This is a genomic window from Thermus tengchongensis (assembly GCF_021462405.1).
GTDB lineage: Bacteria > Deinococcota > Deinococci > Deinococcales > Thermaceae > Thermus > Thermus tengchongensis.
Window position 1 is genome coordinate 1 of record NZ_JAKEDU010000006.1, and the last position, 52563, is coordinate 52563.

Annotated in this window: 64 protein-coding genes, 1 tRNA gene and 1 pseudogene (1 of these 66 only partly in view); 45 read left to right on the forward strand and 21 right to left on the reverse strand. The window is 66.4% G+C overall.

Features of this window, described 5'->3' with window-relative positions:
• Nucleotides 1-126 precede the first annotated feature (126 nt).
• Complete coding sequence (gene nrdR / locus L1087_RS08260; RefSeq protein ID WP_135260835.1) at nt 127-588, reverse strand: transcriptional regulator NrdR; 462 nt, start codon at nt 586-588, stop codon at nt 127-129.
• The gene (locus L1087_RS08265; RefSeq protein ID WP_135260836.1) at nt 585-1292 is read right to left on the reverse strand and encodes an SDR family NAD(P)-dependent oxidoreductase; all 708 of its coding nucleotides are present in this window, start codon (nt 1290-1292) and stop codon (nt 585-587) included. Before L1087_RS08265 ends, nrdR begins: the two co-directional genes overlap by 4 nt.
• Before the next feature lie 28 nt (nt 1293-1320).
• Here L1087_RS08265 and L1087_RS08270 point away from each other — a divergent pair, with 28 nt between their 5' ends.
• Nucleotides 1321-1800, forward strand: coding sequence for a macro domain-containing protein (locus L1087_RS08270; RefSeq protein WP_234558447.1), 480 nt, complete (start codon nt 1321-1323; stop codon nt 1798-1800).
• On the opposite strand, the gene L1087_RS13455 is transcribed toward L1087_RS08270, so the two are convergent.
• Both L1087_RS13455 and L1087_RS08280 read right to left on the reverse strand, forming a co-directional pair.
• Nucleotides 1797-2240 carry an aminoglycoside 6'-N-acetyltransferase gene (locus L1087_RS13455; protein WP_453827682.1) on the reverse strand — a complete coding sequence of 148 codons (444 nt, stop codon included), beginning with the start codon at nt 2238-2240 and terminating at the stop codon, nt 1797-1799. The two genes, L1087_RS08270 and L1087_RS13455, sit on opposite strands and share 4 nt — an antisense overlap.
• Nucleotides 2237-3121, reverse strand: coding sequence for a putative Ig domain-containing protein (locus L1087_RS08280; protein WP_234558449.1), 885 nt, complete (start codon nt 3119-3121; stop codon nt 2237-2239). Before L1087_RS08280 ends, L1087_RS13455 begins: the two co-directional genes overlap by 4 nt.
• A gap of 30 nt (nt 3122-3151) precedes the next feature.
• On the opposite strand from L1087_RS08280, the gene dcd reads away from it, so the two are divergent.
• The 5 genes from dcd to trmH are packed head-to-tail and all read left to right on the forward strand — an operon-like array spanning nt 3152 to nt 6567.
• A complete protein-coding gene (gene dcd / locus L1087_RS08285) occupies nt 3152-3697 on the forward strand; it encodes a dCTP deaminase (RefSeq protein WP_135260838.1) in 546 nt (181 codons plus the stop codon).
• Between the two features lie 3 nt (nt 3698-3700).
• Nucleotides 3701-4306: a peptidylprolyl isomerase gene (locus L1087_RS08290; protein ID WP_135260839.1), complete on the forward strand. Its 606-nt coding sequence runs from the start codon at nt 3701-3703 to the stop codon at nt 4304-4306.
• A complete protein-coding gene (locus tag L1087_RS08295) occupies nt 4303-5388 on the forward strand; it encodes an ATP phosphoribosyltransferase regulatory subunit (protein WP_038043106.1) in 1086 nt (361 codons plus the stop codon). The genes L1087_RS08290 and L1087_RS08295 overlap by 4 nt, the downstream gene beginning before the upstream one ends.
• Nucleotides 5385-6008: an ATP phosphoribosyltransferase gene (hisG, locus tag L1087_RS08300; protein ID WP_038043111.1), complete on the forward strand. Its 624-nt coding sequence runs from the start codon at nt 5385-5387 to the stop codon at nt 6006-6008. The genes L1087_RS08295 and hisG overlap by 4 nt, the downstream gene beginning before the upstream one ends.
• Nucleotides 5992-6567 (forward strand): tRNA (guanosine(18)-2'-O)-methyltransferase TrmH, encoded by a 576-nt coding sequence (gene trmH, locus L1087_RS08305; RefSeq protein ID WP_038043113.1) that lies wholly within the window; start codon nt 5992-5994, stop codon nt 6565-6567. Before hisG ends, trmH begins: the two co-directional genes overlap by 17 nt.
• Here the strand turns inward: trmH and L1087_RS08310 are convergent.
• From L1087_RS08310 to L1087_RS08320, 3 genes are all read right to left on the reverse strand, one after another.
• On the reverse strand, nt 6557-6796 hold the full coding sequence (locus tag L1087_RS08310) for a hypothetical protein (protein ID WP_038043115.1): 240 nt from the start codon (nt 6794-6796) through the stop codon (nt 6557-6559). The genes trmH and L1087_RS08310 overlap by 11 nt on opposite strands.
• Nucleotides 6797-6956: 160 nt before the next feature.
• On the reverse strand, nt 6957-7904 hold the full coding sequence (locus L1087_RS08315) for a branched-chain amino acid transaminase (RefSeq protein WP_038043116.1): 948 nt from the start codon (nt 7902-7904) through the stop codon (nt 6957-6959).
• Nucleotides 7897-8838 (reverse strand): hydrogen peroxide-inducible genes activator, encoded by a 942-nt coding sequence (locus L1087_RS08320; protein WP_135260841.1) that lies wholly within the window; start codon nt 8836-8838, stop codon nt 7897-7899. The genes L1087_RS08315 and L1087_RS08320 overlap by 8 nt, the downstream gene beginning before the upstream one ends.
• A 100-nt stretch (nt 8839-8938) precedes the next feature.
• On the opposite strand from L1087_RS08320, the gene L1087_RS08325 reads away from it, so the two are divergent.
• Nucleotides 8939-9847: a manganese catalase family protein gene (locus L1087_RS08325; protein ID WP_234558450.1), complete on the forward strand. Its 909-nt coding sequence runs from the start codon at nt 8939-8941 to the stop codon at nt 9845-9847.
• 147 nt (nt 9848-9994) lie between these two features.
• On the opposite strand, the gene dprA is transcribed toward L1087_RS08325, so the two are convergent.
• Nucleotides 9995-10996, reverse strand: a complete 1002-nt coding sequence (dprA, locus tag L1087_RS08330; protein WP_234558451.1) for a DNA-processing protein DprA — start codon at nt 10994-10996, stop codon at nt 9995-9997.
• 81 nt (nt 10997-11077) lie between these two features.
• On the opposite strand from dprA, the gene era reads away from it, so the two are divergent.
• The 3 genes from era to L1087_RS08345 are packed head-to-tail and all read left to right on the forward strand — an operon-like array spanning nt 11078 to nt 13722.
• On the forward strand, nt 11078-11983 hold the full coding sequence (era, locus tag L1087_RS08335) for a GTPase Era (protein ID WP_038043126.1): 906 nt from the start codon (nt 11078-11080) through the stop codon (nt 11981-11983).
• 44 nt (nt 11984-12027) lie between these two features.
• Nucleotides 12028-12909 carry an acyltransferase gene (locus L1087_RS08340; RefSeq protein ID WP_038043128.1) on the forward strand — a complete coding sequence of 294 codons (882 nt, stop codon included), beginning with the start codon at nt 12028-12030 and terminating at the stop codon, nt 12907-12909.
• 3 nt (nt 12910-12912) lie between these two features.
• Nucleotides 12913-13722, forward strand: a complete 810-nt coding sequence (locus L1087_RS08345) for a HesA/MoeB/ThiF family protein (RefSeq protein ID WP_234558452.1) — start codon at nt 12913-12915, stop codon at nt 13720-13722.
• A 179-nt stretch (nt 13723-13901) separates the two neighbouring features.
• On the opposite strand, the gene L1087_RS08350 is transcribed toward L1087_RS08345, so the two are convergent.
• On the reverse strand, nt 13902-15035 hold the full coding sequence (locus tag L1087_RS08350) for a citrate synthase/methylcitrate synthase (RefSeq protein ID WP_234558453.1): 1134 nt from the start codon (nt 15033-15035) through the stop codon (nt 13902-13904).
• 94 nt (nt 15036-15129) lie between these two features.
• Nucleotides 15130-16275, reverse strand: a complete 1146-nt coding sequence (locus tag L1087_RS08355; RefSeq protein WP_234558455.1) for a class I SAM-dependent rRNA methyltransferase — start codon at nt 16273-16275, stop codon at nt 15130-15132.
• A gap of 33 nt (nt 16276-16308) precedes the next feature.
• Between L1087_RS08355 and sppA the strand changes: the two genes are divergently transcribed.
• Together sppA and L1087_RS08365 are read left to right on the forward strand one after the other, a co-directional pair.
• On the forward strand, nt 16309-17241 hold the full coding sequence (gene sppA / locus L1087_RS08360; RefSeq protein WP_234558457.1) for a signal peptide peptidase SppA: 933 nt from the start codon (nt 16309-16311) through the stop codon (nt 17239-17241).
• Complete coding sequence (locus L1087_RS08365) at nt 17235-17675, forward strand: RDD family protein (protein WP_234558459.1); 441 nt, start codon at nt 17235-17237, stop codon at nt 17673-17675. Before sppA ends, L1087_RS08365 begins: the two co-directional genes overlap by 7 nt.
• Here the strand turns inward: L1087_RS08365 and L1087_RS08370 are convergent.
• Nucleotides 17665-18066: a metal-sulfur cluster assembly factor gene (locus L1087_RS08370; protein ID WP_015716540.1), complete on the reverse strand. Its 402-nt coding sequence runs from the start codon at nt 18064-18066 to the stop codon at nt 17665-17667. The two genes, L1087_RS08365 and L1087_RS08370, sit on opposite strands and share 11 nt — an antisense overlap.
• Nucleotides 18067-18300: 234 nt before the next feature.
• Between L1087_RS08370 and L1087_RS08375 the strand changes: the two genes are divergently transcribed.
• Entirely contained in the window at nt 18301-18996 is a 696-nt protein-coding gene (locus L1087_RS08375) for a TerC family protein (protein WP_234558461.1), read from the forward strand.
• Here the strand turns inward: L1087_RS08375 and L1087_RS08380 are convergent.
• Together L1087_RS08380 and L1087_RS08385 are read right to left on the reverse strand one after the other, a co-directional pair.
• Nucleotides 18993-19295, reverse strand: coding sequence for a P-II family nitrogen regulator (locus tag L1087_RS08380; RefSeq protein WP_234558463.1), 303 nt, complete (start codon nt 19293-19295; stop codon nt 18993-18995). The genes L1087_RS08375 and L1087_RS08380 overlap by 4 nt on opposite strands.
• Before the next feature lie 2 nt (nt 19296-19297).
• Nucleotides 19298-20254 carry a sodium-dependent bicarbonate transport family permease gene (locus L1087_RS08385; protein WP_234558464.1) on the reverse strand — a complete coding sequence of 319 codons (957 nt, stop codon included), beginning with the start codon at nt 20252-20254 and terminating at the stop codon, nt 19298-19300.
• A gap of 47 nt (nt 20255-20301) precedes the next feature.
• Between L1087_RS08385 and purE the strand changes: the two genes are divergently transcribed.
• The 4 genes from purE to L1087_RS08405 all read left to right on the forward strand — a co-directional run bounded on the left by purE (nt 20302) and on the right by L1087_RS08405 (nt 24226).
• Nucleotides 20302-20796, forward strand: a complete 495-nt coding sequence (gene purE / locus L1087_RS08390) for a 5-(carboxyamino)imidazole ribonucleotide mutase (RefSeq protein WP_234558465.1) — start codon at nt 20302-20304, stop codon at nt 20794-20796.
• Complete coding sequence (locus L1087_RS08395; protein ID WP_234558466.1) at nt 20793-21896, forward strand: 5-(carboxyamino)imidazole ribonucleotide synthase; 1104 nt, start codon at nt 20793-20795, stop codon at nt 21894-21896. The genes purE and L1087_RS08395 overlap by 4 nt, the downstream gene beginning before the upstream one ends.
• A gap of 38 nt (nt 21897-21934) precedes the next feature.
• Nucleotides 21935-23071, forward strand: a complete 1137-nt coding sequence (locus L1087_RS08400; protein ID WP_234558467.1) for a phenylacetate--CoA ligase family protein — start codon at nt 21935-21937, stop codon at nt 23069-23071.
• Nucleotides 23072-23299: 228 nt separating this feature from the next.
• The gene (locus L1087_RS08405) at nt 23300-24226 is read left to right on the forward strand and encodes a carbohydrate kinase family protein (RefSeq protein ID WP_038043147.1); all 927 of its coding nucleotides are present in this window, start codon (nt 23300-23302) and stop codon (nt 24224-24226) included.
• On the opposite strand, the gene hisH is transcribed toward L1087_RS08405, so the two are convergent.
• Genes hisH through L1087_RS08420 form a run of 3 tightly spaced genes read right to left on the reverse strand, consistent with a single transcriptional unit; the run spans nt 24191 to nt 26411 of the window.
• Complete coding sequence (hisH, locus tag L1087_RS08410) at nt 24191-24787, reverse strand: imidazole glycerol phosphate synthase subunit HisH (RefSeq protein WP_135260853.1); 597 nt, start codon at nt 24785-24787, stop codon at nt 24191-24193. The two genes, L1087_RS08405 and hisH, sit on opposite strands and share 36 nt — an antisense overlap.
• A 3-nt stretch (nt 24788-24790) precedes the next feature.
• Entirely contained in the window at nt 24791-25375 is a 585-nt protein-coding gene (gene hisB / locus L1087_RS08415) for an imidazoleglycerol-phosphate dehydratase HisB (protein ID WP_234558468.1), read from the reverse strand.
• Complete coding sequence (locus L1087_RS08420) at nt 25368-26411, reverse strand: pyridoxal phosphate-dependent aminotransferase (RefSeq protein WP_234558469.1); 1044 nt, start codon at nt 26409-26411, stop codon at nt 25368-25370. The genes hisB and L1087_RS08420 overlap by 8 nt, the downstream gene beginning before the upstream one ends.
• A 37-nt stretch (nt 26412-26448) precedes the next feature.
• Here L1087_RS08420 and L1087_RS08425 point away from each other — a divergent pair, with 37 nt between their 5' ends.
• Nucleotides 26449-26829 carry a HEPN domain-containing protein gene (locus L1087_RS08425; RefSeq protein WP_234558472.1) on the forward strand — a complete coding sequence of 127 codons (381 nt, stop codon included), beginning with the start codon at nt 26449-26451 and terminating at the stop codon, nt 26827-26829.
• Nucleotides 26786-27133, forward strand: a pseudogene (locus tag L1087_RS08430) (nucleotidyltransferase domain-containing protein); the annotation flags it as partial. The gene L1087_RS08425 and the pseudogene L1087_RS08430, both read left to right, overlap by 44 nt.
• On the opposite strand, the gene L1087_RS08435 reads toward L1087_RS08430, so the two are convergent.
• Nucleotides 27131-28072 (reverse strand): thiamine-phosphate kinase, encoded by a 942-nt coding sequence (locus L1087_RS08435; protein ID WP_234558475.1) that lies wholly within the window; start codon nt 28070-28072, stop codon nt 27131-27133. The pseudogene L1087_RS08430 and the gene L1087_RS08435 sit on opposite strands and share 3 nt — an antisense overlap.
• Nucleotides 28073-28099: 27 nt before the next feature.
• Between L1087_RS08435 and L1087_RS08440 the strand changes: the two genes are divergently transcribed.
• The 4 genes from L1087_RS08440 to L1087_RS08455 all read left to right on the forward strand — a co-directional run bounded on the left by L1087_RS08440 (nt 28100) and on the right by L1087_RS08455 (nt 31973).
• On the forward strand, nt 28100-28816 hold the full coding sequence (locus L1087_RS08440) for a 2-phosphosulfolactate phosphatase (protein ID WP_234558477.1): 717 nt from the start codon (nt 28100-28102) through the stop codon (nt 28814-28816).
• Nucleotides 28804-29508, forward strand: coding sequence for a WecB/TagA/CpsF family glycosyltransferase (locus tag L1087_RS08445; protein WP_234558480.1), 705 nt, complete (start codon nt 28804-28806; stop codon nt 29506-29508). The genes L1087_RS08440 and L1087_RS08445 overlap by 13 nt, the downstream gene beginning before the upstream one ends.
• Before the next feature lie 9 nt (nt 29509-29517).
• Nucleotides 29518-31413, forward strand: a complete 1896-nt coding sequence (locus tag L1087_RS08450) for a tetratricopeptide repeat protein (RefSeq protein ID WP_234558482.1) — start codon at nt 29518-29520, stop codon at nt 31411-31413.
• A 137-nt stretch (nt 31414-31550) separates the two neighbouring features.
• On the forward strand, nt 31551-31973 hold the full coding sequence (locus L1087_RS08455; protein ID WP_234558484.1) for a hypothetical protein: 423 nt from the start codon (nt 31551-31553) through the stop codon (nt 31971-31973).
• A gap of 42 nt (nt 31974-32015) precedes the next feature.
• Here L1087_RS08455 and L1087_RS08460 read toward each other — a convergent pair.
• Nucleotides 32016-32091: transfer RNA gene (locus tag L1087_RS08460), tRNA-Ala, on the reverse strand.
• A 37-nt stretch (nt 32092-32128) separates the two neighbouring features.
• Nucleotides 32129-32491 carry a hypothetical protein gene (locus tag L1087_RS08465; protein WP_135260708.1) on the reverse strand — a complete coding sequence of 121 codons (363 nt, stop codon included), beginning with the start codon at nt 32489-32491 and terminating at the stop codon, nt 32129-32131.
• Nucleotides 32492-32553: 62 nt separating this feature from the next.
• Here L1087_RS08465 and L1087_RS08470 point away from each other — a divergent pair, with 62 nt between their 5' ends.
• The 18 genes from L1087_RS08470 to L1087_RS08555 all read left to right on the forward strand — a co-directional run bounded on the left by L1087_RS08470 (nt 32554) and on the right by L1087_RS08555 (nt 49385).
• Entirely contained in the window at nt 32554-33201 is a 648-nt protein-coding gene (locus tag L1087_RS08470) for a Rad52/Rad22 family DNA repair protein (RefSeq protein WP_234558485.1), read from the forward strand.
• On the forward strand, nt 33198-33944 hold the full coding sequence (locus L1087_RS08475; protein WP_135343213.1) for a metallophosphoesterase: 747 nt from the start codon (nt 33198-33200) through the stop codon (nt 33942-33944). The genes L1087_RS08470 and L1087_RS08475 overlap by 4 nt, the downstream gene beginning before the upstream one ends.
• Nucleotides 33937-34752, forward strand: a complete 816-nt coding sequence (rsmA, locus tag L1087_RS08480) for a 16S rRNA (adenine(1518)-N(6)/adenine(1519)-N(6))-dimethyltransferase RsmA (protein WP_234558486.1) — start codon at nt 33937-33939, stop codon at nt 34750-34752. The genes L1087_RS08475 and rsmA overlap by 8 nt, the downstream gene beginning before the upstream one ends.
• 168 nt (nt 34753-34920) lie before the next feature.
• A complete protein-coding gene (locus L1087_RS08485; protein ID WP_234558487.1) occupies nt 34921-35280 on the forward strand; it encodes an NADH-quinone oxidoreductase subunit A in 360 nt (119 codons plus the stop codon).
• Complete coding sequence (locus L1087_RS08490; protein WP_038043184.1) at nt 35271-35816, forward strand: NuoB/complex I 20 kDa subunit family protein; 546 nt, start codon at nt 35271-35273, stop codon at nt 35814-35816. The genes L1087_RS08485 and L1087_RS08490 overlap by 10 nt, the downstream gene beginning before the upstream one ends.
• A gap of 3 nt (nt 35817-35819) precedes the next feature.
• A complete protein-coding gene (locus L1087_RS08495; RefSeq protein WP_038043186.1) occupies nt 35820-36464 on the forward strand; it encodes an NADH-quinone oxidoreductase subunit C in 645 nt (214 codons plus the stop codon).
• Between the two features lie 9 nt (nt 36465-36473).
• Entirely contained in the window at nt 36474-37694 is a 1221-nt protein-coding gene (gene nuoD / locus L1087_RS08500; protein WP_234558488.1) for an NADH dehydrogenase (quinone) subunit D, read from the forward strand.
• Between the two features lie 9 nt (nt 37695-37703).
• A complete protein-coding gene (nuoE, locus tag L1087_RS08505; RefSeq protein WP_234558489.1) occupies nt 37704-38249 on the forward strand; it encodes an NADH-quinone oxidoreductase subunit NuoE in 546 nt (181 codons plus the stop codon).
• Complete coding sequence (gene nuoF / locus L1087_RS08510; protein ID WP_234558490.1) at nt 38246-39559, forward strand: NADH-quinone oxidoreductase subunit NuoF; 1314 nt, start codon at nt 38246-38248, stop codon at nt 39557-39559. The genes nuoE and nuoF overlap by 4 nt, the downstream gene beginning before the upstream one ends.
• A 2-nt stretch (nt 39560-39561) precedes the next feature.
• Nucleotides 39562-41910, forward strand: coding sequence for an NADH-quinone oxidoreductase subunit NuoG (gene nuoG, locus L1087_RS08515; protein WP_234558491.1), 2349 nt, complete (start codon nt 39562-39564; stop codon nt 41908-41910).
• Entirely contained in the window at nt 41907-43001 is a 1095-nt protein-coding gene (gene nuoH / locus L1087_RS08520; protein ID WP_234558493.1) for an NADH-quinone oxidoreductase subunit NuoH, read from the forward strand. Before nuoG ends, nuoH begins: the two co-directional genes overlap by 4 nt.
• Entirely contained in the window at nt 42998-43546 is a 549-nt protein-coding gene (nuoI, locus tag L1087_RS08525; RefSeq protein ID WP_234558495.1) for an NADH-quinone oxidoreductase subunit NuoI, read from the forward strand. Before nuoH ends, nuoI begins: the two co-directional genes overlap by 4 nt.
• Nucleotides 43543-44082, forward strand: coding sequence for an NADH-quinone oxidoreductase subunit J family protein (locus L1087_RS08530; RefSeq protein WP_234558497.1), 540 nt, complete (start codon nt 43543-43545; stop codon nt 44080-44082). The genes nuoI and L1087_RS08530 overlap by 4 nt, the downstream gene beginning before the upstream one ends.
• Nucleotides 44079-44366 (forward strand): NADH-quinone oxidoreductase subunit NuoK, encoded by a 288-nt coding sequence (gene nuoK, locus L1087_RS08535; RefSeq protein WP_038039961.1) that lies wholly within the window; start codon nt 44079-44081, stop codon nt 44364-44366. The genes L1087_RS08530 and nuoK overlap by 4 nt, the downstream gene beginning before the upstream one ends.
• Before the next feature lie 2 nt (nt 44367-44368).
• Entirely contained in the window at nt 44369-46186 is a 1818-nt protein-coding gene (nuoL, locus tag L1087_RS08540; RefSeq protein ID WP_234558499.1) for an NADH-quinone oxidoreductase subunit L, read from the forward strand.
• The gene (locus L1087_RS08545; protein WP_135260698.1) at nt 46180-47589 is read left to right on the forward strand and encodes a complex I subunit 4 family protein; all 1410 of its coding nucleotides are present in this window, start codon (nt 46180-46182) and stop codon (nt 47587-47589) included. Before nuoL ends, L1087_RS08545 begins: the two co-directional genes overlap by 7 nt.
• Complete coding sequence (locus L1087_RS08550; protein WP_234558501.1) at nt 47586-48869, forward strand: NADH-quinone oxidoreductase subunit N; 1284 nt, start codon at nt 47586-47588, stop codon at nt 48867-48869. Before L1087_RS08545 ends, L1087_RS08550 begins: the two co-directional genes overlap by 4 nt.
• 135 nt (nt 48870-49004) lie before the next feature.
• Nucleotides 49005-49385 carry a hypothetical protein gene (locus L1087_RS08555; RefSeq protein WP_135260696.1) on the forward strand — a complete coding sequence of 127 codons (381 nt, stop codon included), beginning with the start codon at nt 49005-49007 and terminating at the stop codon, nt 49383-49385.
• Between the two features lie 4 nt (nt 49386-49389).
• Here the strand turns inward: L1087_RS08555 and L1087_RS08560 are convergent, their stop codons facing one another.
• Both L1087_RS08560 and rocF read right to left on the reverse strand, forming a co-directional pair.
• A complete protein-coding gene (locus tag L1087_RS08560; protein ID WP_234558503.1) occupies nt 49390-49527 on the reverse strand; it encodes a hypothetical protein in 138 nt (45 codons plus the stop codon).
• A gap of 108 nt (nt 49528-49635) precedes the next feature.
• Entirely contained in the window at nt 49636-50526 is an 891-nt protein-coding gene (rocF, locus tag L1087_RS08565; protein WP_234558504.1) for an arginase, read from the reverse strand.
• Nucleotides 50527-50611: 85 nt separating this feature from the next.
• On the opposite strand from rocF, the gene L1087_RS08570 reads away from it, so the two are divergent.
• The 4 genes from L1087_RS08570 to fabD all read left to right on the forward strand — a co-directional run.
• Entirely contained in the window at nt 50612-51148 is a 537-nt protein-coding gene (locus L1087_RS08570) for a DUF177 domain-containing protein (RefSeq protein ID WP_038039973.1), read from the forward strand.
• 58 nt (nt 51149-51206) lie between these two features.
• A complete protein-coding gene (rpmF, locus tag L1087_RS08575) occupies nt 51207-51389 on the forward strand; it encodes a 50S ribosomal protein L32 (protein ID WP_084584749.1) in 183 nt (60 codons plus the stop codon).
• Between the two features lie 73 nt (nt 51390-51462).
• Entirely contained in the window at nt 51463-52446 is a 984-nt protein-coding gene (locus L1087_RS08580) for a beta-ketoacyl-ACP synthase III (protein WP_234558505.1), read from the forward strand.
• Nucleotides 52446-52563 carry the beginning of an ACP S-malonyltransferase gene (gene fabD, locus L1087_RS08585; protein WP_234553467.1) on the forward strand. Its footprint extends 800 nt past the window's final position, so only the first 118 of its 918 coding nucleotides appear in the window; the start codon lies at nt 52446-52448; its stop codon lies off the right edge, out of view. The genes L1087_RS08580 and fabD overlap by 1 nt, the downstream gene beginning before the upstream one ends.

Genomic DNA, 52563 nt, shown 5'->3' on the forward strand with positions numbered 1-52563 from the left:
CAGGATCAAACTCTCCAATAAAATCAACGCCCGAAGGCGTTGTTGGCTTCTTGGTGTTAGCCTCTGCTCTCCCCTTTTCAAGATCCCCCTGCTTGGGCTTTCGCCCGCGCAGCAAAAGCTATGCTATCAAGCCCCCTCCTTCTTGTCAACACCCCCTAGGCGCTGGATCTCCTCGATGAAGCGCTCCACGGAGTCAAACTCCCGGTAGACGGAGGCAAAGCGGATGTAGGCCACGTGGTCCAGATCCCTTAGAAAGGCCATGGCCTTCAGGCCGATCTCCTCGGAGGTGATCTCCGGGCCCGTCACCTGGTCCTCAAAGGCGTAGGCGAAGCGGCGGAGAACCTCCGGGTCCACGGGGCGCTTTTCACACGCCAGGAGAAGCCCCCTCAGGAGCTTATCGGGGTTGAAGGGTTCCCTTCGGCCGTCCCGCTTCACCACCATCAAAGGCTCCAGCTGGGTGCGCTCGTAGGTGGTGAAGCGGCGGCCGCAAGCCGGGCACTCCCGGCGGCGGCGGATGGCCGCCCCCTCGTCGGAGGGGCGGGAGTCCACCACCCGGGTATCGGGATGACCGCAGTAAGGGCACTTCATGGCACTTCCCTGAGGAGCTCGTAGACCTCGGGGGATGGGGGAGGCTCGGGAAGCTCCACCTCCAGCACCACCCCGCGGACCCCTTCGGAAACCATGGAACCCAGGCCCAAGGCCGCCCGGACCAAGGCTTGGTCGTAGGCTTCGGAAACCGGGTCCCGGGAAGGCACCACCCCGTTCACCCGCACCCCGGGAAAGGTCCGGGTGACCCCCTCGATGAGCCCTTCCACCGCCCGGCGCACGGAAAGGGTATGAGGCTCGATGCGCACCGCTGGCGGCAGCACCAAGGTGACGAATCCACCCCCTGCCAGGTGGCGCAAACCCTGCTGGAGCACATACAGGCTGGACTTCACATCTTGGCTCATGAGGTCGTACCACTCCCCCTCCAATAGCTCCACGAAGGGAGTCTTGCTCTCGGCGGTGGTCACGTGGACGATGCCGTCCAATAGGCCAAAAAGCTCCTCCACCTTTTCAAAGGTGCTGGTCACGTCCAACACCACGCTCATGTCCCCCCGTATGGGGATGGCCGTGGCCCCTAGGGCCTCCACCTCCGAGGCCACGCTGGTGGCCAACTCCACGTCGGGGTCCACGGCGATCACCGTGGCCCCGTTGCGCCCGTAGCCGTGGGCGATGGCCCGGCCGAAACCCCTGCCGGCCCCGGTTACCATAACGATCCGCCCCTCGAGGCCCAAGATATCCCGTGACATCAGGCCCATTGTACGGGAAAATGAGGACATGGCCCGCATCCGCGTGGAAGAAGGGGACATCACCGAGTTCCGGGGGGATGCCATCGTCAACGCTGCCAACAACTACTTGAAGCTGGGCGCTGGGGTGGCGGGGGCCATCCTCAGGAAAGGAGGCCCCTCCATCCAGGAGGAATGCGACCGGATCGGGAAGATCCGGGTGGGGGAAGCCGCGGTCACGGGGGCGGGGAACCTGGGGGTGCGCTACGTGATCCACGCCGCCGTCCTGGGGGATGAGCCCGCCAGCCTGGAAACCGTGCGCCAGGCCACGAGGAGCGCCCTGGAAAAGGCGGTGGAGCTCGGCCTAAGGACCGTGGCCTTTCCCCTTCTGGGCACCGGGGTGGGAGGGCTTCCCGTGGAAGAGGTGGCCCAGGTGATGCTGGAGGAGATCAAGAAGGCCCCGGATACCCTCGAGGTCACCCTTTACGGCTACCGCAAGGAGGACGCCGAGGCCATCCGCCGGGCCCTCTAAAGGTCCTTGCGGAAGCAGACGATGCGCTCCACCTCCTGGTACCCCAAGCGGCGGTGGACCTCCTGGCCTAAGTACCCCGTCGTGGCTTGCGCCACGACGGGGTACTTATCTCCCGGTACCCCCTCGCTCGGGCCCAGGCTTCCGCGGCTTCCATAAGGGCACGGCCTGTCCCCTGCCCCCGCCATTTCGGGGCCACGTACCCGCCCTCCAGGTAGCCCCCGGGGGCGGGTGTCGCATCCCTCGGCGTAGGGGCGCAAGGAAGCCTCGACGAAGCCCACCCGTTGCCCCTCCGCTTCGGCCCCAAAGGCTGCCTGGTTGGGGTCTTGAAGCAGGCCCTCCACCTCCTTTAGGTCATCCCCACCCTCGGGCCAGAGGGCAAGGCGCAACGCCAAGTAGGCGGGAAGGTCCTCCGGGCGAAGGGGCCGGACCCTAGACCTCACGGGGCATTCCCCTCTCCCTGGCCTTGGCCGCCCTCACCTCCTGCAGGTGGGGGCGGAGAAGCTTTGAGGTAGTACCCCTGCCCCAGAGCCTGGAGATCGGCGCCGTCCACCTTGCCGTCCCCGTTCAGGTCCCCTTTGAGCTCCTTCCCCTCCTTGCCCCAGTTCTGGGCCAGTTGCAGGAGGTCGGCAAAGGGCCTGCCCCGCTTCAAGGCCTCCCCCAGGGGCTTCCCTTCCTTGTCGTAGAAGACCACCCGGGGGGAAAACCTGGGGGTAAGGGCCTTCTGCGGGGTGAGGAGGAGGCGGAAGGCTTCCTGGTCTTTTAGGGGTCTGGCGAAGGCCACATCCAGGCGCAAAAGCCCTGCCCCCGCATCGTAATCCAGGAGGTACACGGGGCTCGCCACCTTCAAGCTGGCAAGATCCGGGTTCAGATCCCTTAGGGGAAGCTCCAGCTGAAAGCCCAAGGTCTCCCGTACCTCCACCCGGCCCAAGAGCAAAAAGGGCCCCTCCACCTGGGCCGGCGGGGCCACTAGGGTAAGCCTGGGCGGGGGTGGGTCGGATACCGTGAGGGTAAGCCGCTGGACCCGGCTGTTCTTGGCCCCATCCTCCACGGTGAGGGTAACGGGAAACTGGCCCTTCTCCCTGGGTACCCCGGTGATCCGCCCGCCTTGGAAGGCCAGGCCTTGGGGGAGTTTGCCCTCGAGGCTAAAGGTGTAGGGCCGTACCCCCCCTTCGGCGCTGAAGGTGGCGGTGTAGGCCTCCCCCAGGTAGGCGGGAGGAAGGCTGGTGCTGGTGAGGCGCAAGGGTTCCATTCCCACCCCCGTGGGGTCTTGGGTGCCGCAGGCGGCGAGGAGGAGGAGGAAGAAGGGCCAAAGCTTCCGCATAAGGCCAGTCTAGCGGGTATAGTTGAAGGCATGATTAAGCCGGACTGGTGGATCCGGGAGATGGCCAAAAAGGGCATGATCGAGCCCTTCGAGGAGCGCCTGGTGCGGGAGGGGGTCATCAGCTACGGGCTTTCCAGCTTCGGCTACGACCTCCGGGCCGCCCCCGAGTGGAAGATCTTCACCAACGTCTTCTCCACGGTGGTGGACCCCAAGGGCTTTGACCCGAGAAGCTTTGTGGAGTACGAGGGGGAGGAGGTCATCATCCCCCCCAACTCCTTCGCCCTCACCCGAAGCATCGAGTACATCCGGATGCCGGAAAACGTGATCGCCATCGCCCTGGGCAAGAGCACCTACGCCCGGTGTGGCATCGTGGCCAACGTGACCCCTTTGGAACCGGGCTGGGAAGGGCACGTGACCCTGGAGATCTCCAACACCACCCCCCTGCCCGCCAAGGTCTACGCCAACGAGGGCATCGTGCAGATCATCTTCCTCGAGGGCCCGCGGCCCGAAACCACCTATAAGGACCGCCGGGGCAAGTACCAAGGGCAGAAGGGCATCACCCTGCCCCGGGTGTAGGCTATGGGGGTGCGCGTCCTTCTCCTTAGCCTGTTGATCCTCCTCGGCGCCTGTAGAGGTGAGAGCATGAAGCCCCTCCCTTACCTTTCGGAAACCCCGGTGCGTTCCTTCAAGGCCCCGGAAGCCCTTCTGGAGCCCGGCAAGGACTACTACGCCCGCATCCGCACCACCAAGGGGGACATCCTTCTGGACCTCCTGGAGAAGGAGGCCCCCAACACGGTGAACTCCTTTGTCTTCCTGGCCCTCCACCGCTTCTTCGAGGGGGTGGAGTGGCACCGGGTCATCCCCGGCTTCGTGGCCCAGACCGGGGACCCCACCGGCACCGGCGCCGGGGGCCCAGGCTACGCCTTCGGCCTGGAGATCGCCCCGGGGCTGGCCTTTGACCGGGAGGGGATGGTGGGCATGGCCCGCACCCAGGACCCCAACTCCAACGGGAGCCAGTTCTTCATTACCCTGGCCCCCACCCCCCACCTCACCGGGCAGTACACCCTTTTCGCCCGGGTGGTGGAGGGCATGGAGGTGGTCAGGCGCCTCACCCCCACGGAGGGTCCGGGCGCCACGGGGGAACGGGACAAGATCCTCAGCGTGGAGATCCTGGTCAAGGAATGATCCCCGAGGGCACCCGGTTTTTGCTTCCCCCCGAGGCCCGGCTCAAGGCCGAGCTCATGGGGAGGCTACGGGAGCTTTTCCTGCGCCACGGCTACGAGCCCGTGGAGCTCCCGGCCCTGGAAAGCTACGACCCCCTCCACCCCCTGGCGGAGCGGGCCTTCAAGCTGGTGGACAAGACGGGGGAGGTACTGGCCCTAAGGAGCGAGTTCACCACCCTCCTGGCCAAGCTCCTGAGGCCCCACCTGGGGGAAGGGGTCCACCGCTTCCAGTACGCGGGGGCCCTATGGCTCCGGGAGGCGGACGCGGAGCTCGGCCGCTTCCGGGAGTACACCCAGGTGGGCCTGGAGCTCATCGGGGCCACGGGGCCTTTGGCGGACGCGGAGGTCCTGCACCTGGCCTTTGCCGCCTTGGAGGCCCTGGGCCTGGAAGGGGTGGTGGAGGTGGGCCTGCCCAGCCTGGTGGGGGAGGTGCTCAAGGCCTCCGGTCTTCCGGAAGAGGAGCAGAAGAAGGCCCAGCAGGCGATCCACCGCAAGAACTTGCCCGAGCTGGAAGACCTCCTTGGCCGCCACCCCGTGCCGGAGGAGGCCCGCAAGACCCTCCTGGCCTTGCCGGACCTCTACGGGGAGCGCGAGGTGCTGGAGGAGGCTAAGAGGCTTCCCCTTCCCAAAAGGGCCAGGAAGGCCCTGGAGGACCTGGAAAGGACCCTGGAGCTTCTGGAAAGGCCCGTCCTCTTGGACCTGGGCATGGCCCGGCGCTACGAGTACTACTCCGGCATCTTCTTCCGCGCCTACACCCCAGGCTTCGGCCTGCCCCTTCTGGGAGGTGGCCGGTACGACGGGGCCCTCCTCCCCAGGGCGGCGGGGTTCGCTATAGGGGTAGAGCGGGCCTTGGAAGCCCTAAAACCCCCCAGGGTGGACGTAAGCCCCGAGGTTTTGGCCCTGGACCTTAAGGCCCTTCGCCGCTTCGCCGGGGAGAGGCGGGTGGAGCTCTTCCATGGGGAAGACCCTGTGGCCTACGCTAAGGCCCGGGGCATCCCCTACCTGGCCCAAGGGGAGCGCATCTTTAGGGTGGAGGAGGCATGAGGCGTTTTGCCCTCACCATTGCCCTGCCCAAGGGGCGAATGTTCCAGGAGGCCTATGAGGCCTTAAGGAAAGCGGGGCTGGAACTCCCCCCCATAGAGAACGAGCGGGCCCTCCTCCACGGGGAAGAAGGAGGAATCGCCCTCCTGGAGCTTCGCAACAAGGATGTGCCCGTGTATGTGGATTTGGGTATCGCCGAGGTGGGGGTGGTGGGCAAGGACGTCCTCCTGGACTCGGGCCGCGACCTCTTTGAGCCCGTGGACCTGGGCTTCGGGGCCTGCCGGCTTTCCCTCATAAGGCGCCCTGGCGACACCTCCCCCATCCGCCGCATCGCCACCAAGTACCCCCTCTTCACCACCCGGCTCCTGAAGGAACGGGGCTGGGTGGCGGACGTGGTGGAGCTTTCCGGCAACATCGAGCTGGCCGCGGTCACAGGCCTGGCAGACGCCGTGGTGGACGTGGTGCAGACCGGGGCCACCCTAAGGGCGGCGGGCCTGGTGGAGGTGGAGGTCCTGGCCCACTCCACCGCCCGCCTCATCGTGAACCGCCAAGCCCTGAAGCTTAAACGCTCGCTTTTAAAGCCCCTGATCGCTAAGCTGAGAAACCGTGACGGAGGCCCGTAGACGCCGCATCGAGGAGGTCCTAAGGAGGCGCCAGCCCGACCTCACCGTCCTCCTGGAGAACGTGCACAAGCCCCACAACCTCTCGGCTATCCTCCGTAGCTGCGACGCCGTGGGGGTCCTCGAGGCCCATGCGGTAAACCCCACGGGGGGCGTGCCCACCTTCAACGAAACCAGCGGGGGAAGCCACAAATGGGTCTACCTGCGGGTGCACCCCGACATCCAGACGGCCATCGGCCACCTGAGGGAGAAGGGTTTTCGGATCTACGCCACCGCCTTGCGGGAGGATGCCCAAGACTTCCGGGAGGTGGACTACACCCAGCCCACCGCCATCCTCCTGGGGGCGGAGAAATGGGGGGTTTCCGAGGAGGCCCTGGCCCTGGCGGATAGCGCCATCCAGGTACCCATGTTCGGCATGGTCCAGAGCCTGAACGTCTCCGTGGCGGCGGCGGTGATCCTCTTCGAGGCCCAGCGGCAGAGGCTAAAGGCGGGGCTTTACGAAGGGCCCCGCCTGGACCCCGAGCTTTACCAGAGGGTGCTGGAAGACTGGCTCAGGAAGTGAGGAGGGCTTCCTCTTCCAAAAGCTCCTCCAAAGCCTTGGCCTTCACCGCCAAAACGGAAACCAAGACCTGGAGCTCTCCCAGAAGCTCCTCGTCCTCAGGGCTCGCCTTGGCCCTCCTCCAAAGGGTGCGAAACTCCTCCGCCGCCCGGTCCAGCTCCTCCAGAAGCACTTCCCGTACCTCCCGCAAGCGCTCCCTGCGGACCTCCTTGCGGAATCCCGGCTTGGGCATGGCTACTCCTTTCCCTACGCAACAACCGGGCCACCCCGCCCTAAGCGCCCGCCCGCAAAGGTTGCTCCATCGGCCAAAGCCAAAACAGCTTGCTCATGGCCTCTTTGGGGCCCCTGTCGTGGCGCAAGCGACAATTTAAGCGACGGTTTCCCACGGAGGCCTACACGTAGGTGAGCCAGCCCTCGTACTCGGGCCGCAGGCCCTTGGCGGCCTCCAGGTAGACCTCGCGGAGCCTCAGGGTGATGGGCCCGGCGGTGCCCTGGCCGATGGGCCGCCAGTCGATCATGGAAACCGGGGTGACCTCGGCGGCAGTACCGGTCATGAAGACCTCATCGGCCATATAAAGCTGGTCGCGGGTGGCCCGCACCACCTGGACCTCGTAGCCCAGGTCCTTGGCGATCCGGATCACCGAGTCCCGGGTGATGCCCTCCAGGTTCACCGAGTGCTCGAGGGCGTAGATGACCCCATCCCGCACGAAGAAGAGGTTCTCCCCGCTCCCCTCGGCCACGTAGCCTTCCTCGTCCAAAAGGAGGGCCTCGTCCGCCCCGGCGGCCACCGCCTCCATTTTGGCCAAGGCGCTATTCACGTAGTTCCCCCCCACCTTGGCCTTCCCCGGCATCACGTTGGCGGGGAAGCGGGCCCAGGAGCTGGTGATGAGCCTGGCCCCCTTGCGCACCGCCTCCTCCCCCAGGTAGGCCCCCCACTCCCAGGCGGCCACCATCACCTCGGCGGGGTTATTGGGCAGGGGGTTCACCCCCAGGGCCTTGGCCCCCATCCAGGCCAGGGGGCGGATGTAGCAGCTTTTGTACCCGTTTTGGCGCACCACCTCCTTGATAGCCTCCTCGATCTCCTCCGGGGTGAAGGGGATCTCCATGCGCAGCACTTTGGCCGAGTTGAAGAAGCGCCGAACGTGCTCCTTCAGGCGGAAGATGGCGGGGCCCTTAGGGGTCTCGTAGGCCCGTATCCCCTCAAAGACGCTGGTCCCGTAATGAAGGGCATGGCTTAGGACGCTGGTCTTGGCCTCCTCCTGGGGGAGAAGCTTTCCGTTCATCCAAATGAGCCCGGCCTTGATGTGCACATCCCCGCCCTTGGCTTCAGGCTTAGTCATGGCGAACCTCCGCCCTCATCATAACGCTTGCCTGCGACCCCGCTCCCTTGCGCAAGACCTGGAAAAGCCGCCCCACCTCCTCCCCCAGGGCCTTAGCCACCGGGGCCTTGAGGCTTCCTTCCCGCAGGAGGAGGTAAACCGTGCGCCCCGCCCCCGGGGGAGCAAGGGGGCGCAGGTGGGCCCGCTTGGCCTCGGGAAGGGTCCAAAGGGCCACCTCGGGCAAGAAGGTAAGCCCCCCCACCCCTTCCACCAGGAGGATGAGGGTTTCCAGGTCGCCACTTTGGAACTCCACCTGCCGCTTTCCCAAGCCAGGGCGGCATACGGCCAGAACCTGCTCCCGGAAACAGTGCCCTTCGGAGAGGACCCAGGTGTCCTCCAGGGGAACCTCCAAGGGGTGGATGGCCTCTCGCCTGTAGAGGGGGTGATGGGGAGAAACGTAGGCCCAAAAGGCCTCCTCAAAAAGGGGCAAGGCCTTTAGGCCAGGGCCCTCCTCCCTCGTGCCCACAAGCCCGGCGTCCAGGCGCCCCTCCTGAAGGCCTTCCAGGATGGCGGGGGTGAGCTCCTCCCGTACGCTGACCTCGAGGGTCGGATACCGGGCCGTGAAACGGGGCAGCAGATGGGGAAGCAGGTAGGGGGCCAGGGTGGGGATCACCCCCACGCGAAAGGGGCCCTGGAAACAGCCCTCCTCCCCCCGGGCCAGGGCTTTCAAGCGCTCCACCTCCTCCAAAACCCTGCGGGCCTGGGCCACCACCGCCCGCCCCGCTTCGGTGGGCTTTCCTTCCCGCCGGTCAAAAAGCCTCACCCCAAGCTCCTCCTCCAGCCTGCGGATCTGGATGCTCAGGGCCGGCTGGGTCAGGTAGACCCGCTCCGCCGCTTTGGTGAAGCTTCCCTCCTCCGCCAGGGCCACGAGATAGCGCAGCTGGTCCAGGGTCATAAATTTAGTTTATTCGCTAGGCTAACATCTTCTATTGGACTTATAGAAATGCCTACTCTAGGGTGGAAGGTGCCTGGCCCGGCCAGGCAGGAGGTGAAGGATGTTTCTGAGGATCGACCGCCTGCAGATCGAGCTACCCATGCCCAAGGAGCAGGACCCCAACGCCGCCGCCGCGGTGCAGGCCCTGTTGGGGGGCCGCTTCGGGGAGATGTCCACCCTGATGAACTACATGTACCAGTCCTTCAACTTCCGGGGGAAAAAGGCCCTCAAGCCCTACTACGACCTCATCGCCAACATCGCCACCGAGGAGCTCGGGCACATCGAGCTGGTGGCGGCCACCATTAATAGCCTCCTGGCCAAGAACCCGGGGAAGGACCTAGAGGAGGGCGTGGACCCCGTGAGCGCTCCCCTGGGTTTCGCCAAGGACGCCCGTAACGCCGCCCACTTCATCGCCGGCGGGGCCAACAGCCTGGTGATGGGAGCCATGGGGGAGCACTGGCACGGGGAGTACGTCTTCACCAGCGGCAACCTGATCCTGGACCTACTGCACAACTTCTTCCTGGAGGTGGCGGCCCGGACCCACAAGCTGAGGGTCTACGAGATGACGGATAACCCCGTGGCCCGGGAGATGATCGGCTACCTCCTGGTGCGGGGCGGGGTCCACGCCGCCGCCTACGGCAAGGCCCTGGAGAGCCTCACCGGGGTGGAGATGACCAAGATGCTCCCCATCCCCCGCATCGACAACAGCCGGATCCCCGAGGCCAAGAAGTTCATGGACCTGGGCTTCCACCGGAACCTCTACCGCTTTAGCCCCTCGGACTACCAAGACCTGGGCCTCATCTGGCAAGGCGCTTCCCCCGAGGACGGGAGCCAGGTGGTGGTGATCGACGGGCCTCCCACGGGCGGGCCGGTCTTCGACGGGGGTCACGACGCCGCCGAGTTCGCCCCTGAGTTCCACCCCGGCGAGCTCTACGAGATCGCAAAGAAGCTCTACGACAAGGCCAAGTAGGCCATGCCCTAGCCTTCCCAGCCGGGCCCTCGGGCCCGGCTGGGGTTAAGTACCCGCACGCAAAGGTTGCCCCACCGGCCAAAGCCAAAGTGGCGTGCTCATGGCCTCTTTGGGGCCCCCGTCGTGGCTTGCGCCACGACGGGGTACTTAGGTAGCCCCGTAGCGTCCCCCAGGCAGGGCCTGGGCCAGCCCCTTGAGCTCCAAGAGGGTGAGGAGGGAAAGCACCCGCTCCGGGGGAAGCCCTAGGGCCTGGGCCAGGTCCTCAGGGAGGGCCTCCCCTTGGCGGAGGAGGGCGTAAAGCCTTTCCTCCTCTCCGGAAAGCGCCACCGCCTCCTTGGGCTTCCCGGAAAACCCTAAGTAGGAGAGCACGTCCTCTGCGGAAAGCACCGGGTAGGCCCCGTCCTGGATGAGGCGGTTGGTCCCCAAGGAGCCCGGGTCCGTGGGGCGGCCCGGCACCGCCAAGACCTCTTTGCCCAGCTCCAGGGCGTAGCGGGCGGTGATGAGGGCCCCCGAGGCCAGGGGGGCCTCCACCACGATCACCGCCCGCACCAGGCCGGCGATGAGGCGGTTTCTTCGGGGGAAGAACTCCGGCTTAGGCTCGGTACCGAAGGGGAACTCGGAAAGGAGGTCCATCCGCCCGGCCAAAGGGCGGTGCTCCGGGGGGTACACCCGGTCCAGGGCGCTCCCCAAGACCCCCAGGGTGCGCCCGCCCCCCTCGAGGGCCCCCAGGTGGGCCTCCCGGTCGATCCCCCGGGCCAGCCCCGAAACCACGCAAAGCCCGGCCTCGGCCAGCTCCCGGGCCAGCCTGCGAGCGAAGGCCAGGGCCCAGGAAGAGGCTCGACGGGTGCCCACCAGGGCCACCGCCTTCCCTTCTTCCGGCAGCTCCCCCTTCAGGTAAAGATGGGTGGGCGGCTGGGGAAGCCGCCTAAGCCCCTCAGGAAAACCCTCTTCCCAAAGACCCAAGATCCGCATTCCCAAAGCCGCTGCCCGCTTCCTTTCCGCCCGGGCCCGCTCCTCGGCCTGGGAAAGCCCAGCCGCAGCCTGGGGAAAACGCTCCCTCAGCGCCACCAGGGGATCCTCCGCCGCCAGTAGCTCCAAAAGCCGCTTGGGACCGACGCCCGGCAGAAGGGCTAGGGCCAGAGGGTCCACGCCGTGGAGTATACTGGAAAGCCTGGAAGGTCCCGCCCCCCGCCTTCGGCGAGTCCCAAGGGGCCGGGACTACCTGAAGCCATGGAAGAGAAGACGTACTCCGGATTTGTGGCCATCGTGGGCAAGCCCAACGTGGGCAAGTCCACCCTGCTCAACAACCTCCTGGGGGTGAAGGTGGCCCCCATTAGCCCCAGGCCCCAGACCACCCGCAAGCGCCTTAGGGGCATCCTCACCGAGGGGAACCGCCAGATCGTCTTCGTGGACACCCCAGGCCTCCACAAGCCCGTGGACGCCCTGGGGGAGTTCATGGACCAGGAGGTCTACGAGGCCCTGTCTGACGTGAACGCGGTGGTCTGGGTGGTGGACCTCCGCCACCCCCCCACCCCGGAGGACGAGCTGGTGGCCAAGGCCCTCAAGCCCCTGGTGGGGAAGGTGCCCATCCTCCTGGTGGGCAACAAGCTGGATGCTGCCAAATACCCCGAGGAGGCCCTCAAGGCCTACCACGCCCTCCTGCCCGAGGCTGAGGCCAGGATGCTTTCCGCCCTGGACGAACGCCAGGTGGCCGGGCTCAAGGCGGAACTCCTGGCCCTTCTCCCCGAAGGCCCCTTCTTCTACCCCGAGGACTTCGCCAAAAGCGACCAGGACTTCGGGGAGTGGGTGGCGGAGATCATCCGGGAGGAGGCCATGAAGCGCCTCTGGCACGAGGTGCCCTACGCGGTGGCCGTAAAAACCGAAGAGGTGGCGGAACGGGAAAACGGCGTCCTGTACATCAAGGCCCTCCTCTACGTGGAGCGCCCCTCCCAGAAGGCCATCGTCATCGGGGAGGGGGGAAGGAAGCTCAAGGAGATCGGCCAGGCGGCCAGGAAGCAGCTGGAGATCTTCCTGAACCGCAAGATCTACCTGGACCTCTTGGTCAAGGTCTACCCCGACTGGCGCAAGGACCCCGAGGCCCTGCGGGAGCTGGGCTACCGATCCTCCATCGGGTGAGGAAGAGCATTCCCCTGGGGGCCTTTTCCGGTTAGCATACCCATATGCCCTGGCTCCTTCCTCGAGGCATCGCCCCCCTTCACGAAAAGGCCCTGGACCGTTTCATCGGGGCTTTGGTGGAGAAGCTTTCCGACCCCAGCGTGGACCGGAACGCCTTGGTGAGAGAGGAACTTGCCCGCCTCCTCCACGGCCGGCCCTATGCGGAACTCCTGGAGCTAAACCCCCTGGCCGCCATGGGCCTGGACCCCGAGGGCATCACCTTCGAGGCGGAGTACTACGCCGCCACCGACCAGGAAAAGTTCCAAAAGGTCAAACCCCTCCTTTGGTTCTGGAAGGTTTTGGACCTCACCCCCATCGGCCAGTCCGTGCACTCCGGGGTGGCCATCCGCCGGGCCTTAGCCCCCTTCATCTTCAAGCGGGTGGGGAAAAACCCCAAGTTCTTCCAGAACGTGGAGTTTTCCGTGGGGTACAACCTGGAGCTAGGGGACGACGTGGTGGTCCACCGCTACGTGCTCTTGGATGACATCGGGGGCATAAAAATCGGGGACCGCACCTCCCTTTCCGATTACGTGAACGTCTACAGCCACACCCACCACGTCCTGGCCTCCCCCGACGTGACCCTTAAAGAGACCATCATCGGCAGCGGGGTGCGCATCACCTACCACGCCACGGTCCTGGCCGGGGTGCGCATCGGGGACGACGCCATGGTGGGCACGGGGGCCATCGTCACCAAGGACGTGCCGCCCCACGCCATCGCCCTGGGTATCCCCGCCCGGCCGGTGCGCTTCAAGGTCCGCCACGACTGCCCCTACTGCCGCAAGGGGGAGCCCCACCCCTCGGACCTCATTCCCAAGGCCCCCGACCGCAAGGGCAACCCCGACTACCCCGACTTCCTCCCCCCGGGCTTCGGCACGCGGGAGGCCTAGGCCATGTGGACCAAGGAGGAGCTGGACCGCTACCACCGCCAGATGATCCTGCCCCAGGTGGGCCCCGAGGGACAGGAGCGGCTGAAGCGCGCTTCCGTGGTGGTGGTGGGGGCCGGGGGCCTAGGGGTGCCGGTCCTACAGTACCTGGTGGCCGCCGGGGTAGGACGGGTGGGCATCGTGGAGATGGACCGGGTGGAGCTCTCCAACCTCCACCGCCAGGTGCTCTACGCCACGGGGGATGTGGGCAAACCCAAGGCCCTGGCCGCCAAGGAGCGCCTCTTAGCCCTGAACCCTTTGGTGAAGATCGACGCCTATCCGGTGCGCCTCACCTCGGAAAACGCCCTGGAGATCCTGAGGCCTTACGATCTGGTGGTGGACGCCTCTGACAACTTCCCCACCCGTTATTTGGTGAACGACGCCTGCGTGCTCCTGAGGAAGCCCCTGGTCTACGGGGCCATCTACCAGTTTGACGGCCAGGTGGCGGTCTTCCACCACCTTACCCCCGAGGGGGAGATGGGCCCCTGCTACCGCTGCCTCTTCCCCAAGCCTCCCCCCCCGGGAAGCGTGCCCTCCTGCGCTGAGGCCGGGGTCTTCGGGGTCTTGCCGGCGGTGGTGGGCAGCCTCATGGCGGCGGAGGCCCTCAAGGTGCTTTTGGGGATCGGGAAACCCTTGGCTGGGGCCCTGCTCCTCTACGACGCCCTGGAGGGCCAGTTCCGCAAGCTCTCCCTGCGTCGGAACCCCGCCTGTCCAGTGTGCGGCGACCACCCTACCCAGCAGGAGCTGATAGACTACGAGGCCTTCTGCGGCCTTTGATGGCGTACAGCCCCAGGGAAGCCATCTCCCCAAAAAGAAAACCGGGGGCAAGCCCCCGGCGTGCTTACGGTGCCCTTCTAAGTACCCCGTCGTGGCTTGCGCCGTGCCGGGGGCCCCAAAGAGGCGACAACCAAGCCGCTTTGGCTTTAGCCAATGGGGCAGCCTTTGTGCGCGGGCGCTTAGGCCCGGGCCTCGAGGGGCACGTAGGGCACGTCCAGCTCCCCGGTATACTTGGCATCCGGCCTGAGAAGGCGGTTATCCATAGCCTTGTACTCCAGGATGTGTCCCACCCAACCGGAGATGCGGGCCACGGCGAAGATGGGGGTGAAGAACTCCAGGCCGAAGCCCAGGTCGGAGTAGACCACGCCGGAGTAAAAGTCCACGTTGGGGTAGATGCCCCTGGGGTTCAGGACCTTGCCTGCCTCCTCCTCCACGACCTTGAGGATCTGGTACTCGGTGGAGTGGCCGTGCTTTTCCGCCACCAGCCGGGCTAGGCGCTCCAGCACCCCGGCCCGGGGGTCGAAGGCCTTGTAGACCCGGTGGCCCATGCCCATGATGCGCTCCTTCTTGGCCAGCTTCTCCCGCACCCACTCCCGGGCCCTCTCAGGGGTGCCGATCTCCCGGATCATCTTCATCACCGCCTCGTTGGCCCCCCCGTGGCGCGGCCCCTTCAAGGAAGCCACAGCGGCGGTGATGGCCGAGTAGAGGTCGGTTTCCGTGGAAAAGGCGGCAATGGCGGTGAAGGTGCTGGCGTTGAAGCCGTGCTCCGCGTGCAGAATAAGGGCGGCGTCCATGAGGCGTTCCTGCTCCTTGGAGGGCTCCACGCCGTTCGCCATGTAGAGGAAGTTGGCCGCATGGGAGAGGTCCTCCCGGGGCGGAATGGGCTCTTTACCCTCCCTGAGGCGCTTGTTGGCGGCCACGATGGTGGCGAACTTGGCGATGAGGTCAAGGCCTTTCTGGTAAAGGGCCTCTTGGGAAATCTCCCCCTCGGTGGGGTCCAGCATCCCCAGCTCGGAAACCGCCGTGCGCAGGAAGCTCATGGGATGGGCCGAGAGGGGATAGCGGCGGAAGGATTCCAGGAGATGCTCGGGCAAGGCCCGTCGCCTAGCCAGCTCCTGCTTGAACCCCTCGAGCTCCTCCCGTTTGGGAAGTCTCCCATGTAGCAGGAGAAAGGTGGTTTCCTCAAAGGTGCTCTTCTCCGCCAGCTCCTGGATGGGGATCCCGTAGTAGTAAAGGCGGCCTGCCTCCCCGTCGATGAAGCACATCCGGCTTTCCGTAAAGAGCACGCCTTCCAAACCCCTTGCCACTTCCATACGCTCCTCCTTTTTTCGCACCCCAAGGGTGCTTCCTCGCCCATCATACCAGGGGGATCGGGTCCCGCTGGGCTATCCCGCTGGGCTATGGCAGCTAGAGGGCATCCTCCTGCAGGACCAGGGTCTTTAGATAAAGGCTTTCCGGCACGTGCAGGCTCCAGGGATGGTCCTTGGGCTGGTGGGTGAGGCCGTGCACCCTCAGGCGCATTCCCCGGTCGGCGGCCGCCCGCCGGGCCACCTCCAAAAGGTCCTCCGCCTTAAGGTAATAGCTGCAGGTGGAAAGCCAGAGGTACCCCTCGGGCGCAAGGAGCCGCAAGGCTTCCCGCAAAAGGTCCACCAGGTGCCGCTTCATGGGGGGAATCTCCTCCGGGCGCTTCACCAAGGTAGGAGGGTCCAGGAGGATGTGATCGAAGGACCCTTGAAGGCCCCTAAGCACCTCCAAGGCCTCCCCATGGCGGATGTCCACCTTTAGGCCCATCCTCAAGGCCACCTGGTCCAGGATGGCCAGGGCCTCGAGGTCCTTGTCCACCGCCAGGGCGTAGGCCCCCTTGCGGGCGGCGCGGAGGGCGAAGGCCCCCACGTAGCTGTACACGTCCAGCACCCGCTCCCCTGGGCGCACCATGGACTCAAAGAGCCGGCGGTTTTCCCGCTGGTCCAGGTAGAACCCCGTCTTTTGGGCCAGGGCCAGGGGAATGGGAAAGCGGAGGCCATCCTCCTCCACCTCCAAGATGGGGGGCACCTCCCCCCACACCACCCCCACCCGCCCGGGAAGCCCCTCCTGCCTCCTGGCCTCCATGTCGCTCCGCTCGTAAACCCCCTTGGGGCCCACCGCGTCTAGGAGGGCAGGAAACCAGACCTCCCTTAAAGCCTCCATCCCCCGGGTGCGCACCTGGAGAACCAGGACCTCTCCAAACCGGTCCACCACCAGGCCGGGGAGGCCATCCGCTTCTCCATGCACCAAGCGGTAGCTTTGGCCCAACCCCTCCCTTTTCCGCAAGGCTCGCCGGAAGCGGGCCAGAAAAAAGGCGCGATCCAAGGGGCCGGGGTCAAAGCGGTAAGCCCGGAAGGGGATGCGGGAATCCGGGTCCAGGTAGCCCACCGCCAAAAAGCTGCCATCGGCGGCCACCGCCTCCGCTACTCCCGCCTGGGAGGGCATCTCCTCCAGCTCGTCCCGGTAGAGGTTGGGGTAGAAGTTTCGGACCTTCCTCTCCTTTCCCGGCTTAACCAGCACCCTCAGCACGGGCTCAGCATACCCTTGTGCTACCTTGGAACCATGAACCGAAAGCGTTGGCTAGCCCTTCTCCTCTTCGTAATGGTGGTCTTTCTCGTGGTAGGCCTAGGGCGCCTCATCCAACCTCGAGAGGCCGGCCATCCCTGGCAGGAAACCACCCTGTACGGCCGGGGTGAAAAAGTCGTTCTCCTGGAGGTAGTGGGCAGCATCCCCACAGGGAAGGAACTCGAGAACCTCCTTTCCAAGATCCGCCAGGCCCGGGAGGATCCGGGCATCCGGGCCGCGGTCCTCTTCGTGGATAGCCCTGGGGGTAGCGTCACCGAAACCGAGGCCATCCACCGCGCCCTGAAGGGCCTAGCCCGGGACAAGCCCCTGGTGGCTGCCTTCGGCACCGTGGCCGCCAGCGGCGGCTACTACGTGGCCACCGCCGCACGGGAAATCTTTACCCCCGCTACAGCCATCACCGGCTCCATTGGGGTCATCGCCGCCCTTCCCCAGGTCCAGGGTTTACTGGCCAAGCTGGGCGTTCAAGTGGAAGTCCTTAAGGAAGGCCGGCTCAAGGATATGGGCTCCGGCCTCCGGCCCCTTACCCCGGAGGAGCGAACCCTCATCCAGGGCTACATGCGCGAGGCGTACGAGCTTTTCGTGGCCAGGGTTGCGGAGGGAAGGCACCTTCCCAAGGACAAGGTACGGCAGCTGGCCGATGGCCGCATCTACTCGGGAACCCAGGCCATCGCCCTCGGGCTTGCAGACCGGGAAGGCTACCTGGAAGACGCCGCTAAGCGCGCCGCGGAGCTGGCCGGTCTGGAGGAGTTCCGCCTGGTGCGCTATGTGAAACCTAAAGGCCTGCTGGACGGACTTCTGGGCGAGGGGTTTCCCCTGGGTCTCTCCTCGGAAACCGAGCAGCTAATTTCCCTACTCGGCCAGAACCGGTTGCGCCTCGAGTACCGCTACCTGGGAGGAGGGTTATGGTGATCGCTAGCCCCTGGCGCAGGCTCATGGCCTCCCTTATTGACGGGCTCATCCTGGTTCCCCTGAGCTTCCTCCTAATGGCCCTGGCCGGGATAAACCCCCTGGCGCAAACCACCACCTTCGTCCAGGATCTCCTCTTCAACTGGATACCCAGCTGGGCCTACTACGTGATCTTCACCGCATTATATGGGGCAACCCCGGGAAAGATGGCCCTGGGCCTCAAGGTGGTCCGCACGGACGGCCAGCCCGTGGACTGGCTCACCGCCTTCGTCCGCGAGGTCCCCGGCAAAACCCTGGCCGCCCTACCCCTTCTTCTGGGCTACCTCTGGGCCTTCTTCCACCCCAAGCGCCAAGCCTGGCATGACCTCATCGCCGACACCCTGGTGGTGCGCCCAGGCCAGGCCCATGCACTACCAGTTAAGTCCTCTACACATTGAACCCGAACATGCGCATCATGCGCTTGCCTTCCTCGGTCATCCTGGCTGGGGTCCAGGGAGGGGTCCAGACGAACTCCACATTCACCCCCTGCACCCCGGGAAGGCGCATCACCGCCATTTCCGCATCCGCCTTCACCATATCCTGGGCGGGACAGCCGATGGCGGTAAGGGTCATGGTAAGGTCCACCACCCCGTTTTCGTGGATCTCCACATCGTAAACCAAGCCCAGGTCCACGATGTTGACGGGGATTTCCGGGTCGTAGACCACCTTCAAGGCCTCGAGGACCTGTTCCTTGGTGGGCAGACCCTCTTTGCCCCCCGCCTGGTTCGCATTCCCCTCTTGCAAGCCAGCCTGCCCCTCGGGCAAACCCTCGCGGTGCCTCTCGTCCATGCTTTACAGGATACCCCTTCTCCCAGCACCCCGCCCGCCCGGCCTCACCATCTCCCCAAAAGGCTTCCTGGTCCTGGCAAAAACGCCGCGGGTGTGGCATAATGTCCCCCGGTTGGGGAGTAGCCCCAAGGCCAGCCTTCCGTCAAGACGGGCGCGGACCCCGGGAGGCTGGGGGCAGAAAGCCCGGGCAAGACCACCGCTTAAGCGGTGGTCTTTATCTTTTGGGAGGTGTGCATGGAAACCAGTGCCCTCTCGGTGATCCTAATCCTGGTGGCCCTCGAGGTCATCTTGTCCGCCGACAACGCCCTGATCCTGGGGGTCATCGTCCAAAGGCTACCCGTCCACCTCAGGCGTAGGGCCCTCTTTTACGGCATCCTGGGAGCTTATGTGCTCAGGGGTCTCGCCCTCCTCTTCGCCGCCTTGGTCATCAAGCTCTGGTGGGTCCAGGTGCTGGGGGCTGCCTATCTGCTTTACGTGGCCCTGAAGCACTTCCTCAGACCCCAGGAGGCCCATGCTCCACCTCCCCTCGAGGTGAGCGCCGCGCACTTTTGGAAAACGGTGGCCCAGGTAGAACTCATGGACCTGGCCTTCGCCGTGGACTCGGTGCTGGTGGCCGTGGCCCTCTCGGATAAGCTCTGGGTCATCTACACCGGGGTCTTCCTGGGCATCCTGGCCCTCCGGATGCTGGCCAGCCTGGTGGTCACCCTCCTGGACCGGTACCCCCGCTTCAAGCACCTGGCCTACGCGGTGGTGGGCCTAGCGGGGGTGAAGCTCTTGGTGGGTGGCTGGGACAAGCTGGCCAAGGAAGCCCTCCACCGCCCCGAGCTGGCGGTGGGCCTGGACAAGGAAGCCTTCAGCCTCCTCATCCTGGGGGTGCTCCTTTTGGGGAGCGTGTGGGCGCTGCGCAAACCCGCAGCCCAGCCCTCCTAAACGTACTTCTCCCCCCGGACCACCCAGACGTTCTCCACGTAGGCGATGACGGCGTAGTGGGGAAAGTAAGCCTCTTGCAGCCGGGCGAGGATCTTCAGGGCCACCTCCTCGGGAACGATGGTTTCCAGGCGGATGTTCTGCCCCTCCCAGTCCACGCTCCGCATGCCCCTCGAGCCCTCCCCCCGGGCGGGGACGATGGTGTACCCCTTGGCCCCCAGGCGCTTGACCTCCTCCACCAGCTTTTTCTCCAGCAGGCTTTCCGCCACGATGGTGACCAGCTTCAAAGGCACCAGGTCCATCCTTACCCCCCAATCCACTTGGCCATGGCGTGGTACACGGGAATGCCCAAGACCAGGTTAAAGGGAAAGGTCACCGCCAGGCTGGCGGTGAGGTACAGGCTGGGGTTGGCCTCGGGCAAGGCGATGCGCACCGCCGCTGGAGCGGCGATGTAGCTGGCGCTGGCGCTCATGGCCCCAAGCACGGTGGCCCCGCCCGGGGAAAGCCCTGCCAGGTGCCCCACCCAAACCCCCAAGGCGCCGTGGAGGAGGGGAAGGAGGGTGCCGAAGAGGAGCAGGCGCAAGCCCACCTGCCTCAGGTCGGCGAAGCGGGAAGCCGCCACCATACCCAGGTCCAGGAGGAAGAGGGTGAGGGCCCCGTAGAAAGGGTCCACGAAAAAGGGTTTCACCCGCTCCATCCCCACCTCCCCCGAAAGGGCGCCGATGAGAAGCCCCCCTAGGAGGAGGACCACGCTCCTCCCCGTGAGCACCTCGCGGAAGGCCTCCCCCAGACTTCCCCCGCCCCGCTTGGCGAGGAGCAGGGCCAAGACGATGCCCGGCACCTCCAGAAGGGCCACCAGGGTGGGGAGGAACCCCTCGGGCGGGTGGCCCACCCCCTGGGCGAAGGTGAAGGCGGCGAGGAAGGTGACCGCGGAAACCGAGCCGTAGTGGGCGGCCAAGGCCCCCGCGTTCACCCGGTCCACCCCGAGGAGGCGGCGGGCCGCCAGGTAGCCGGAAAGGGAACGGGCCAGGCCCAGGAACAGGGTGGCCGCTAGGGGCAGGAGAAGGACCCCCCAAGGGGTCTTGGAGAGCTCCACTCCCCCCTTGAAGCCGATGGCGAAGAGGAGGTAGATGGAAAGGGCCGTGTACAGGGCCTCGGGGAAGGCCAGGTCGCTCTTCAGGAGGCGGGCCGCCACCCCCAGGGCGAAGGCCAGGACCATGGGGGAAAGGAGGTTGAGCCTCAGGAGCTCCAGGGCGTCCATGCCCCGCCTTCTACCACGGGGAAGGGGGCTTGGTACAATCCGGTACGATGCGGCCTTTGGTGGGCATCATCATGGGCTCAAGGTCAGATTGGGAAACCCTGCGCCACGCGGCGGAGACCCTCGAGGCCCTGGGGGTGCCCTACGAGGTGCGCGTGGTCTCCGCCCACCGCACCCCGGACCTGATGGCGGAGTACGCCAAGACCGCCAAGGAGCGGGGGCTTATGGTGATCATCGCTGGAGCCGGCGGGGCGGCCCACCTCCCCGGCATGACCGCCGCCTACACCCCCTTGCCCGTGCTGGGGGTGCCGGTGGAGAGCCAGGCCTTAAAGGGGCTGGATTCCCTCCTCTCCATTGTGCAGATGCCCGCGGGGGTCCCTGTGGGTACCCTGGCCATCGGCAAGGCGGGGGCGGTGAACGCCGCCCTCTTGGCCGCCAGCATCGTGGGGCTTTCCCACCCCGAGGTGATGGAGCGCCTGCAGGCCTACCGCCAGGCCCAGACCGAGGCCGTCCTGGCCCACCCCGACCCCCGGGAGGAAGGATGAGGATAGGCATCCTGGGCGGGGGCCAGCTGGGGCGGATGCTGGCCCTTTCGGGCTACCCCTTGGGCCTTTCCTTCCGCTTCCTGGACCCAAGCCCTGAGGCCTGCGCCGGAGGGGTGGGGGAGCTGGTGGTGGGAGACTACCTGGACGGGGAGGCCCTCGCCCGCTTCGCCGAGGGGCTGGACCTGGTCACCTACGAGTTTGAGAACGTGCCCGTGGAGGCGGCGCGGAGGCTTGCGGAAAAGCTCCCCGTCTACCCGCCCCCCAAGGCCCTGGAGATCGCCCAGGACCGCCTGGCGGAGAAATCCTTCATGCAGGGCCTGGGGATGCCCACCCCCCCCTTCCGCAGGGTGGACACCCTAGAGGAGCTCCGCGAGGGCCTGGCGGGGGTGGGCCTTCCCGCCCTCCTCAAGACGCGGCGGGGGGGGTACGACGGCAGGGGGCAGGCCCTGGTGCATTCCCCGGAAGAGGCGGAAAGGGCCTTCCACGCCTTGGGGGGCCAGGGGCTCATCCTCGAGGGCTTCGTCCCCTTCCACCGGGAGGTCTCCCTCCTGGCGGTGCGGGGCCTGGGGGGGGAGGTGGCCTTCTACCCCCTGGTGGAAAACCGCCACCAGGGGGGGATCCTCCGCCTCTCCCTCGCCCCAGCCCCAGGGGTTTCCCCCACCCTGCAGCAGAAGGCAGAAGCCTACGCCAGGAAGGCCATGGAGGCCCTAGGCTACGTGGGCGTCCTGGCCCTGGAGCTCTTCCAGGTGGGGGAGGAGCTCCTCTTCAACGAGATGGCCCCCCGGGTGCACAACTCCGGCCACTGGACGATAGAAGGGGCGGAGACAAGCCAGTTTGAGAACCACCTCCGGGCCCTTCTCGGCCTCCCCTTGGGCTCCACCGCCCCCAGGGGCCATAGCGCCATGGCCAACCTCATCGGGGTCAAGCCCGATTTCCGGGAGGCCCTGGCCCTCCCCGGCCTCCACCTCCACTGGTACGGCAAGGCGGTGCGCCCGGGGCGCAAGGTGGGGCATATCACCCTGCGGCGGGACACCTGGGAGGACCTCGCCCAGGACCTTCCCCACCTCCTCGCCTTGGCCCAGGCTCCCGAACCGGTATAATCCCCCTGTCCCCTGCGGGAGCGGGAAGGAGGCAGGCTATGGACCGGAACGCTCGGCTCAAAGAGGTGGTGCGCGCGGCCAAGGAACACCCCGTCTACCGAGAGAAGTTCAAGGAAGTCCACCCGGAGGAGGTCACCCTGGAAAACCTGGGGGAGCTCCCCCTCACCACCCGCGAGGAGTGGGTGGCCTACCTCAAGGAAAACCCCAGGCCCCCGGAGGGAGCGAGCCTCATGCACCTCACCCCAAGCCCCCTCATGGGCTGGATGCCCGAGTACCTCTCACAGGAGGACCTCCGCTATCAGGCGGAGGCCCTGGCGGAACACTACCGCCGCCTGGGCCTGGTGGGCAAGAAGGTGCTGGTGGCCTTCAGCTACCACGTCTTCGCCGGGGGATGGCTCTTCCACCAGGCCCTGTGGCGCGCCGGGAACCTGGTCTTCCCCCACGGGCCCGGGGAGGCAGCCCGCATCGCGGAAATCGGCCAGGCCTACGGCTTTGACGTCCTGGTCACCAACCCCTCCTTCGCCCTCAAGGTGGGCCAGGCGGGGGGGCGGTTCGCCCTCCTCCTGGCCGGGGGGGAGCCCTTCACCTCGGTGCCCGGCTTCCGGGAGAAGGTGGAGGCCGTCCTCGGGGGTGTGGCCCTGGACGCCTACGGCACCAGCGAGCTGGGCATCGTGGCCGGGGAGCGGTTGGAGAAGGACGGGCTTTGGGAGATCCCCGAGATGGCGGTCCTCGAGGTCCTGGACCCGGAGACCTTAAAGCCCGTCCCCGACGGGGAAAAAGGGGAGTTGGTGGTGACGGCCCTAAGCCGCACCCTCATGCCCATGGTGCGCTTCCGCACCGGAGACCTGGCCATCGCTGAGAGGCGGGAAGGGCTCACCGTTTTGCCCAGAGGGGTCTTTGGCCGGACGGACCAGATGGTGAAGGTGAAGGGGGTCAAGCTCTACCCCACGGAGCTCGCCCCCATCCTGGGGGGCTTCGGCCTGGACCCCAAGGGCTTCCAGGTGGTGCTGGAGAGGAAGCTGGAGGGCACGGACAAGCTGGTCCTCCGCCTCAAGGCGGAAAAGGTGCCCCCGGGCCTCATGGAGGCCATCCAGAGGGCCACGGGCCTGAAGGTGGACGAGGTGGAACTGGTGGGTGAGCTGGAAGGCGGCCTGGTGGTGGACCGGCGCTTCTAAACCACCCCACCTGGGCAAGAACCCAGGTGGAGACCCCAGTATATCCCTTCTCCAAGGGATGTTCCCGGGCACCCATGGAGGGCGGTACGGCGAGAAAGAGCACAAGGCCATCCTTGTGAGGCCACTTGTTATATTCTTCTCATAACCCCGGGGTATACTCCCCCCAAAGCAACGGGGCCCTTGCGGTATAGTAAGGGCAAACCCTGTGCCTTGTGGGAAGGAGGCAAGATGCGGTTTTTCGTGGTGGGGGACGTTTCCGTGGACCTGCTTTTCTTCGTGGAGCGCATACCGGAACCTGGGGAGGAGGTTCCTTCCCGCCGTGCCCTGATGAAACCGGGGGGCGCCGGGGCCACCCTGGCGGCACAGCTAGCGAGCCTAGGCCACCGGGTCTACCTGGCGGGCCGGGTGGGGCAGGATCCCTTCGCGGAGCTGGCCCTTTCCCGGGTGCGGGAGGTGGGGGTGGACCTGAGGCACCTTCAGGAGGACCCCGACCACACCACCAGTTCCGTGCTGATCCTCTTGGTGCCCGGGGGGGAAAGGGCCATGGTGAGCGCCGAGGGGGCAAGCCGTTACCTGGATCCCTCCCTCTTCAAGCCCCGCTACCTGGACCAGGCGGACGCCGTGGTCCTCTCCGCCTACGCCCTGGTGGGAGGCCCTAGCCGCAGCTACGCGGTGGAGGTCCTCGAGGCCGCCCGGAAACGGGAGATGCCCATCTTCGCCGACCTGGGAACCGGGGCGGTACGGGTGGCGGGCAGGGAGCTTTTAAGGTATCTACGGGGTGTAAGCTGGCTTCTCATGAACCAAACGGAGCTTCTGACCCTGGCAGAGGCCTCCTCCCTTTCCGAAGGGGTGGCCCGCCTCCGGGAAGAGGGGTTCCACCACTTGGCCATCAAGGTGGGGGCCATGGGGTCCATCGTGGTCACTCCCGAAGGGGAGGAACTCATCGAACCCTTCCCCGTGGAGGACATCGTGGATTCCACGGGATCCGGGGACGCCTATACCGCCGCCTTCGCCCACGCCATCCTGAGCGGGAAAAGCCCCCTGGAGGCGGGCAGGCTGGCCAACCTGGCCGGGGCCTTGGCCGCCACCGCCATCGGCGCCCAGGGCAGGCTCATCCGGCTAGAGGACCTGGAAGTAGCGGTGGGCCAGGGCTAAAAAGGCCAAGCCCGCCTTCCCGCTCTTTTCCGGGTGGAACTGGGGGGCCAGGAGGTTTTCCTTGGCCAACAAGGCGGTGAAGGGGGTGCCCTCGTACTCCCCTTGGCCCAGGGAGTGGGGGGTGAGGGGGCCGTAGTAGGAGTTGGCGAAGTAGAAGTGCCGTCCGGAAAGCTCCGCAAAGGGGCCGCCGAAGGCCACCTGGTTCCAACCCATCTGTGGCACCCGTCCCCGGGGAAAGCGCCGCACGGTGCCCGCCACCAGGCCCAGGCCCCTAACCCCAGGGGCTTCCTCGCTTGCCTCGTAAAGCACCTGCATGCCCACGCAGATGCCCAGGAAGGGAAGGCCCCTTTCCAGGTGGGCCAGGACCCGGTCCACGAACCCGCTATTCCGGAAGGCCTGCATCACCTGACCGAAGTGGCCCTGGCCGGGAAGGACCAGCAGGCTGGCCTCGAGGTGCGCCCGGGGGTCCGAGGAGACGGCGACCCCAAAGCCCGCAACCTCCAACGCCTTGGCAGCACTTCGAAGATTCCCCGAACCGTAGTCGATGAGCAGGGCCTTCATGCCCTAAAGCACCCCCTTGGTGCTGGGAAGATCCTCCCCCGTGATCCGGGTGGCCCGGTGGAGGGCCCGGGCCAGGGCCTTGAAGCTGGCCTCCACCACATGGTGCGCCTCCCTGCCGGAAAGAAGCCGAAGGTGCAGGGTGAGGCGGCCGTGGTTGGCGAGGCCCCTGAGAAACTCCCGGAGGTGGTAGTGGTTCACCCCCCCCGCCTCCCCCACCACGGGCCACTCCTCCGGACGGTACTCCAGGTGGGGACGGCCCGAGAGGTCCAAGACGCAAAGCACCAGGGTTTCGTCCATGGGGGCAAAGGCCTCGGCGTAGCGCTCAAGGCCCCTTCCCTCCCCCAACGCCTCCTTCAGGGCCTGGCCCAGGGCGATGCCCACATCCTCCACCAGGTGGTGCACGTCCACCTCGAGGTCCCCTTTGGCCTCCACCTCCAGGAGGAAGCGCCCGTGGCGCTGGAGCTGGAGGAGCATGTGGTCCAGGAAGGGCAGCCCCGTGACCACCTTTCCCCCCACGGGCCCGTCCAAGCCCAAGCGCACCCGGACCCAGGTCTCCGCCGTGGCCCTTTCCACCAAAGCCTCACGCATACGCCACCTCAAAGGCCGCCCGCAAGAAGGCGTCCATCTCCTCCTTAAGCCCGACGGTCACCCGCAAGCACCCCTCAAGCCCCGGGTAGCGGTCCTGCCGCCGCACCAAGATCCCTTGGGCCAGGAGGTGGCGGAAGGCCGCCTCCGCGTCCGGGGTGCGCACCAGGAGGAAGTTGGTGTGGCTGGGGTAGGGCCGCCAGATGGGGTGGGCCAAAAGAGCCCGGTACACCCTTTCCCGCTCGGCCCGCACATGGGCCGCCACCTCCGCCACATAGCCGGGGTTTTCCAGCACCACCTCCAGGATGGCCCCGGTGTGGGCGGGGAGGACGAAGGGGGGGAGCACCTCCCGCACCACCTGGGCCACCTCGGGGGCGGCCAAGAGGTACCCCGCCCTCACCCCTCCCAAGGCAAAGGCCTTGGAGAAGGTGCGCAGGAAGGCCACGTGGGGGTTTTCCCGCCCCAGGGGGCTAAAGTCGGTGCCGGCAAACTCCCGGTAGGCCTCGTCCACCAGCAAAAGCCCCCCCACCTCCTGGGCCCTTTGGGCCAGGGCCCGGAGGGCCTCCTCGGGGTAGAGGGTGCCCGTGGGGGCATGGGGGTTGGGGAGGAAAAGGACCCCGCCCCGGAAGGCCTGGAGGAGCTCCTCCAAGGGCAGGGCAAACCCCTCCCCCAAGGGCACCGCCCGGTAGGGGGTGCCCGCCATCCTGGCGGCGTGGGCGTAGTGGGGGAAGGAGGGCGAGAGGTCCAGGACCTCCTCCGCCGCCAGGCTCAGGGCCAGGATAAGGAGGTTGGACCCAGGGGCCAGGACGATGCCCTCCTCCGGCCAGCCCGTGAGGGTAGCGAGCTTCCTCCGCAGGCCCTCTGCGTGGATCTCCGGGTAGCGGTTCCAAGGAAGCCGGGCCATGCGGCGCAGGGCCTCCTCCTTGAGGGGTTCGGGCAAGTCAAAGGGGCTTTCGTTCTGGTCCAGCTTCACCGGGGCCTCCACCTTTTGGTAGGGGTAGGGGGTGAGGCCCTGAAGGTGCGCCTTGAAGGCCCGCATACCCTGGAGTATAGCCCGGTGCCGGTAAACTGGAGGGGTGAACCGGGCCAAGGACTGGCTCCTCCAAGCGGAGAAGGACCTGGAGATGGCCGGGATCGCCCGGGAGGCGGGAAGGCACGAGTGGGCCTGCTTCGCCGCCCAGCAGGCCGCGGAGAAAGCGGTCAAGGCCCTCCACCTCCACTTGGGCCAGGAGGCCTGGGGGCACCTCATCGCCCGGCTTCTCCGGGAGCTACCCCTAGAGGTTCCTCAGGAGCTGGTGGAAAAGGCGCGGTACCTGGATGGGCTCTACATCCCCACCCGCTACCCCTATGCCTTCCCCGAGGGACCCTCTGCAGAGCACTACGGACCCCTGCAGAGTGAGGAGGCTTTGCGTTATGCCGGTGAGATCCTTGGCTTCGTCCGTGCTCAGATGGCCTAGCCGGGAAGAGGTGGAGGCGGCCCTCCGGGCCTGGCTCCAGCGCCACCCCATCCCCGGCCTCCTGGCGCTAGGCTACTTCGGCTCCTACGCCCGGGGGGACCACGGGGTGGGGAGCGACCTAGACCTGGTCCTGGTGGTAAAGGCCGCGGACCTTCCCCCTTGGCAAAGGGCCGCCCAGCTACCTCTGGAGGAGCTTCCCGTACCTGCGGAAGCCTTGGTCTACACCCTGGAGGAGTGGCACGCCCTTCCCAGGCTAAGCCCCCGCTTCGCCAGAACCCTAAAGGAGGAAACCCGCTTTCTCTTAGGGGCGGAAGTGGTCGTACCCCCTTCGGGGCACAGGCTTGCCCTGGAGGAAAACCCCCTCCCCCTCCCCCACCCGCCCCGCGCGGAAGAGGGGTAGGCCCGCCGCCTCCGCCCGGGCCAGCACCTGGGCCTCGGCCTCCGGGGGCACCACCAACACCGCCTCAAACTCCTCCCCCCCATAGAGGACGAGCTCCTTGGCGGCTACCTCGTCCCCTGCGAAGGCCAGGACGTCGGGGTAGAAGGGCAGGTCTTCCAAGTCCACCCGCAAGCCCAGCCCCGCCAGCTGCCACAGGGTTTCCGCCAGGCCGTCGGAAGAGTCCAGACCTCCCCGGAGGAGGCCCGCAAGGGCCAAAAGCTCCAGGCGGGGCAGGGGGTAAAAGGCGGCCTCGCGGATTTCCGGGAAGCCCTGCAGGCTACGCCCCCGGTGGTGGGCCCATATGGCCGCCCCCGTCCTGCCCCAGCGGTCCCCGGCCAGGTAGAGGAGGTCCCCCGGAAGGGCCCTACGGGGTAAGGGAACCTCCGCCTGGGCGAAGCCGGAAACGGTGAGGGCCACCTCCTCGCCGGCGTTGGTGTCGCCCCCAAGGAGCACAGCTCCAAGCCGCCCTGCCGCCTCCGCCGCACCCTTGACCAGCTCAAGGACGAAGTCCTCCTCCAAATCCGGGGGCAGAAAAAGCCCCAGGGTGAAGCCCAAGGGCCTTCCCATCTTGCAAAGAAGGTCGGAGGCCGTGGCCGCCACCCCCCGCCATCCCACCTCAAAGGGCCCCATCCCCAGGAGGGCCACTTCCCGGTAGAGAAAACCATCGGTCTTCAAAAGCCAGGCCACCTCCCCCATCCAAACCCCTCCGGCATCATCCCCAGGAGGCAGGGGAGCCCCTGGGGGATAGCCGATGGGGGCAAGCTTCCCAAGAAGCGCCCGCTCGCCCAAGTCCTTAAGCCGCATACGCCCAGGCTAGGGTATCATGGCGGGGTGTGCCGGGTTGACCTTTGCCTTACGCCGGCCCGCGGCCCCCTGATCCTGGTAGAGGTCCTCCCCGCAGGGAGCCTCCTCACCCAGCTCCTGGCCCAAGGAGCCCTGGAGGTCTGGGTGGCCCCAGGGCCCAAGGTGGCCCGCCTTCTGGCCCAGGAACTGGGACAAGGGGTCCTTCTCCTGGGCGAGGTGGAAGGCTTCCCTCCCGAGGGCTTCCACGGCCGGCTTTCCTTGGTGGACTTAGCAAGCACCCCTGTGGCGGGGAAAAAGGCCATCCTGGTGGCTCCCCTCCTCAACGCCAGCCTCCTCCCCGGGGAGGAGGAGGTGTACGTGGCGGGGTTTCGCAACGCCAAGGCGGTCCTGGAAGCCCTTCGCGGCCTAAAGGGGCTGGTGCTCCGACCCTCCGGGGCCCCGGAGCCCCTGCTCTCGGCGGTGGTGGCGGCCGGCTTTTTGCAGAAGCGTCTCTCCCCCGATGGCCCCACCACCCTGGCCACCGCCCTCCTCAAGGCCTTCCCCGATCCCCAGGAGGCCCTCTTCCAAAGCCCGGAGGGCCAGGCCCTTCACAAGGAGGGGCGCACGGAGGAGCTGGCCCGGGCAAGCCTCATCGGGGTGGATCCCGTGGTGCCCAGGCTCTCCGGGGTGCGCTTCTTCCCCAAGGTGGAGTTCGGCCTGACCCAGGACCGCTACGCCCAGAGGTTTGTGGTATGGAACGGGTAGAACTCCTAGGCCTTCCCCTGGACCCTGTGGGGATGGAGGAGGCTCTGGCCCGAATCCAGGGATTCCTAAAGGAGGAAGGCACCCACCAGGTGGTCACCCTGAACCCGGAGATCGCCGTGCGGGCCCAGGAGGACCGGGCCCTCAGGCAAGCCATCCTCGAGGCGGAGCTGGTCACCCCGGACGGAGTGGGCATCCTCTGGGCCGCCAAAAGGCTTTTGGGCCTGGAGCTCAAGGAGAGGGTCACCGGGGTGGACCTCACCCTGGCCCTTCTGCGCTGCTCTCCCGGCATCCGGGTCTACCTCCTGGGGGGCAGGCAGGGGGTGGCGGAGCGGGCGGCCCTCGAGGCCAGGCGGCTCGGGGCGGAGGTGGTAGGGTACCACCACGGCTACTTCCAGGAGGAGGAAGGGGTGGTGGAGGAGATCCGGCAGAAAGCCCCGGACCTCCTCCTGGTGGGCATGGGGGAAAGGCAAGAAACCTTCATCCACCGGCACAAGGCCCACCTGAGGGCCAAGGTGGCCATGGGGGTAGGGGGCACCCTGGACGTGCTGGCCGGCGCGGCCAAGCGCCCCCCGGCCTGGGCGCAACGGCTTGGCCTGGAGTGGCTCCTCCGGGTGGGCCTGGACCCCAAGCGTTGGAAAAGGGCCCCCAGGCTCTTCCGCTTCGCCTATATGGTTCTCAAGGAAAAGCGCTAGAATGCATCCATGGTGACCCCAAGGCGCTTCCTCGCCCTTTTCCTTCTCCTGGGGCTCGGCCTGGCCCAAGGGCTGGTCCTGCCCTTTGAAGGCCCCCAGGGCTTCCGCCTGGCCCAGGCCTTCGCCCAAGGCCTCAAGGCCCCTCCCCCCACCCTCCTGGCCCTTCTCCTTCCCGACCTGCCCTGGCGGAACAGCTACGACCTGACGGGAGGGCTTTACACCCGGGCGGGGGCCCGGCTGGCCCAGGCGGCCACGGGGGCCGAATGGGTCCTCCTGGGCAAACAGGAGGAAGGGAGCCTGAGGCTCTTCCTGGCCCGCGAGGATGGGGTCAAGGAGGGCCTCTTCCGCACGCCCGACCTGGCCTGGCTCTGGCTCCAGGGGGAGGGGCTGGCGCAAAAGTTCAGCTCCCTACCCTACCCCTCCCTCTCCGAGGAGGAGCTCAGGGAACGGGCCCACGGGGTAAACCCCGATCCCCTTCACCAATCGGCCCTGGACCTCAAGGAGGGGCGGGGAAGCGGGCTTTTAGAGGGGATCCTTCCAGAAAAGCTCCTCCTTCTCTGGCAAGGGAAGCTCCCCCCCGCCTATCAGGCCTTCGCCCTCCTCTCCCAGGGCAAGCGGGAGGAAGCCCTTAAGCTGGCAGAAACCCTCCTTAAGGGGGATGTCCTGGAAAAGACCGCTGCAGAACTGGTCTTTAGAACCCTCGAGGACCCCCGCTGGAAGGAAGCGGCCCGCACTCTTGCCCAGGCTTTCCCCGAACTTCCCCTGGCGTGGGAGGAGGTAAGCTTCGCCGCCTTCGCCGAGGGGAAGGGAGAGGAGGCCAGGGACGCCCTGCTGAAGGCCCTCAGGCTCCGGCCGGATTACTGGCTTTACTGGACCAACCTGGGCTGGGCCTATTACCTTGCAGGGGACCTCCCTAGGGCCATCCTGGCCTCGGAGCAGGCGGTGAAGCTCAGGCCCAACGCCACCGCCTATTACAACCTGGGCCTGTTTAAGGCCATTTACGGGGACTTCCTGGGAGCCAAGGCCGCCTACGACCGGGCCCTGAGGCTGGACGAGGGGGAGGACTTCCTCGAGGCCCTAAAGGACCTGGAGGAGCGAACTGAGCCCCTGGCCCTTTTCTTCCGGGCCTACGTGGCGGAACGGGCAGGGCTTCCGGCCAAGGGGCTTTACCAAGCCTTTCTGGAAACCTACCCCCGGCATCCCCTGGCCCAGGCGGCGAGGAGGGCCCTGAACCGGGAAGAAGGGGGGTTGGTTTTGGAGGCGAAGAAGCTGGCCCTGATCCCTGGGGACCTGGAGGCCAGGCCCTTCCACGCCGGGGAAGCGGTCTTCCCCGAGGTCAAGCTCACGGGAAGCCCCTACCTTCCCCGGCACGAGCTGCAAACCCTGCTCTACAAGGAAGGCACCCTGGTGGCCCAGGAGAGGAAGCCTTTGGGCTTCCCTCCCCTCACCGCCGCCCTCGAGGAGGTGGCCCCCGCCGTTACCCTGCCCGAGCCGGGCAGGTACGTGCTGGAGGTGCGCTACGGCGAGGCCCAGGCCCTCATCCCTCTGGAGGTGGGTCCCGAAAGCTTGGCCCGGAGGCTTTATGCCCTGGGCCTCGAGGTGCGGGACCTTTCCGGAAACCTTCTCCTCACCCCCAAGGAAACCCTGGGCCCGGACGGGGACCGGCTTCTTCTGGAAAAAACCCTGGAGGCTCTTAAGGAAGCGGCTCCCTTGGCCACCAGCGCCCGACTCACCACCCCCCTCCCCCAGGGTCCCTATGCGGGGAAGAGCATCCAGGAACTGCTGAAGAACCCTACCTTGGAAATGGTCCGCTCCTTCTTCCAAAAGGTGGTGGAAGCCCCCGAGCTCCTGGCGGATAACGACGTGGTGAACGCCCTGGTGAACTGGCTCCTGGAAAGCCGGTAACGTGGTAACGGCCCTGTAACGCTGGATCGGGTTTACCCTAATCCTGGTCTCATTGGACCGGAATGGAGGCGCATTCGTATCGGCATTTCTCGGCATTGGCGTTTGGGTATTGTGGCGTTGGTGGCGGCCTTGGGCGCTTGTTCCACGTGTTGAAGCAGTTTGCCTCCGAAGGCGTACGGCTGGTCTTCATCGGGGAATGGCAGGGCTACTACGACGCCATCACCCTGGAAAACGACTTCCTGGGCAAGATGGAAGCGGTGATGACCAATACCGGCCAGGCGGTGGACTGCGGCTACAACACCCTGCCCAGCGCCTCGCTTCGCCCCCACCAGATCACCCAGGGCATGACCGACGTCACCATCGCTTGCTCCTCGGTTCTGGTGCCGGGCCCCAACGACTACCCCTTCTACTACGACTCCACCAACACCAAGGTGCTCTCGGCGGTGGCCACCATAGACGTGACCCCCCTGCCCCCTGGACTGGTCCAGCCCACCCAGCTTCAGGTGAACCCACAAAGCATCTATCCCCTGCTGAACCCGGGTTCTTCCACCGGCCATTAGGCGAAGCAAACGAACACCTCCCGCCCGAGGGCGGGAGGTTTTTGGTGGAGCCGACGGGACTCGAACCCGTGACCTCCTGAGTGCGATTCAGGCGCGCTCCCAGCTGCGCCACGGCCCCACGCGCCCTATATGGTAGCGGGGGGCTTTAGCCTTGTCTAGTCCCCTTCCTTAAGCCGCACCTCCACCCGGCCCTTCTTGTCCTTCACGGAAAGCTTGGCCTTGGCCTTGCCCTTTCGGTACTCCGCTTTCCACTCGTCCTTCTTCACCTCATACTTCACCCGCACCCAACCCCGGCGGCGAAGATCCTCGTCGTGGTGGCGGAAGATGGCCTCCGCCTGGGAGTAGCGGTAGACCACCACAAGCCCCTGGGGCTCCGGAAGGCGCTCCACCACCACCGCCTGGGGAAAAAGGTTGAAGGAAAGGGTGGCGGTGATGCGGAGCTCCATGGAGCTGGAGGGATTCGCCTCGAGGGCCCAGGCCAGCACCAGTAGGGGCAGCATTCCCAGCACCTTGCGCATGCCCCTAGCCTACCGCACCTCCCCCCGCACCTCCTGAGCGCCGCCTAAAGTAAACTTGAGGTATGGACGAAGTTTGGCAAAAGCTCGCCGAACCCTTCCCTCCCGGCGAGGTGCAGTGGCGCATCGAGGCCCTCTCCCGGGATAAAAAACGCGCCCTGGTGGTCCCCTATGTGGACGCTCGTACTGTTTTGGACCGGCTGGACCGGGTGGTGGGCCCCGAGGGGTGGCAGGACGCCTACGAGGTCCTGGCCGATGCCGAGCGCACGGTGAGGGACGAGCGGGGCGAGCGGCGGGAACGGCTGGTGGAGGTGAAGTGCCGCCTCACCGTCCTGGGGGTGACCAAGGAGGACGTGGGGGAAGGGGACTCCCTGAAGGCGGCCTTCTCCGATGCGCTGAAAAGAGCTGCCGTCAAGTTCGGGGTGGGCCGCTACCTCTACCGCCTGGAAAAGCAGTGGGTGGACTACGACTCGGAAAAGGGGCGCTTCACCCCACCCAGGCTGCCCGAGGGCGAAGGAGCCCCGGAGGCCCCCCTCCCGGAGGAGGAGAAGCCCGAGGCCTACCGGCTCATCGACCAGCTCATGGAGCGCTTGAAGGAAAAGGGCCTGGGTAAGGAGGCCGCCAAGATCGTCACCAAATACGGGGGGTACGGCAAGACCCCAGAGGAAACCAAGCGCCTCTACGGGGAGCTCCGCGCCCTGCTCAAAGGATGAGGGTCGTCGCCCTCGGGGACCTCCACGGAAACTTCCCCACCCTCTGGCGCATCCTGAGGGCCGAGGGCCTAGCGGACGCCCATCTCAGGCCCACGGAGGCGTTGCGCTCGGGCCAGACCCACGTGGTCCTGTTGGGCGACCTGGTCCACCCCAAAACCCCCCGGGACTACGAGCGCCTCACCGGCCTTTCCCCCTTTAACCCGCAAGACCCCACCCACCTGCGCCTGGCGGCGGGCTACCAGATCCGGGAGCTCTTCCGCCTCAAGGCCTTCCAGGAGGAGGCGGAAGGCCACGTGACCATCCTTTTGGGCAACCACGACGAGGCCGCCCTCAAGGGAGAGCCGGTGCTGGGCAACCGCCACCTCAAGCACCTGGAGTTCCATCCTGAGATGGGGGGGAAGCCTCTGCCCGAGGCCCTTAGGGCCTGGATGGCCCGCTTCCCCCGGGAGCTGGTCCTTCAGGGGGTTCACTTCGCCCACGTGGGCCCGGTGCCCTGGCTCCAGGACTACGACGAGCTTTTCTACGCCCAAAGCGAGCCCAAGACCTGGTGGTTCCGCACCCCCGACTACGTGGAGCGCATGGGCTACCGCTTTGGCGTCTACGGCCACGTCCCCATGAAAGACGGCATCCTCATCAAGGAGCGCTTCGCCCTCATCGACGCCCTGGACCTGGGGGAGTACCTGGTGCTCCACCCCTACGAAGAGCCTCTGCGCCTCGAGGCCAAACGCCTTTCCCATGCCTAAGCTCACCTCGCCCAAGGAAGTGCGGGAGCTTCTCCAGCGCCATGGCCTTTTCGCCGACAAGCGCTTCGGGCAGAACTTCCTGGTTTCAGAGAGCCACTTAACGCGCATCGTGGAAGCGGCGAAGCCCTTCACGGGGCCGGTGTACGAGGTGGGGCCGGGCCTAGGGGTGCTCACCCGGGCCCTGGCCGAGGCGGGGGCAGAGGTGACGGCCATCGAGAAGGACGAGCGCCTGCGCCCCGTGCTGGAGGAAACCCTAAAGGGCCTCCCTGTGCGCCTGATCTTCGGGGACGCCCTGGCCTACCCCTGGGAGGAGGTGCCCCCAGGAAGCCTCCTAGTGGCCAACCTGCCCTACCACATCGCCACCCCCCTCGTCACCCGCCTCCTGCAGACGGGACGCTTCGCGCGCCTCGTCTTCCTGGTGCAGAAGGAGGTGGCCGAGCGCATGGTGGCCCAACCCGGCACCCCTCAGTACGGTCTTCTCTCCCTTCGGGTGGCCTACCATGCCCAGGCGGAAAAGCTCTTCGACCTTCCCCCCGGGGCTTTCTTTCCCCCTCCCAAAGTGGTGAGCAGCCTAGTGCGCCTCACCCCCAGGAAGGTGCCGGACGACCCTGCCCTTTTCCAGCTCCTCGAGGCCGCCTTCTCCAAGCGCCGCAAAACCCTGAAAAACGCCCTCACCGCCGCCGGATATCCCAAGGAGAAGGTGGAGGAGGCCCTTAAGCGCCTGGGTCTTCCCCTGGATATTCGGGGGGAGGCCTTGGAGCTATCCCATTTCCAGAAGCTCAAGGATCTTCTCTACACCAGGGTGTAATGTTCTAGCAGCCGATAATCAAATGGCTTACACCGATTAGCCTCCCCTTCGGTGTAGTCCACCCCTATTGCCCTGCACCTGGGGTGATAAGATGGGCGGGAACTGAGGTGGGGGCCTCGAGGGTTTTGGGCCCTCACCTCGTGAAGAGATGCACGAAAGGAGGGGACCTTGGCGCCGATCGCGGAGTACGTGAGCATCCTGATCTATCTAGGAGTGGCCCTGTTCATCGGGGTGGCGGCCCTGGCGGTGGGGGCCCTCCTGGGTCCCAAGAAGCCGGGGAAGGCCAAGCTGATGCCCTACGAGTCGGGGAACGACCCCGCCGGGGAGGTGCGGCGCTTCCCCATCCACTTCTACGTGGTGGCCATGCTCTTCATCCTCTTTGACGTGGAGGTGGCCTTCCTCTGGCCCTACGCGGTGAGTGCGGGAAGCTTGGGGCTTTACGGGTTCTGGGGGGTCTTGGGCTTCACCCTCCTGCTCTTCGTGGGCTTCCTCTACGAGTGGTGGAAGGGGGTGATGCGGTGGCACTGAAGGACCTCTTTGAGAAAGACGTTCAGGAACTGGAAAGGGAAGGCATCCTCTTCACCACCCTGGAGAAGCTGGTGGCCTGGGGCCGCTCCAACAGCCTCTGGCCCGCCACGTTTGGCCTGGCCTGCTGCGCCATCGAGATGATGGCCTCCACCGACGCCCGCAACGACCTGGCCCGCTTTGGCAGCGAGGTCTTCCGGGCCAGCCCCCGCCAGGCGGACGTGATGATCGTGGCGGGGAGGCTCTCCAAGAAAATGGCCCCGGTGATGCGCCGGGTCTGGGAGCAGATGCCCGACCCCAAGTGGGTGATCTCCATGGGGGCCTGCGCCAGCTCCGGGGGGATGTTCAACAACTACGCCATCGTGCAGAACGTGGACTCGGTGGTGCCGGTGGACGTCTATGTGCCCGGTTGCCCCCCGCGCCCCGAGGCCCTCATCTATGCGGTGATGCAACTGCAGAAGAAGGTGCGCGGGGAGGCCTACAACGACCGGGGGGAAAGGCTTCCCCCGGTGGCCGCCTGGCGCCGGACAAGGGGGTGAGGCGTGCGGCTTCAGGTCGTTTTAGAGGAGGCCCAGACCAAGGGCTACGCCATAGAGGACAACGGGCTTGGGAACCTCTGGGTGGTCCTGCCCCGGGAGGCTTTCAAGGGGGAGATGGCCCGCTACAAGGAGCTGGGCTTCAACTACCTGGCGGACATCGTGGGCATAGACTACCTGGAGTACCCGGACCCTAAGCCCGAGCGCTTCTCGGTGGTCTACGAGCTGGTTTCCCTTCCAGGGTGGCGGGACGGGGATGGGAGCCGCTTCTTCGTCCGGGTTTACGTGCCGGAGAAGGACCCCGTGCTGCCCACGGTGACCGACCTCTGGGGGAGCGCGAACTTCCTGGAGCGGGAGGTGTACGACATGTTCGGCATCGTCTTTGAGGGGCACCCGGACCTCAGGAAGATCCTCACCCCCGAGGACCTCGAGGGTCATCCCCTGCGCAAGGACTTCCCCCTGGGGGAAACCCCCACCCTCTTCCGCGAAGGAAGGTTCATCGTGCCCAGCGAGTTCCGGGCCGCCCTCACCGGGAAGAACCCTGGCCCTACCTGGTACCGGGGCGGTAGCCGCAAGGGGTACCGGGCCCTTTGGGCCGACCTCCAGAAGGCCAGGGGAGAAAAGGACCCCGGTAGGGGCTCGGTTGGCTAGGGAGGTCAAATGAAGGACTACCTGGACCTGGACCCACAGGTGGCGGAGGAACCCAAGGAGCTCCGCACCGAGGTCATGACCCTCAACGTGGGCCCGCAGCACCCCTCCACCCACGGGGTCTTGCGGGTGGTGGTGACCCTTTCGGGCGAAGAGGTCTTGGACCTCGTCCCCCACATCGGCTACCTCCACACGGGCTTTGAGAAGAACATGGAGAACCGGACGTATACGCAGGTGATCACGTATACGCCCCGGATGGACTACCTCCACTCCTTCGCCCACGACCTGGCCTACGCTCTGGCGGTGGAGCGGCTGGTGGGGGCGGTGGTGCCGCCTCGAGCCCAGACCATCCGCATCATCCTCAACGAGCTCTCCCGCCTGGCCAGCCACCTGGTCTTCCTGGGTACTGGGCTACTGGACCTTGGGGCCCTTACCCCCTTCTTCTACGCCTTCCGCGAGCGGGAGGCCATCCTGGACCTCTTTGAGTGGGTGACCGGCCAGCGCTTCCACCACAACTACATCCGCATCGGCGGGGTCAAGGAGGACCTTCCCGAGGAATTCGTGCCCGAGCTTAAAAAGCTTTTGCAGGTCCTGCCCCACCGCATCGACGAGTACGAGGCCCTCTTTGCGGAAAGCCCCATCTTCTACGAGCGGGCCCGGGGCGTGGGGGTCATCCCCCCCGAGGTGGCCATCCACCTGGGCCTCACCGGAGGGTCTTTGAGGGCCAGCGGGGTGAACTACGACGTGCGCAAGGCCTACCCCTATGCGGGCTACGACACCTACCAGTTTGACGTGCCCTTGGGGGAGCACGGGGACGTGTTCGACCGCATGCTGATCCGCATCCGGGAGATGCGGGAGTCGGTGAAGATCATAAAGCAGGCCCTGGAGCGGCTGGAGCCAGGGCCGGTGCGCGACCCCAACCCCCAGATCACCCCGCCCCCCAGGCACCTCCTGGAGACCTCCATGGAGGCGGTCATCTACCACTTCAAGCACTACACCGAGGGCTTCCACCCCCCCAAGGGCGAGGTGTACGTGCCCACGGAATCCGCCAGGGGCGAACTGGGGTACTACATCGTCTCCGATGGGGGGAGCATGCCCTACCGGGTGAAGGTGCGGGCTCCCAGCTTCGTGAACCTGCAAAGCCTCCCCTATGCCTGCAAGGGGGAGCAGGTGGCGGACATGGTGGCCATCATCGCCAGCCTGGACCCGGTCATGGGCGACGTGGACCGATAGGAGGTGAAGATGGGGTTCTTCGACGACAAGCAGGACTTCCTAGAGGAAACCTTTGCCAAGTACCCACCGGAAGGGCGCCGCTCTGCCATCATGCCCCTCTTAAGGCGGGTGCAGCAGGAGGAGGGCTGGATTCGGCCGGAGCGGATAGAAGAGATCGCCCAGCTGGTGGGTACCACGGCCACGGAGGTCATGGGGGTGGCGAGCTTCTACTCCTACTACCAGTTCGTGCCCACGGGCAAGTACCACCTCCAGGTCTGCTCCACCCTCTCCTGCAAGCTGGCGGGGGCGGACGAGCTTTGGGATTACCTCACGGAGACTTTGGGCATCGGCCCCGGGGAGGTGACCCCGGATGGCCTTTTCAGCGTGCAGAAGGTGGAGTGCCTGGGAAGCTGCCACACCGCTCCTGTGGTCCAGGTGAACGACGAACCCTATGTGGAGTGCGTGACCCGGGCGAGGCTTGAGGCGCTCCTGGAGGGCCTCAAGGCGGGCAAGCGCCTCGAGGAGATCGAGCTTCCCGGCAAGTGCGGGCACCACGTGCACGAGGTGGAGGTATGACCGGGCCCATCGTATCCGGAAAAGATCCCCGTTTTGAGCGGACCCTCTACGCCCACGTGGGGAAGGAAGGCTCATGGACCCTGGACTACTACCTGCGGCACGGCGGCTACGAAACCGCCAAGCGGGTCCTGAAGGAGAAAACCCCCGAAGAGGTCATCGAGGAGGTGAAGCGCTCGGGCCTCCGGGGCCGGGGCGGGGCGGGCTTCCCCACCGGGGTTAAGTGGAGCTTCATGCCCAAGGACGGGCAGCAGCACTACCTCATCTGCAACGCCGACGAGTCGGAGCCGGGGAGCTTCAAGGACCGCTACATCCTGGAGGACGTTCCCCACCTGCTCCTCGAGGGGATGATCCTGGCGGGCTACGCCATAAGGGCCACGGTGGGGTACATCTACGTGCGCGGGGAGTACCGCAAGGCGGCGGACCGCCTGGAGGCCGCCATCCGCGAGGCCCGCGAGGGGGGCTACCTGGGGGAAAACCTCTTCGGCTCGGGCTTCTCCTTCCAGGTGCACGTGCACCGGGGCGCCGGGGCCTACATCTGCGGCGAGGAAACCGCCCTCATGAACTCCTTGGAAGGCCTTCGGGCCAATCCTCGCCTCAAACCCCCCTTCCCCGCCCAGTCGGGGCTTTGGGGCAAGCCCACCACCATCAACAACGTGGAGACCCTGGCCTCGGTGGTGCCCATCCTGGAGCGGGGGGCCGACTGGTTCGCCAGCATGGGCACCGAGCAGTCCAAGGGGATGAAGCTCTACCAGATCTCCGGCCCCGTGAGGCGGCCCGGGGTCTACGAACTTCCCATGGGCACCACCTTCCGGGAACTCATCTACGACTGGGCGGGAGGTCCTCTGGAGCCCATCCAGGCCCTCATCCCTGGGGGGTCCTCCACCCCGCCTTTGCCCTTCACCGATGAGGTCCTGGACACCCCCATGAGCTACGAGCACCTGCAGGCCAAGGGCTCCATGCTGGGCACGGGCGGGGTCATCCTCATCCCCGAGCGGGTGAGCATGGTGGACGCCATGTGGAACGTGACCCGCTTCTACGCCCACGAGTCCTGCGGCAAGTGCACCCCCTGCCGGGAGGGGGTGGCGGGCTTCATGGTGAACCTCTTCGCCAAAATCGGCAGCGGCCAAGGGGAGGAAAAGGACGTGGAGAACCTCGAGGCCCTCCTCCCCCTCATCGAGGGGCGGAGCTTCTGCCCCCTGGCGGATGCGGCGGTGTGGCCGGTGAAAGGCTCCTTGAAGCACTTTAAGGACCAGTACCTAGCCTTGGTGCGGGAGAAAAAGCCCGTGCCCAGGGTGAGCCTCTGGAGGTGAAGGTGGTCAGGGTCAAGGTGAACGACCGGATCGTGGAAGTGCCCCCGGGGACCAGCGTCATGGACGCGGTCTTCCACGCGGGGTACGACGTGCCCCTCTTCTGCTCGGAAAAGCACCTCTCCCCCATTGGGGCCTGCCGCATGTGCCTGGTGCGCATCGGCCTGCCCAAGCGGGGCCCGGACGGGAAGCCTGTGTTGAATGAAAGGGGGGAACCGGAGATCGCCTGGCAGCCCAAGCTGGCCGCCAGCTGCGTCACCGCCGTGGCCGACGGCATGGTGGTGGACACCCTCTCGGAGGTGGTGCGGGAAGCCCAGGCGGGGATGGTGGAGTTCACCCTCTTAAACCACCCCCTGGACTGCCCCACCTGCGACAAGGGGGGGGCCTGCGAGCTTCAGGACCGCACGGTGGAGTACGGGCTCTACGAGAAGTATTACCAGAAGGCTCCCCTCGAGCTTCCCACCTACACCCGCTTTGAGTTCACCCGCCGCCACGTGGACAAACACCACCCCCTTTCCCCCTTCGTGGTGCTGGACCGGGAGCGGTGCATCCACTGCAAGCGGTGCGTGCGCTACTTTGAGGAGATCCCTGGGGACGAGGTCCTAGACTTCATCGAGCGGGGGATGCACACCTTCATCGGCACCATGGACTTCGGCCTCCCCTCGGGCTTCTCGGGGAACATCACCGACATCTGCCCCGTGGGGGCCCTTCTGGACCTCACCGCCCGCTTCCGGGCCCGCAACTGGGAGATGGAGGAAACCCCCACCACCTGCGCCCTCTGCCCCGTGGGGTGCGGCATCACCGCGGACACCAGGAGCGGGGAGCTCCTGCGCATCCGCGCCCGGGAGGTACCTGAGGTCAACGAGATCTGGCTCTGCGACGCGGGCCGCTTCGGGCACGAGTGGGCGGACCAGGAGCGCCTCAAGATCCCCCTGGTGCGCAAGGGCGGGAGGCTCCAGGAGGCCACCTGGGAGGAGGCCTTCGCCGCCATCCAGGAGGGCCTCAAGGGGGCCAGGAAGGAGGAGGTGGGGATCTACCTGGCCCACGACGCCACCTTGGAGGAGGGCCTAATGGCCAGCGAGCTGGCCAAGGCCCTAGGCACCCCCCACCTGGACTTCGAGGGCCGCACCGCCGCCCCCGCAAGCCTCTACCCCGCGGCCACCTTTGAAGACCTCCTGGGGGCGGACTTCGCCCTGGTCCTGGGGGACCCCACGGAGGAGGCCCCCCTCCTCCACCTGCGCCTAAGCGAGTTCGTGCGCGACCTAAAGCCCCCCCAGCGCTTCGCCCACGGCACCCCCTTCGCCGACCTCTCCATCAAGGAGAGGATGCCCAGGCGCCGGGACAAGATGGCCCTCTTCGCCCCCTACCGCGCCCCCCTCATGAAGTGGGCGTCCATCCACCAGGTTCATGCCCCCGGGGAGGAGCGGGAGATCCTTCTCGCCCTGCTTGGGGAGAAGGAGGGTAGCGAAGCGGTGAAGATGGCCAAAGAGGCCTGGGAAAAGGCGCAAAACCCTGTCCTCATCCTGGGGGCCGGTGTCCTCCAAGATTCCGTGGCCGCAGAAAGGGCCAGGCTTCTCGCCGAGCGCAAGGGGGCCAAGGTCCTGGCCATGACCCCGGCGGCCAATGCCCGGGGCCTCGAGGCCCTGGGGGTCTGGCCCGGGGAGAAAGGGGCAGCTTGGGACGAACCCGGAAGCCCCTACGCCTACTACGGCTTCGTGCCCCCGGAAGGGGCCCTAAAGGGCAAACGCTTCCTGGTTATGCACCTCAGCCACCTCCACCCCCTGGCGGAGCGGTATGCGGATGTGGTCCTCCCCGCCCCCACCTTCTACGAGAAGCGGGGGCAGGTGGTGAACCTGGAGGGGCGGGTCCTTTCCCTCAACCCCGCCCCCATTGAAAACGGCGAGGCGGAGGGTGCCATCCAGGCCCTGGCCCTGCTGGCCGAGGCCCTTGGGGTGCGGCCGCCCTTTAGGCTTGGCCTCGAGGCGGAGCGGGAGCTCAAGAAAAAGGTACCCGCTCCTAACGGCCTCCTTACCCACCGCACCCAGCGCCTACGGCCCAAGGCCCAAGAGGGAAGGCTCTACCTGAGGCCCACCATGTGGAGGGCCTGGCAGCTTACGGGTAAGGTGGCCCAGACCGTCCGCCCTGAGCTTTGGGTCCACCCGGAAACCGCCAAGGCCGAGGCCCTTTTGGAGGGAGCCCGGGTGGAGGTGGAAGGCCCCCTGGGCCCGGTCCTGGCCCAGGTGGTCCACCGGGAGGACCTGCCCAAGGGCTTCCTCTACCTCTCCGCCCTCGGTCCCTTTGCGGGCAGGAGGATGGAGGCCAGGGTGTTGGTCCCCACGGGAGGTGAGGCATGAACCCTTATCCCTCGGATCCCTACTGGATGGTGGCCTTGAAGGCCCTTTTGGTGGTGGTGGGCCTCCTCACGGCCTTCGCCTTCATGACCCTGATCGAGCGCCGCCTTCTCGCCCGCTTCCAAGTCCGCCTGGGCCCCAACCGGGTGGGGCCCCTTGGCCTCTTCCAGCCCATCGCCGACGCCATCAAGAGCATCTTCAAGGAAGACCTGGTGGTGGAGCGCGCCGACAAGGTGATCTTCGTGCTAGCTCCCCTCATCGGCGTGGTCTTCGCCCTCCTGGCCTTCGGGGCCATCCCCTTTGGCCCCCCAGGGAGCTTCTTCGGCTTCCAGCCCTGGGTCTTGAACCTGGACCTGGGCCTCCTCTACCTCTTCGCCGTGAGCGAGATGGCCATCTACGGCATCTTCCTGGCAGGCTGGGCCTCGGGGAGCAAGTACAGCCTCCTGGGCTCCTTGCGCTCCTCGGCGAGCCTCATCTCCTACGAGCTGGGCCTGGGCATCGCCCTCCTCTCCCCAGTGCTCCTGGTGGGAAGCCTGAACCTCAACGACATCGTCAACTGGCAGCAGGAGCACGGCTGGCTGGCCCTATACGCTTTCCCTGCCTTCTTGGTCTACATGATCGCCGCCCTGGCCGAGGCTGCCCGCACCCCCTTTGACCTCCCTGAGGCCGAGCAGGAGCTGGTGGGGGGCTACCACACCGAATACAGCTCCATCAAGTGGGCCCTCTTCCAGATGACGGAGTACATCCACTTCATCACCGCCAGCGCCCTCATCCCCACCCTCTTCCTGGGCGGCTGGACCATGCCCTTCTGGAACGTCCCCTATCTTTGGATGTTCCTCAAGATCGCCTTCTTCCTCTTCTTCTTCATCTGGATCCGGGCCACGTGGTTCCGCCTGCGCTACGACCAGCTCCTGCGCTTCGGCTGGGGCTTCCTCTTCCCGGTGGCCCTGGTCTGGTTCCTGGTGACCGCCCTGGTGGTGGCCTTAGACTTTCCCCGCTCCTACCTCCTCTACCTCTCCTTGGCCACCCTCTTGGTCCTTCTGGGGGCGGTGATGTACAGCCCCAAACCCGTCCGTAAAGGAGGTGGCGCATGACCCTTAAAGCCCTGGCCCAAAGCCTCGGCATTACCCTTAAGTACCTCTTCTCCAAGCCGGTGACCGTTCCCTACCCCGATGCCCCCGTGGCCCTCAAGCCCCGGTTCCACGGCCGCCACGTGCTCACCCGCCACCCCAACGGCCTGGAGAAGTGCATCGGCTGCTCCTTGTGCGCCGCCGCCTGCCCCGCCTACGCCATCTACGTGGAACCCGCAGAAAACGACCCGGAGAACCCGGTCTCGGCGGGGGAGCGCTACGCCAAGGTCTACGAGATCAACATGCTCCGGTGCATCTTCTGCGGGCTTTGCGAGGAGGCTTGCCCCACCGGGGCCATCGTGCTGGGCTACGACTTCGAGATGGCCGACTACCAGTACTCCGACCTCATCTACGGCAAGGAGGACATGCTGGTGGACGTGGTGGGCACCAAGCCCCAGCGCCGGGAGGCCAAGATGACCGGCAAGCCCGTGAAGCCTGGCTACGTGGTGCCCTACGTGCGCCCTGAGCTGGAGGGCTTCAAGGCCCCCACGGAAGGAGGGAAGCGGTGAGCCCTTGGGAAGCTTTGGCCCTGCTCCTGCTCCTCGCCACCGGGGTACTGGTGGTGACCTTGAGGAACGCCATCCACGCCGCCTTGGCCCTCATCCTGAACTTCCTGGTGCTGGCCGGGGTCTATGTGGGCCTGGACGCCCGCTTTCTGGGTTTCATCCAGGTGATCGTGTACGCCGGGGCCATCGTGGTCCTCTTCCTCTTCGTGATCATGCTCCTGTACGCCGCCCAGGGGGAGGTGGGGTTTGACCCCCTGGTGCGTTCCAAGCCCCTGGCCGCCCTCCTGGCCCTGGGGATAGCCTTGGCCCTCTTCTCCGGGCTTTGGGGCCTGAACCTGGCCTTCGCGAAAGACCTGCAGGGGGGCCTGCCCCAGGCCCTGGGGCCCCTCCTCTACGGGGACTGGCTCTTCGTCCTCCTGGCGGTGGGCTTCCTCCTCATGGCGGCCACGGTGGTGGCCGTGGCCCTGGTCCAGCCCACCCGTCCCCTGGACGCCCTGCGCCCCGAGGAGCGCAAGGAGGAAAAGGAGGTGGTGCGGTGAGCTACCTCTTCACCTCGGCCCTGCTCTTCGCCCTGGGGGTTTACGGGGTCCTGACCCGCAGGACGGCCATATTGGTCTTCCTCTCCATTGAGCTCATGCTGAACGCGGCGAACCTCTCCCTGGTGGGCTTCGCCCGGGCCCATGGCCTCGAGGGCCAGGTGGCCGCCCTCATGGTCATCGCCATCGCCGCCGCCGAGGTGGCGGTGGGCCTGGGCCTCATCGTGGCCATCTTCCGCCACCGGGAGAGCACCGCGGTGGACGACCTTTCGGAGCTTAGGGGGTGAGCATGCTGCTGCTGACCATCCTCCTTCCCCTCTTGGGCTTTGCCCTCCTGGGGCTTTTCGGTAAGAGGTTAAAAGAGCCTCTGCCTGGGGCTATAGCCTCAGCCCTGGTCTTGGCCTCCTTCCTCCTGGGGGTGGGCCTCCTCGCCCAGGGTGGGGCCCGCTTCCAGGCGGAGTGGCTCCCCGGCATCCCCTTCAGCCTCCTCTTGGACAACCTTTCCGGCTTCATGCTCATGATCGTCACCGGCGTAGGCTTCCTCATCCACGTCTACGCCATCGGCTACATGCACGGGGACCCGGGCAATAGCCGCTTCTTCGCCTACTTCAACCTCTTCATCGCCATGATGCTCCTCCTGGTCCTGGCCGACAGCTACCCGGTGATGTTCATCGGCTGGGAAGGAGTGGGCCTGGCCAGCTTCCTCCTCATCGGCTTCTGGTACAAAAACGCTCAGTACGCCGACTCCGCCCGCAAGGCCTTCATCGTGAACCGCATCGGCGACCTGGGCTTCCTGCTGGGCATGGCCATCCTCTGGGCCCTTTACGGCACCCTTTCCATCACCGAGCTCAAAGACGCCCTGGAAGGCCCCCTGAAGAACCCCAGCCTCCTGGCCCTGGCGGGCCTCCTCCTCTTCCTGGGAGCGGTGGGTAAAAGCGCCCAGGTGCCCCTCATGGTCTGGCTCCCCGACGCCATGGCCGGCCCCACTCCCGTTTCCGCCCTCATCCACGCGGCCACCATGGTGACCGCCGGGGTCTACCTCATCGCCCGGAGCTCCTTCCTCTACGCCAACCTCCCCGACGTCTCCTACGCCATCGCCGTCATCGGCCTCCTCACCGCGGCCTACGGGGCACTTTCCGCCTTCGGCCAGAACGATATCAAGAAAATCGTGGCCTACTCCACCATCAGCCAGCTGGGGTACATGTTCCTGGCCGCGGGGGTGGGGGCCTACTGGGTGGCGCTTTTCCACGTCCTCACCCACGCCTTCTTCAAGGCCCTCCTCTTCCTCGCCTCGGGCAGCGTGATCCACGCCCTGGGCGGGGAGCAGGACGTGCGCAAGATGGGGGGACTTTGGAAGCACCTTCCCTACACCCGCTGGCACGGGCTCATCGGGGCGCTAGCCCTAGGCGGCCTCCCCATTCTCTCCGGCTTCTGGTCCAAGGACGCCATCCTCACCGCCACCCTCGCCTACCCCTTTGGGGGTCTGGGCTTCTACCTGGGGGCCCTCCTGGTGGCCGTCCTCACCGCCATGTACGCCATGCGCTGGTTCGTTCTGGTCTTCCTGGGGGAGGAACGAGGCCACCACCATCCCCACGAGGCCCCAGCGGTGATGCTCTGGCCCAACCACCTTCTGGCCCTGGGCTCCTTGCTGGCCGGGTATCTGGCCCTGCCCCATCCCCTGCCTAACGTCCTTGAGGTCTTCTTGAAGCCCGCCCTGGCCGAGGTGGAGGCCCATCATCTTTCCTTGGGCGCGGAGTGGGGCCTCATCGCCCTCTCAGGAGTAGTGGCCCTTCTGGGGCTCTGGCTGGGCTACACCTTCTTCCAGAGGAAGGCCTTCCCCGCCTGGTACCTCACCTTTGAGGCCTGGAGCCGGGAAAGCTTCTACGCCGACCGGGTGTACAACGCCCTCATCGTCAATCCCTTGAAGGCCTTAGCGGAAGCCCTCTTCTACGGGGATAGCAGCCTCCTTCGCGGCTACTTTGGCCTGGGCGGGACGGTGCGGAACCTGGGACAGGGCATCGGCCGCCTGCAGACCGGCTATCTAAGGATATACGCCCTGCTTTTCGTGCTGGGCGTGCTTCTCGTCTTGGGGGTGATGCGGTGGTAGTCCTGGCGATCCTCCTACCCATCCTCTTCGGCCTTCTCCTCCTCCTGGGCCTTCCCCGCGCCCTGGGAGTCCTGGGAGCGGGCCTGAGTTTTCTCATGAACCTCTACCTCTTTCTCACCCACCCGGGCGGGGTGGCCCATGGGGTCCAGGCCCCTCTCCTTCCCGGGGCCGGGGTCTATTGGGCCTTCGCTTTGGATGGCCTTTCCGCCCTCTTCTTCCTGACCATCGGCCTCACCGTCTTCCTGGGGGCCCTGGTGGCCAAGGTGGAGGGGCGGTTCTTGGGGCTCGCCCTTCTCATGTCCGGCCTCCTCCTGGGGCTTTTCGCTGCCCGGGACCTCCTGGTCTTCTACCTCTTCTTCGAAGCGGCCCTGATCCCTGCCCTCCTCATGCTCCTCTTCTACGGCGGGGAAAGGCGGCTTAGGGCCATCTACACCTTCCTCCTCTTCACCTTGGCGGGCTCCTTGCCCATGCTGGCCGCCATCCTGGCGGTGAAGGCCCTGGGGGGAAGCCCCACCTTCCTCCTGGAAGACCTCCTGGCCCACCCGGTGAAGGGACAGGCAGCCTTCTGGGTCTTCCTGGGCTTTGCCCTGGCCTTCGCCATCAAGACCCCCCTCTTCCCGGTGCACGCCTGGCTTCCCCTCTTCCACCAGGAGAACCACCCCTCGGGGCTGGCGGACGCCCTGGGTACCCTCTACAAGGTGGGGGTCTTCGCCTTCTTCCGCTTCGCCATCCCCCTGGCCCCGGAGGGCTTTTATGAGCTGCAAGGGCTTCTCCTCTTCCTGGCAGCCATAAGCGCCCTCTACGGGGCCTGGGTGGCCTTCTCCGCCAAGGACTTCAAGACCCTTTTGGCCTACGCCGGGGTTTCCCACATGGGGGTGGCGGCCTTGGGGGTCTTCTCCGGAACCCCGGAAGGGGCCTTGGGCGGGCTTTACCTCCTGGCGGCAAGCGGCGTCTACACCGGGGGCCTCTTCCTCCTGGCGGGAAGGCTTTACGAGCGCCTCCACACCCTGGAGATCGGGCGCTACCGGGGCCTGGCGGCCAGCGCCCCCGGCCTAGCCGCCCTGGCCCTCTTCCTCTTCCTGGCCATGGTGGGGCTTCCCGGGCTTTCCGGCTTCCCCGGGGAGCTCATGACCCTCCTCGGCGCCTACAAGGCCAGCCCCTGGCTCACCGCCATCGCCTTCCTCTCGGTGATCGCCGGGGCCGCCTACGCCCTCACCGCCTTCCAGAAGGTCTTCTGGGAGGAAGGCCAAAGGGAAGCGGAGGACCTCAAGGGAGCGGAATGGCCCTTCGCCGCCCTGACGGTGGCCGCCTTGGTCCTCATGGGCGTCTTTCCAGGCTTCTTCATTAAGGGCTTGCAACCCCTGGCGGAAGCCTTCGCCAGGATCCTCGGAGGTGGCGCATGACCCTTCTGGTGCTGGGGTTTTTCTCCGTGGCCCTCACCCTCCTGGGCTTCTTTGTCCCCGTGCCCCTCTTCAAGCGCCTCACCCTCCTGGGCCTCGCCCTGGCCGTCCTCACCCTTCTCCTCACCTGGGGCAAGCCCTTCGCCTTCGGGCCCTACGGGGTGGACGGCATATCCCAGACCTTCACCCTCCTGACCCTCGTGGGGGCGCTTTGGACGGTGGGCCTGGTGCGCACGCGGCGCTTTGAGTTTTACCTCCTGGTCCTGTATGCCGCCACGGGGATGCACCTCTTGGCCTCCACGCAAAACCTCATCCTGATGCTGGTGGCCCTCGAGGCCCTCTCCCTGCCCCTCTATGCCCTGGCCACCTGGCGGCGGGGCGAGGGGCTGGAGGCCGCCCTCAAGTACTTCCTTCTGGGCGCCCTGGCCGCCGCCTTCTTCCTCTACGGCACCGCCCTCCACTACGGGGCCACGGGAAGCCTCCTGGCCGGCACCCCGGGGAAAGGTCCCCTCTACGCCTTGGCCCTAGGCCTCCTTCTGGTGGGCCTGGGCTTCAAGGTGGCCCTGGCCCCCTTCCACTTCTGGACCCCGGACGTGTATCAGGGAAGCCCCACCCCGGTGGTCCTCTTCATGGCCACCGGGGTCAAGGCCGCGGCCTTCGCCGCTCTGTTGCGGGTGGTGGCCCCAGGAGCGCCTGAGGCCCTTTCCCTTCTCATCGCCCTCTCGGTCCTGATCGGCAACCTCGCGGCCCTCACGCAAAAGGAGGCCAAAAGGCTTCTCGCCTATAGCTCCATCGCCCACGCGGGGTACATGGCCCTCGCCCTTTACACCGGGAACCTAGAGGCCCTGGGCTTCTACCTCCTCACCTACGTGCTGGCCACGGGCCTGGCCTTTGCGGTGCTTTCGGAGGTTTCCCCAGACCGCGTGCCCTTAGAGCGCCTCAAGGGCCTCTTCCACCGCGACCCCCTCCTGGGCCTCGCCCTCTTTGTGGCCGCCCTCTCCCTCCTGGGCCTTCCTCCCTTGGGGGGCTTCTGGGGCAAGTACCTGGTCTTCACCGAGGCCGCCAAGGCAGGCCAGTGGGGGCTTCTCATCCTGGCCCTCCTCACCAGCGTGGTGAGCGCCTACTACTACCTGTCCCTGGGCCTGGCCGTGTTCCAAAAGGGCGAGGCCGCGGCCGCCCCCCGGCCTCTGGCCCGGGGCGTGGCCCTCTTGGCGGCCCTGGCCCTCCTCCTCCTGGGCTTCCTCCCGGGGATTGTCCTCCCCGCCTTGGCCCAGGGGGGTTAAGCCGCGACAAGGGTATAGGCAAGCCGTCTCGGCTTTCGCCAAGGGTGCAATAGGCCCTGTAGGAAAGCCGGCAAGGGGGCCCTCGAGGCCCCCCTTGCTTTGCGGCCCCACCGGGGCCTAAACTGAAGCCAAACCATGGACGACCCCCTGGCCCACCTGCCCCAGGAGCTCCTGCGGAAAGACCCCCTGGCCTACGTGGCCCGGGGGGCCCAGGCTCTACCCAAGGACCTCCGGGGAGCCTGGCTCCTAGGGGTGGTGAGCGGCTTCCTCTGGCCGGAAGCCCCGCCCCCCAAGGGCTTCTCCGCCTTCTTCCGCCGCCTGGAAGGGGCCTGGCAGGAAGCCGAAGCCTTCTTCCTGGAAACCGGTTGGGACTTCCCCGTGCTGGTGAGCGAGTGGGCAAGAAACGCCTTGGAGCCCCTGAGCCACCGCAAGGCAGCCCCTACCTACGGCCAGCTCCTGCCCCCTTACCTGAAGGGCCATCTCCTGGGGAGCACCCTGCGGCGGCGCCTGGGATGACCCCTCAGTCCAGGAGCATCTGCAGCCTCACCACCCGCCAGCAGAGGCCTTGCCGCTCCAGGACCAGGCCCGAACGGGGGTCGTCCTTGTGGTAGATGAAGGCGCGGGAAAGGCCCAAGTAGCGGAGCCTCCAGTTGCGCACTTCCTCCAAGGAGGCCTGGCCGGGTTCCTTGCCCGTGCCGAGGTGCGATTTTTCCAGTCAAGGCAGGGCCGCGAACGCACTGCAGGATAGGCTCCTTGGGTGGGGGCTTCAAAGAATCCGCTTGCCCAAGAGGCTCAGGGCCAGACCCACCATCATCTCCGCGGTCCTGTTCTTCTCGTCCAGGATGGGGTTCACCTCCACCAGGTCCAGGCTCCGCACCCGGCCCGACTGGGCCAGGATCTCCATGAGGAGGTGCGCCTCCCGGTAGGAAAGGCCCCCGGGAACCGGGGTCCCCACCCCAGGAGCCAGGGCAGGGTCCAGGACGTCGGCGTCCAGGGAAACATGGAGGGGCAGGCCGGCGAGCCTTTCCAAAACCTCCTCGGCGATGCGGGCTACCCCCAAGCGGTCCACCTCGTGCATGGTGTAGACGGTAACCCCCATTTCCCGAAGAAGCCGCCTCTCCCCGGGGTCCAGGCTCCGCACCCCCATCAGGACCACCCTCTTGGGATCCACCGCCTGGAAGGCCTCTGTGAGACGGGGGTGCCCAAGCCCGCAGAGCACCGCCAGGGGCATGCCGTGAATGTTTCCCGAAGGGCTAGTTTCCGGGGTGTTGAAGTCCGCATGGGCATCCACCCAGACCACCCCCAAGGGCTCCTTGGCCACCCCGCTCACCGAACCCATGCTCAGGGAATGGTCCCCGCCCAGCACGATGGGAAATACCCCCTCCGGCAGGGAACGGAGCCGCTCCTTGAGCTCGAGGGCCGCCTGGCGGATCTCCTCCAGGTAGTTCTGCCCTCCGAAGCGCAAGCCCTTTCGCTTGAGGGTTTCCGCCACCGGTACCCGCACGTCCCCCAGGTCCTCCACCGCCAAGCCCAGGGCCTCGAGCTCCTCGGCCAGGCGGGCGTAGCGCAAGGCGGAAGGCCCCATGTCCACCCCACGCCGGCCTGCGCCTAAGTCCATGGGCACACCCAGGATGACCACCCGCTCCATGGGGGGCATGCTAGCAGAAAACCCCATGCACCGCTTGGGAACTTTATGCCTTCCCCTCTAGGAGAAAGGAGGTCGGAGCGCTATACTTAGAAGGATGGAACACCGCGAGGTGGCAAGCATCAATCTGGCCCGCCTCTTGCGGGAAGGAGGCACGGCCCGCGCCGCAGGCGTGGTGCGGGAGGCCTTTCGGGTAGGCGAGGAGCGCTTCCCCTTGGAAGGCGAAGCCACCTGGAAGGTGGCGGTTTCCGCGGTGGGGGGGGATGAGTACTGGCTTTCAGGTGAGGTGGAGGGCGTGGTCCTCATGGAGTGCCGCCGCTGCCTCAAGCCCACCCCCACTCCCATCCACGCCCACTTCCAGCACCTCCTCCGCTACCAGCAGGGCCTAAGTGAGGTGGTCTTCCACGAGGAGGCGGAGGAGGAGTACTACGCCTTTGGCGAACCCGACCTAGACCTTCTTCCCTTCCTCACCGAGGCCTTTGTCACGGAGATGCCCTACACCGTCCTCTGCCAGGAAGGGTGCAAGGGCCTCTGCCCGGTGTGCGGGGCGGACCGCAACCTGGTGGACTGCGGCCACGAGCCGGAGGTCCACCACCCCTTCCTCGGCCTTAAGGACCTCCTTCCCGAACTCTAGCGGGTCTGCTATACTACCAGGGGTTTAGCGGGGGCCAAGCCCCCCTGGAGGACTGGAGATGGCCAAGCACCCTGTACCCAAGAAGAAAACCTCTAAGGCGCGGCGCGATGCCCGTAGGAGCCACCACGCCCTGACCCCCCCAACCCTGGTTCCCTGCCCCGAGTGCAAGGTGATGAAGCCCCCGCACACCGTCTGCCCGGAGTGCGGCTACTACGACGGGCGCAAGGTTCTAGAAGTCTAGACCAGGTCAACATAAGGGGCCCCGGAACCTGGGGCCTCAACCTTTTTCACTGCCAGTGGGTATAGTGGTGCCCATGACGGGAGGTCAGGCACCAGGCATCCTGGCCCTGGGGGCTTACGTCCCCGAGAGGGTCATGAAGAACGAGGAATTTGAGGCCTATCTGGACACCTCCGACGAGTGGATTGTGACCCGCACGGGCATAAGGGAAAGGCGCATCGCCGCGGAGGACGAGTACACCTCGGACCTGGCCTTTAAGGCGGTGGAGGACCTGCTTAAACGCCACCCGGGGGCCCTCGAGGGGGTGGACGGGGTCATCGTGGCCACCAACACCCCGGACGCCCTCTTCCCCGACACCGCCGCCTTGGTCCAGGCCCGCTTCGGCATCCAGGGCTTTGCCTACGACCTGTTGGCGGGTTGCCCGGGCTGGCTTTACGCCCTGGCCCAGGCCCACGCCATGGTGGCGGCGGGGCTGGCCCGCAAGGTGCTGGTGGTGGGGGCGGAGGCGCTTTCCAAGATCCTAGACTGGAACGACCGGGCCACCGCGGTCCTCTTCGGGGACGCGGGGGGCGCGGCGGTGGTGGGGCGGGTGCGGGAGGGCTTCGGCTTCCGCTCCTTTGTCCTGGGAGCGGACGGCACCGGGGCCAAGGAGCTCTACCACGCCTGCGTGGCCCCCAGACTTCCCGACGGGACCTCCATGCGCAACCGCCTCCACATGAACGGGCGAGAGGTCTTCAAGTTCGCCGTGCGGGTGATGAACACCGCCACCCTCGAGGCCATAGAAAAAGCTGGCCTCACCCCGGAGGACATCAAGGTCTTCGTACCCCACCAGGCCAACCTGCGTATCATCGACGCCGCCCGGGAACGCCTGGGCCTGCCCTGGGAGCGGGTGGTGGTGAACGTGGACCGCTACGGCAACACCTCCACCGCCTCCATCCCCCTGGCCCTCAAGGAGGCGGTGGACGCGGGACGCATTCAAGAAGGCGACCACGTGCTTCTGGTGTCCTTCGGAGCCGGCCTCACGTGGGCCGCCGCCGTCCTCACCTGGGGAGGGGCCTGATGTACGCCGCGCTTTTCCCCGGCCAGGGCTCGCAAAAGGTGGGCATGGGGCAGGCCCTTTACGAGGCCTTTCCTGCCGCCCGAGAGGTGCTGGACCGGGCCGAGGCCGCCCTGCCGG

Excerpts from the sequence above, each read along its gene's own strand:
- nrdR (WP_135260835.1), bottom strand. The coding sequence starts at position 588 with ATGAAGTGCCCTTACTGCGGTCATCCCGATACCCGGGTGGTGGACTCC.
- L1087_RS08265 (WP_135260836.1), bottom strand. The coding sequence starts at position 1,292 with ATGTCACGGGATATCTTGGGCCTCGAGGGGCGGATCGTTATGGTAACC.
- L1087_RS08270 (WP_234558447.1), top strand. The coding sequence starts at position 1,321 with ATGGCCCGCATCCGCGTGGAAGAAGGGGACATCACCGAGTTCCGGGGG.
- L1087_RS08280 (WP_234558449.1), bottom strand. The coding sequence starts at position 3,121 with ATGCGGAAGCTTTGGCCCTTCTTCCTCCTCCTCCTCGCCGCCTGCGGC.
- dcd (WP_135260838.1), top strand. The coding sequence starts at position 3,152 with ATGATTAAGCCGGACTGGTGGATCCGGGAGATGGCCAAAAAGGGCATG.
- L1087_RS08290 (WP_135260839.1), top strand. The coding sequence starts at position 3,701 with ATGGGGGTGCGCGTCCTTCTCCTTAGCCTGTTGATCCTCCTCGGCGCC.
- L1087_RS08295 (WP_038043106.1), top strand. The coding sequence starts at position 4,303 with ATGATCCCCGAGGGCACCCGGTTTTTGCTTCCCCCCGAGGCCCGGCTC.
- hisG (WP_038043111.1), top strand. The coding sequence starts at position 5,385 with ATGAGGCGTTTTGCCCTCACCATTGCCCTGCCCAAGGGGCGAATGTTC.
- L1087_RS08310 (WP_038043115.1), bottom strand. The coding sequence starts at position 6,796 with ATGCCCAAGCCGGGATTCCGCAAGGAGGTCCGCAGGGAGCGCTTGCGG.
- L1087_RS08315 (WP_038043116.1), bottom strand. The coding sequence starts at position 7,904 with ATGACTAAGCCTGAAGCCAAGGGCGGGGATGTGCACATCAAGGCCGGG.
- L1087_RS08320 (WP_135260841.1), bottom strand. The coding sequence starts at position 8,838 with ATGACCCTGGACCAGCTGCGCTATCTCGTGGCCCTGGCGGAGGAGGGA.
- L1087_RS08325 (WP_234558450.1), top strand. The coding sequence starts at position 8,939 with ATGTTTCTGAGGATCGACCGCCTGCAGATCGAGCTACCCATGCCCAAG.
- era (WP_038043126.1), top strand. The coding sequence starts at position 11,078 with ATGGAAGAGAAGACGTACTCCGGATTTGTGGCCATCGTGGGCAAGCCC.
- L1087_RS08340 (WP_038043128.1), top strand. The coding sequence starts at position 12,028 with ATGCCCTGGCTCCTTCCTCGAGGCATCGCCCCCCTTCACGAAAAGGCC.
- L1087_RS08345 (WP_234558452.1), top strand. The coding sequence starts at position 12,913 with ATGTGGACCAAGGAGGAGCTGGACCGCTACCACCGCCAGATGATCCTG.
- L1087_RS08350 (WP_234558453.1), bottom strand. The coding sequence starts at position 15,035 with ATGGAAGTGGCAAGGGGTTTGGAAGGCGTGCTCTTTACGGAAAGCCGG.
- sppA (WP_234558457.1), top strand. The coding sequence starts at position 16,309 with ATGAACCGAAAGCGTTGGCTAGCCCTTCTCCTCTTCGTAATGGTGGTC.
- L1087_RS08365 (WP_234558459.1), top strand. The coding sequence starts at position 17,235 with ATGGTGATCGCTAGCCCCTGGCGCAGGCTCATGGCCTCCCTTATTGAC.
- L1087_RS08370 (WP_015716540.1), bottom strand. The coding sequence starts at position 18,066 with ATGGACGAGAGGCACCGCGAGGGTTTGCCCGAGGGGCAGGCTGGCTTG.
- L1087_RS08375 (WP_234558461.1), top strand. The coding sequence starts at position 18,301 with ATGGAAACCAGTGCCCTCTCGGTGATCCTAATCCTGGTGGCCCTCGAG.
- L1087_RS08380 (WP_234558463.1), bottom strand. The coding sequence starts at position 19,295 with ATGGACCTGGTGCCTTTGAAGCTGGTCACCATCGTGGCGGAAAGCCTG.
- L1087_RS08385 (WP_234558464.1), bottom strand. The coding sequence starts at position 20,254 with ATGGACGCCCTGGAGCTCCTGAGGCTCAACCTCCTTTCCCCCATGGTC.
- purE (WP_234558465.1), top strand. The coding sequence starts at position 20,302 with ATGCGGCCTTTGGTGGGCATCATCATGGGCTCAAGGTCAGATTGGGAA.
- L1087_RS08395 (WP_234558466.1), top strand. The coding sequence starts at position 20,793 with ATGAGGATAGGCATCCTGGGCGGGGGCCAGCTGGGGCGGATGCTGGCC.
- L1087_RS08400 (WP_234558467.1), top strand. The coding sequence starts at position 21,935 with ATGGACCGGAACGCTCGGCTCAAAGAGGTGGTGCGCGCGGCCAAGGAA.
- L1087_RS08405 (WP_038043147.1), top strand. The coding sequence starts at position 23,300 with ATGCGGTTTTTCGTGGTGGGGGACGTTTCCGTGGACCTGCTTTTCTTC.
- hisH (WP_135260853.1), bottom strand. The coding sequence starts at position 24,787 with ATGAAGGCCCTGCTCATCGACTACGGTTCGGGGAATCTTCGAAGTGCT.
- hisB (WP_234558468.1), bottom strand. The coding sequence starts at position 25,375 with ATGCGTGAGGCTTTGGTGGAAAGGGCCACGGCGGAGACCTGGGTCCGG.
- L1087_RS08420 (WP_234558469.1), bottom strand. The coding sequence starts at position 26,411 with ATGCGGGCCTTCAAGGCGCACCTTCAGGGCCTCACCCCCTACCCCTAC.
- L1087_RS08435 (WP_234558475.1), bottom strand. The coding sequence starts at position 28,072 with ATGCGGCTTAAGGACTTGGGCGAGCGGGCGCTTCTTGGGAAGCTTGCC.
- L1087_RS08445 (WP_234558480.1), top strand. The coding sequence starts at position 28,804 with ATGGAACGGGTAGAACTCCTAGGCCTTCCCCTGGACCCTGTGGGGATG.
- L1087_RS08450 (WP_234558482.1), top strand. The coding sequence starts at position 29,518 with ATGGTGACCCCAAGGCGCTTCCTCGCCCTTTTCCTTCTCCTGGGGCTC.
- L1087_RS08465 (WP_135260708.1), bottom strand. The coding sequence starts at position 32,491 with ATGCGCAAGGTGCTGGGAATGCTGCCCCTACTGGTGCTGGCCTGGGCC.
- L1087_RS08470 (WP_234558485.1), top strand. The coding sequence starts at position 32,554 with ATGGACGAAGTTTGGCAAAAGCTCGCCGAACCCTTCCCTCCCGGCGAG.
- L1087_RS08475 (WP_135343213.1), top strand. The coding sequence starts at position 33,198 with ATGAGGGTCGTCGCCCTCGGGGACCTCCACGGAAACTTCCCCACCCTC.
- rsmA (WP_234558486.1), top strand. The coding sequence starts at position 33,937 with ATGCCTAAGCTCACCTCGCCCAAGGAAGTGCGGGAGCTTCTCCAGCGC.
- nuoD (WP_234558488.1), top strand. The coding sequence starts at position 36,474 with ATGAAGGACTACCTGGACCTGGACCCACAGGTGGCGGAGGAACCCAAG.
- nuoE (WP_234558489.1), top strand. The coding sequence starts at position 37,704 with ATGGGGTTCTTCGACGACAAGCAGGACTTCCTAGAGGAAACCTTTGCC.
- nuoF (WP_234558490.1), top strand. The coding sequence starts at position 38,246 with ATGACCGGGCCCATCGTATCCGGAAAAGATCCCCGTTTTGAGCGGACC.
- nuoH (WP_234558493.1), top strand. The coding sequence starts at position 41,907 with ATGAACCCTTATCCCTCGGATCCCTACTGGATGGTGGCCTTGAAGGCC.
- nuoI (WP_234558495.1), top strand. The coding sequence starts at position 42,998 with ATGACCCTTAAAGCCCTGGCCCAAAGCCTCGGCATTACCCTTAAGTAC.
- nuoL (WP_234558499.1), top strand. The coding sequence starts at position 44,369 with ATGCTGCTGCTGACCATCCTCCTTCCCCTCTTGGGCTTTGCCCTCCTG.
- L1087_RS08550 (WP_234558501.1), top strand. The coding sequence starts at position 47,586 with ATGACCCTTCTGGTGCTGGGGTTTTTCTCCGTGGCCCTCACCCTCCTG.
- L1087_RS08555 (WP_135260696.1), top strand. The coding sequence starts at position 49,005 with ATGGACGACCCCCTGGCCCACCTGCCCCAGGAGCTCCTGCGGAAAGAC.
- rocF (WP_234558504.1), bottom strand. The coding sequence starts at position 50,526 with ATGCCCCCCATGGAGCGGGTGGTCATCCTGGGTGTGCCCATGGACTTA.
- L1087_RS08570 (WP_038039973.1), top strand. The coding sequence starts at position 50,612 with ATGGAACACCGCGAGGTGGCAAGCATCAATCTGGCCCGCCTCTTGCGG.
- rpmF (WP_084584749.1), top strand. The coding sequence starts at position 51,207 with ATGGCCAAGCACCCTGTACCCAAGAAGAAAACCTCTAAGGCGCGGCGC.
- L1087_RS08580 (WP_234558505.1), top strand. The coding sequence starts at position 51,463 with ATGACGGGAGGTCAGGCACCAGGCATCCTGGCCCTGGGGGCTTACGTC.